The organism is Bradyrhizobium sp. HKCCYLR20261, from assembly GCF_051168435.1.
Classification (GTDB): domain Bacteria; phylum Pseudomonadota; class Alphaproteobacteria; order Rhizobiales; family Xanthobacteraceae; genus Bradyrhizobium.
The window spans coordinates 1-55,513 of the sequence record NZ_JBNPUZ010000019.1; the positions used below are offsets into that span (position 1 = coordinate 1).

At 65.6% G+C, this 55,513-nt stretch carries 54 protein-coding genes (1 of these 54 cut by a window edge); 29 read left to right on the forward strand and 25 right to left on the reverse strand.

Translation table 11 applies throughout. From position 1 onward, the window contains the following. The first annotated feature begins 143 nt into the window (after positions 1-143). The 3 genes from ACQR1L_RS29810 to ACQR1L_RS29820 all read left to right on the forward strand — a co-directional run bounded on the left by ACQR1L_RS29810 (position 144) and on the right by ACQR1L_RS29820 (position 2,754). Positions 144-1,295, forward strand: a complete 1,152-nt coding sequence (locus ACQR1L_RS29810) for a YaaC family protein (RefSeq protein ID WP_434861492.1) — start codon at positions 144-146, stop codon at positions 1,293-1,295. A 221-nt stretch (positions 1,296-1,516) separates the two neighbouring features. Beyond that, positions 1,517-2,212, forward strand: coding sequence for a hypothetical protein (locus ACQR1L_RS29815; RefSeq protein WP_434861493.1), 696 nt, complete (start codon positions 1,517-1,519; stop codon positions 2,210-2,212). Between the two features lie 158 nt (positions 2,213-2,370). Further along, a complete protein-coding gene (locus tag ACQR1L_RS29820; RefSeq protein WP_434861494.1) occupies positions 2,371-2,754 on the forward strand; it encodes a hypothetical protein in 384 nt (127 codons plus the stop codon). 1,092 nt (positions 2,755-3,846) lie between these two features. Here the strand turns inward: ACQR1L_RS29820 and ACQR1L_RS29825 are convergent. Next, positions 3,847-5,340, reverse strand: a complete 1,494-nt coding sequence (locus ACQR1L_RS29825) for an FAD-linked oxidase C-terminal domain-containing protein (RefSeq protein WP_434861495.1) — start codon at positions 5,338-5,340, stop codon at positions 3,847-3,849. A gap of 211 nt (positions 5,341-5,551) precedes the next feature. Between ACQR1L_RS29825 and cycA the strand changes: the two genes are divergently transcribed. Beyond that, positions 5,552-5,947 (forward strand): cytochrome c-550 CycA, encoded by a 396-nt coding sequence (gene cycA / locus ACQR1L_RS29830; protein ID WP_434861496.1) that lies wholly within the window; start codon positions 5,552-5,554, stop codon positions 5,945-5,947. A gap of 62 nt (positions 5,948-6,009) precedes the next feature. Here cycA and ACQR1L_RS29835 read toward each other — a convergent pair whose 3' ends face one another. After that, on the reverse strand, positions 6,010-6,969 hold the full coding sequence (locus ACQR1L_RS29835; protein WP_434861497.1) for an alpha/beta fold hydrolase: 960 nt from the start codon (positions 6,967-6,969) through the stop codon (positions 6,010-6,012). A gap of 252 nt (positions 6,970-7,221) precedes the next feature. On the opposite strand from ACQR1L_RS29835, the gene ACQR1L_RS29840 reads away from it, so the two are divergent. Next, a complete protein-coding gene (locus tag ACQR1L_RS29840) occupies positions 7,222-7,404 on the forward strand; it encodes a hypothetical protein (protein WP_434861498.1) in 183 nt (60 codons plus the stop codon). 28 nt (positions 7,405-7,432) lie between these two features. Here the strand turns inward: ACQR1L_RS29840 and ACQR1L_RS29845 are convergent, their stop codons facing one another. The 3 genes from ACQR1L_RS29845 to ykgO all read right to left on the reverse strand — a co-directional run bounded on the left by ACQR1L_RS29845 (position 7,433) and on the right by ykgO (position 8,636). Beyond that, a complete protein-coding gene (locus ACQR1L_RS29845) occupies positions 7,433-7,690 on the reverse strand; it encodes a hypothetical protein (RefSeq protein WP_434861499.1) in 258 nt (85 codons plus the stop codon). Between the two features lie 103 nt (positions 7,691-7,793). Next, positions 7,794-8,423 (reverse strand): tetratricopeptide repeat protein, encoded by a 630-nt coding sequence (locus ACQR1L_RS29850; protein WP_434861500.1) that lies wholly within the window; start codon positions 8,421-8,423, stop codon positions 7,794-7,796. 87 nt (positions 8,424-8,510) lie between these two features. After that, complete coding sequence (gene ykgO, locus ACQR1L_RS29855) at positions 8,511-8,636, reverse strand: type B 50S ribosomal protein L36 (RefSeq protein ID WP_006611362.1); 126 nt, start codon at positions 8,634-8,636, stop codon at positions 8,511-8,513. Positions 8,637-8,915: 279 nt separating this feature from the next. On the opposite strand from ykgO, the gene ACQR1L_RS29860 reads away from it, so the two are divergent. The 3 genes from ACQR1L_RS29860 to ACQR1L_RS29870 all read left to right on the forward strand — a co-directional run bounded on the left by ACQR1L_RS29860 (position 8,916) and on the right by ACQR1L_RS29870 (position 11,010). After that, positions 8,916-9,800 (forward strand): amidohydrolase family protein, encoded by an 885-nt coding sequence (locus tag ACQR1L_RS29860; protein WP_172113282.1) that lies wholly within the window; start codon positions 8,916-8,918, stop codon positions 9,798-9,800. 14 nt (positions 9,801-9,814) lie between these two features. Next, positions 9,815-10,276 (forward strand): YbaK/EbsC family protein, encoded by a 462-nt coding sequence (locus tag ACQR1L_RS29865; RefSeq protein ID WP_434861501.1) that lies wholly within the window; start codon positions 9,815-9,817, stop codon positions 10,274-10,276. Between the two features lie 110 nt (positions 10,277-10,386). After that, positions 10,387-11,010, forward strand: a complete 624-nt coding sequence (locus ACQR1L_RS29870; RefSeq protein ID WP_434861502.1) for a LysE family translocator — start codon at positions 10,387-10,389, stop codon at positions 11,008-11,010. A gap of 6 nt (positions 11,011-11,016) precedes the next feature. Here ACQR1L_RS29870 and ACQR1L_RS29875 read toward each other — a convergent pair whose 3' ends face one another. Continuing rightward, complete coding sequence (locus ACQR1L_RS29875; RefSeq protein WP_434861503.1) at positions 11,017-11,925, reverse strand: LysR family transcriptional regulator; 909 nt, start codon at positions 11,923-11,925, stop codon at positions 11,017-11,019. 126 nt (positions 11,926-12,051) lie between these two features. On the opposite strand from ACQR1L_RS29875, the gene ACQR1L_RS29880 reads away from it, so the two are divergent. The 3 genes from ACQR1L_RS29880 to ACQR1L_RS29890 all read left to right on the forward strand — a co-directional run bounded on the left by ACQR1L_RS29880 (position 12,052) and on the right by ACQR1L_RS29890 (position 13,646). Beyond that, complete coding sequence (locus tag ACQR1L_RS29880) at positions 12,052-12,750, forward strand: pirin family protein (RefSeq protein WP_434861504.1); 699 nt, start codon at positions 12,052-12,054, stop codon at positions 12,748-12,750. A 75-nt stretch (positions 12,751-12,825) separates the two neighbouring features. Continuing rightward, entirely contained in the window at positions 12,826-13,425 is a 600-nt protein-coding gene (wrbA, locus tag ACQR1L_RS29885) for an NAD(P)H:quinone oxidoreductase (protein WP_006611356.1), read from the forward strand. Positions 13,426-13,496: 71 nt separating this feature from the next. Next, on the forward strand, positions 13,497-13,646 hold the full coding sequence (locus ACQR1L_RS29890) for a hypothetical protein (RefSeq protein ID WP_434861505.1): 150 nt from the start codon (positions 13,497-13,499) through the stop codon (positions 13,644-13,646). Here ACQR1L_RS29890 and ACQR1L_RS29895 read toward each other — a convergent pair. The 9 genes from ACQR1L_RS29895 to ACQR1L_RS29935 form a co-directional block, all read right to left on the reverse strand. Then, complete coding sequence (locus ACQR1L_RS29895) at positions 13,633-14,232, reverse strand: 3-keto-disaccharide hydrolase (RefSeq protein WP_434861506.1); 600 nt, start codon at positions 14,230-14,232, stop codon at positions 13,633-13,635. The two genes, ACQR1L_RS29890 and ACQR1L_RS29895, sit on opposite strands and share 14 nt — an antisense overlap. 92 nt (positions 14,233-14,324) lie before the next feature. After that, a complete protein-coding gene (locus tag ACQR1L_RS29900; RefSeq protein WP_434861507.1) occupies positions 14,325-15,185 on the reverse strand; it encodes a D-amino-acid transaminase in 861 nt (286 codons plus the stop codon). Positions 15,186-15,414: 229 nt separating this feature from the next. Then, positions 15,415-16,146, reverse strand: a complete 732-nt coding sequence (locus ACQR1L_RS29905) for an amino acid ABC transporter ATP-binding protein (protein WP_434861508.1) — start codon at positions 16,144-16,146, stop codon at positions 15,415-15,417. Between the two features lie 9 nt (positions 16,147-16,155). Then, positions 16,156-16,848 carry an amino acid ABC transporter permease gene (locus ACQR1L_RS29910; RefSeq protein ID WP_434861509.1) on the reverse strand — a complete coding sequence of 231 codons (693 nt, stop codon included), beginning with the start codon at positions 16,846-16,848 and terminating at the stop codon, positions 16,156-16,158. A gap of 1 nt (position 16,849) precedes the next feature. Further along, a complete protein-coding gene (locus ACQR1L_RS29915; protein WP_006612549.1) occupies positions 16,850-17,581 on the reverse strand; it encodes an amino acid ABC transporter permease in 732 nt (243 codons plus the stop codon). A gap of 199 nt (positions 17,582-17,780) precedes the next feature. Further along, the gene (locus ACQR1L_RS29920) at positions 17,781-18,695 is read right to left on the reverse strand and encodes an amino acid ABC transporter substrate-binding protein (RefSeq protein WP_434861510.1); all 915 of its coding nucleotides are present in this window, start codon (positions 18,693-18,695) and stop codon (positions 17,781-17,783) included. 540 nt (positions 18,696-19,235) lie between these two features. Next, positions 19,236-20,618 (reverse strand): M20 family metallopeptidase, encoded by a 1,383-nt coding sequence (locus tag ACQR1L_RS29925; protein ID WP_434861511.1) that lies wholly within the window; start codon positions 20,616-20,618, stop codon positions 19,236-19,238. Between the two features lie 844 nt (positions 20,619-21,462). Further along, on the reverse strand, positions 21,463-23,127 hold the full coding sequence (locus tag ACQR1L_RS29930; protein ID WP_434861512.1) for a thiamine pyrophosphate-binding protein: 1,665 nt from the start codon (positions 23,125-23,127) through the stop codon (positions 21,463-21,465). Between the two features lie 151 nt (positions 23,128-23,278). Next, positions 23,279-24,403 (reverse strand): alkene reductase, encoded by a 1,125-nt coding sequence (locus tag ACQR1L_RS29935; RefSeq protein ID WP_434861513.1) that lies wholly within the window; start codon positions 24,401-24,403, stop codon positions 23,279-23,281. Between the two features lie 246 nt (positions 24,404-24,649). On the opposite strand from ACQR1L_RS29935, the gene ACQR1L_RS29940 reads away from it, so the two are divergent. Together ACQR1L_RS29940 and ACQR1L_RS29945 are read left to right on the forward strand one after the other, a co-directional pair. Further along, positions 24,650-25,504: an SDR family NAD(P)-dependent oxidoreductase gene (locus ACQR1L_RS29940; protein ID WP_434861514.1), complete on the forward strand. Its 855-nt coding sequence runs from the start codon at positions 24,650-24,652 to the stop codon at positions 25,502-25,504. 380 nt (positions 25,505-25,884) lie between these two features. After that, positions 25,885-27,489, forward strand: coding sequence for a hypothetical protein (locus ACQR1L_RS29945; RefSeq protein ID WP_434861515.1), 1,605 nt, complete (start codon positions 25,885-25,887; stop codon positions 27,487-27,489). Here ACQR1L_RS29945 and ACQR1L_RS29950 read toward each other — a convergent pair. The 4 genes from ACQR1L_RS29950 to ACQR1L_RS29965 form a co-directional block, all read right to left on the reverse strand. Next, positions 27,425-28,681: a hypothetical protein gene (locus ACQR1L_RS29950; protein ID WP_434861613.1), complete on the reverse strand. Its 1,257-nt coding sequence runs from the start codon at positions 28,679-28,681 to the stop codon at positions 27,425-27,427. The two genes, ACQR1L_RS29945 and ACQR1L_RS29950, sit on opposite strands and share 65 nt — an antisense overlap. After that, entirely contained in the window at positions 28,681-29,685 is a 1,005-nt protein-coding gene (locus tag ACQR1L_RS29955) for a hypothetical protein (RefSeq protein WP_434861516.1), read from the reverse strand. The genes ACQR1L_RS29950 and ACQR1L_RS29955 overlap by 1 nt, the downstream gene beginning before the upstream one ends. 421 nt (positions 29,686-30,106) lie before the next feature. Further along, positions 30,107-30,382 carry a YiaA/YiaB family inner membrane protein gene (locus ACQR1L_RS29960; protein ID WP_009029394.1) on the reverse strand — a complete coding sequence of 92 codons (276 nt, stop codon included), beginning with the start codon at positions 30,380-30,382 and terminating at the stop codon, positions 30,107-30,109. Positions 30,383-30,439: 57 nt separating this feature from the next. Further along, positions 30,440-31,138, reverse strand: a complete 699-nt coding sequence (locus ACQR1L_RS29965; RefSeq protein WP_434861517.1) for a PspA/IM30 family protein — start codon at positions 31,136-31,138, stop codon at positions 30,440-30,442. A gap of 103 nt (positions 31,139-31,241) precedes the next feature. On the opposite strand from ACQR1L_RS29965, the gene ACQR1L_RS29970 reads away from it, so the two are divergent. Further along, positions 31,242-31,859 carry a TetR/AcrR family transcriptional regulator gene (locus ACQR1L_RS29970; protein ID WP_434861518.1) on the forward strand — a complete coding sequence of 206 codons (618 nt, stop codon included), beginning with the start codon at positions 31,242-31,244 and terminating at the stop codon, positions 31,857-31,859. 61 nt (positions 31,860-31,920) lie between these two features. On the opposite strand, the gene ACQR1L_RS29975 is transcribed toward ACQR1L_RS29970, so the two are convergent. Then, a complete protein-coding gene (locus ACQR1L_RS29975; RefSeq protein ID WP_434861519.1) occupies positions 31,921-32,571 on the reverse strand; it encodes a hypothetical protein in 651 nt (216 codons plus the stop codon). 108 nt (positions 32,572-32,679) lie between these two features. On the opposite strand from ACQR1L_RS29975, the gene ACQR1L_RS29980 reads away from it, so the two are divergent. From ACQR1L_RS29980 to ACQR1L_RS29995, 4 genes are all read left to right on the forward strand, one after another. Continuing rightward, positions 32,680-33,819: a helix-turn-helix domain-containing protein gene (locus tag ACQR1L_RS29980; protein ID WP_434861520.1), complete on the forward strand. Its 1,140-nt coding sequence runs from the start codon at positions 32,680-32,682 to the stop codon at positions 33,817-33,819. A gap of 94 nt (positions 33,820-33,913) precedes the next feature. Continuing rightward, positions 33,914-35,161 carry an acyltransferase family protein gene (locus ACQR1L_RS29985; protein ID WP_434861521.1) on the forward strand — a complete coding sequence of 416 codons (1,248 nt, stop codon included), beginning with the start codon at positions 33,914-33,916 and terminating at the stop codon, positions 35,159-35,161. 144 nt (positions 35,162-35,305) lie between these two features. After that, complete coding sequence (hydA, locus tag ACQR1L_RS29990) at positions 35,306-36,760, forward strand: dihydropyrimidinase (RefSeq protein WP_434861522.1); 1,455 nt, start codon at positions 35,306-35,308, stop codon at positions 36,758-36,760. A 72-nt stretch (positions 36,761-36,832) separates the two neighbouring features. Further along, entirely contained in the window at positions 36,833-37,102 is a 270-nt protein-coding gene (locus ACQR1L_RS29995) for a hypothetical protein (protein WP_434861523.1), read from the forward strand. Between the two features lie 24 nt (positions 37,103-37,126). Here ACQR1L_RS29995 and galE read toward each other — a convergent pair whose 3' ends face one another. Continuing rightward, positions 37,127-38,122: a UDP-glucose 4-epimerase GalE gene (gene galE, locus ACQR1L_RS30000; protein ID WP_434861524.1), complete on the reverse strand. Its 996-nt coding sequence runs from the start codon at positions 38,120-38,122 to the stop codon at positions 37,127-37,129. Between the two features lie 295 nt (positions 38,123-38,417). On the opposite strand from galE, the gene ACQR1L_RS30005 reads away from it, so the two are divergent. Both ACQR1L_RS30005 and ACQR1L_RS30010 read left to right on the forward strand, forming a co-directional pair. After that, positions 38,418-39,551, forward strand: a complete 1,134-nt coding sequence (locus ACQR1L_RS30005) for an HlyD family secretion protein (RefSeq protein ID WP_434861525.1) — start codon at positions 38,418-38,420, stop codon at positions 39,549-39,551. Then, positions 39,538-41,187 carry an MFS transporter gene (locus ACQR1L_RS30010; protein ID WP_434861526.1) on the forward strand — a complete coding sequence of 550 codons (1,650 nt, stop codon included), beginning with the start codon at positions 39,538-39,540 and terminating at the stop codon, positions 41,185-41,187. Before ACQR1L_RS30005 ends, ACQR1L_RS30010 begins: the two co-directional genes overlap by 14 nt. Before the next feature lie 212 nt (positions 41,188-41,399). Here the strand turns inward: ACQR1L_RS30010 and ACQR1L_RS30015 are convergent, their stop codons facing one another. Further along, the gene (locus ACQR1L_RS30015; protein ID WP_434861527.1) at positions 41,400-42,875 is read right to left on the reverse strand and encodes a M81 family metallopeptidase; all 1,476 of its coding nucleotides are present in this window, start codon (positions 42,873-42,875) and stop codon (positions 41,400-41,402) included. Positions 42,876-42,992: 117 nt separating this feature from the next. Then, complete coding sequence (locus ACQR1L_RS30020) at positions 42,993-43,610, reverse strand: TetR/AcrR family transcriptional regulator (protein WP_434861528.1); 618 nt, start codon at positions 43,608-43,610, stop codon at positions 42,993-42,995. 191 nt (positions 43,611-43,801) lie between these two features. On the opposite strand from ACQR1L_RS30020, the gene ACQR1L_RS30025 reads away from it, so the two are divergent. From ACQR1L_RS30025 to ACQR1L_RS30035, 3 genes are all read left to right on the forward strand, one after another. After that, positions 43,802-45,034, forward strand: a complete 1,233-nt coding sequence (locus tag ACQR1L_RS30025) for an efflux RND transporter periplasmic adaptor subunit (protein ID WP_434861529.1) — start codon at positions 43,802-43,804, stop codon at positions 45,032-45,034. Positions 45,035-45,306: 272 nt separating this feature from the next. After that, on the forward strand, positions 45,307-48,489 hold the full coding sequence (locus tag ACQR1L_RS30030; RefSeq protein ID WP_434861530.1) for an efflux RND transporter permease subunit: 3,183 nt from the start codon (positions 45,307-45,309) through the stop codon (positions 48,487-48,489). 250 nt (positions 48,490-48,739) lie between these two features. Next, positions 48,740-48,946, forward strand: coding sequence for a hypothetical protein (locus ACQR1L_RS30035; RefSeq protein WP_434861531.1), 207 nt, complete (start codon positions 48,740-48,742; stop codon positions 48,944-48,946). A gap of 39 nt (positions 48,947-48,985) precedes the next feature. On the opposite strand, the gene ACQR1L_RS30040 is transcribed toward ACQR1L_RS30035, so the two are convergent. Further along, the gene (locus ACQR1L_RS30040; protein ID WP_434861532.1) at positions 48,986-49,873 is read right to left on the reverse strand and encodes an SDR family oxidoreductase; all 888 of its coding nucleotides are present in this window, start codon (positions 49,871-49,873) and stop codon (positions 48,986-48,988) included. A 143-nt stretch (positions 49,874-50,016) separates the two neighbouring features. Between ACQR1L_RS30040 and ACQR1L_RS30045 the strand changes: the two genes are divergently transcribed. Beyond that, complete coding sequence (locus ACQR1L_RS30045; protein WP_434861533.1) at positions 50,017-50,451, forward strand: winged helix-turn-helix transcriptional regulator; 435 nt, start codon at positions 50,017-50,019, stop codon at positions 50,449-50,451. 97 nt (positions 50,452-50,548) lie between these two features. Here ACQR1L_RS30045 and ACQR1L_RS30050 read toward each other — a convergent pair whose 3' ends face one another. Further along, positions 50,549-50,929: a chlorophyllide reductase gene (locus ACQR1L_RS30050; RefSeq protein ID WP_434861534.1), complete on the reverse strand. Its 381-nt coding sequence runs from the start codon at positions 50,927-50,929 to the stop codon at positions 50,549-50,551. A 264-nt stretch (positions 50,930-51,193) separates the two neighbouring features. Here ACQR1L_RS30050 and ACQR1L_RS30055 point away from each other — a divergent pair, with 264 nt between their 5' ends. The 5 genes from ACQR1L_RS30055 to ACQR1L_RS30075 all read left to right on the forward strand — a co-directional run. Continuing rightward, positions 51,194-51,769, forward strand: a complete 576-nt coding sequence (locus ACQR1L_RS30055) for a DUF2975 domain-containing protein (protein WP_434861535.1) — start codon at positions 51,194-51,196, stop codon at positions 51,767-51,769. Between the two features lie 10 nt (positions 51,770-51,779). Further along, on the forward strand, positions 51,780-52,010 hold the full coding sequence (locus tag ACQR1L_RS30060; protein WP_172113245.1) for a helix-turn-helix domain-containing protein: 231 nt from the start codon (positions 51,780-51,782) through the stop codon (positions 52,008-52,010). Positions 52,011-52,250: 240 nt separating this feature from the next. Next, complete coding sequence (locus ACQR1L_RS30065) at positions 52,251-53,366, forward strand: ABC transporter substrate-binding protein (RefSeq protein WP_434861536.1); 1,116 nt, start codon at positions 52,251-52,253, stop codon at positions 53,364-53,366. 119 nt (positions 53,367-53,485) lie between these two features. Continuing rightward, positions 53,486-54,580 carry an ABC transporter ATP-binding protein gene (locus tag ACQR1L_RS30070; RefSeq protein ID WP_434861537.1) on the forward strand — a complete coding sequence of 365 codons (1,095 nt, stop codon included), beginning with the start codon at positions 53,486-53,488 and terminating at the stop codon, positions 54,578-54,580. Positions 54,581-54,615: 35 nt separating this feature from the next. Further along, positions 54,616-55,513 carry the 5' portion of an ABC transporter permease gene (locus ACQR1L_RS30075; RefSeq protein WP_434861614.1) on the forward strand. Its footprint extends 212 nt past the window's final position, so only the first 898 of its 1,110 coding nucleotides appear in the window; it begins with the start codon at positions 54,616-54,618; its stop codon lies off the right edge, out of view.

The window sequence follows — 55,513 nt, forward strand, 5'->3', positions numbered from 1 at the left end:
CCCGCGCGTGAAAGTCTGAATCTCTACAAATACTTGATTCTCAGCCGGTTATTTCGTCGATTTTTGACTCAGTAGTACTAATCCGCCCTACGCGCTGCAAATGTAGATTCGCACGACGCGATCATCGTGAATTGAGAGGGTGCATGCTGGATAATTGGTACGATATCAAGTTTTTGGAGAGCGCAACCAATGTACGCAAGTTACTTGGCAATTCCACGGGGCGCATACCCAGCGCCACCACCGCGCGGGAGATCGCCGTATGCATACAACAGGGCCGATTGTTTTTTGAGGCCGCAGCGCTCGCACCGATTCAGATAAAGCCATTGCAGATCTATTACGGCGTCGTCGCCTTCGCGCAGGCAGTCATCGTCGCTCGCAAAGGTGTTTCCTTGTCAACGCTGGCTCGAAAGCATGGGCTCAAGGATGTGACATCGCTAGCCGCCGGCGTGGAAGAACTGGCGCTGAAGGTTGAAAACAAGGGCACGTTTCAGGAGTTTAATGATGCTATCGCGCCTCTGGGTCGAATTTGGTACTTTGAAAACTCGATGCCAAAATGGCAAGAAAAGACCTTCGACAAGGCGGCGGGTCTGAGCAGCCAGCGGGTCGAAATCACCGACATCTTGGCGCGCGCACCCGGAATAGGGGACAAGTTTTCGCAGACATTCGGTTCCGCTGCCAAGTCGATTCCGATCTCGCTCCATTTCTCAACGCCTTACACCGGCACCTGCACCTTGCGCATCGATGATCCTGTTCTGTTTACCGATATCTCAGACCTAGCGGCATCCATTCAAAGATTGCGCGCAGCATACCCGTTTCTTGAACGATGGCGCTTCGTGGAAGCCCAGCTGGCGTGGGGAAATTCTATTATCATTTTCGACAACGCCGACAGAAACGGATACGATGACCTAGCCGACGAAAATCTGATCCAGTCTAATAATAACGGCTTCGCGGCCAGCCGCGCGCTTATGGGCGGGGATCGATCGATTGTTCCTGCCGTTGATATTCTTCCGCCGTTGTCCGGCGGGTATGTCGGCCCTGGGCCGACATATGCCATGCAGCCCATCAACGATATCAAACTCAACGAGTATGCCTTGCAATTTCTGGGCAGCTTTTTGTTGAGTTCACTGGTGCGCTACCGGCCCCAAATCTGGCAGAACGCGATTTCCAGGTCGGCCACCGCCCAAAACCCGGCCGATGATCGCGCATTATCCTTGATTGAAACGTTTCTTGATGACGTGCTCAGCGGTTTCCCAAGCATGGTCGTGCGCATTTTCGATTTTAGGCGAAGTCGATAGCCGTAACACCGCTACCCACTTAGATGGAAATCGAGTTCGCTGTGCTCGCTCAACGCATCTGACAAACACTAGCCCGCAGGGCGGATTAGCGCAGAATTAGCCGTCCACTTTTCGAGACACTCGGCGGATTACACCTTCAGCTAAGCCCTACGCTAGCCTAAGTAACCTCGGCAGATCTCCGTAAAATCAGCTATTGAAAGTCATTGAGGCTGAAGATGGCAATGCCAAGAATTTTCGAGTTTGTAGAGCGGATATTTAGAATTTGGGTTGGCACCGCCTGGGGTAAAGGCGCGTTGGCGCTTATCTTCGGCGGCGTGCTGTCCATCACCAGCATCGTTCAGTACCTGATTCCGCCTGTCGCCAAACTTTTGGAAGTCAAAATAGCCATCCCCGAGACGCCGATATGGTTGAGCCTGACCCTCGTTGGGCTTGGAATTTTGCTCCTGGTACTTTCCCGCCTCATCCCCGACCGTTCTGAGCAAGTTGCGCCAGCCGAGCCGCCCAACCCTCACGACACCCAGCTTTTAGCTTTGTACCGGAAGCTGATTACGCCACAGCTAGTGAGATTTTTGACACTTCATAGCTTCAGGGATGCCTTTAGGAACGAACGGATACAGCCCTTGGAAATACTGGCGGACGACTGGAACACCGCCCACTACGAATTCATCGACGCTGAGGTCCAAGATGCGCTCGAAGAAGCCCGACAACTCGCTCGAGAGTTTTGTAATTTGGCCGGCGACAAACTGTTTACCGACGACCGAAACCCCAAGCTCCTCACGCCGCTCACCTACGTAGATCTTGGCCAGGGCATCACCCCCCAAACCCGCGCCAACATCGCTGAGCTGAATGCGGCAGCGAGGAAGGCAGCCGAGGCATTCAACTCGTTCGAGCGCATCGCGCGGCAGAAGATTGCCTAAGACACTGCCTCCGGCGCCATTCAGAACCCGCCCGATAGCAGGGTTCGGCTCCGGGCTTTGCCAACAGACAGTGGCTCAAACACGCGTTTTGATTGTGGTCCTAACCCGCCGCCCCGTAGGATGGCTTGAGATTCGCAACCATGCTACCGGGGGATAAAATGGACGACACCCAGAAGTCACTCAGATTCGCCGATGGAAAGCTTTTGGAGGTTGACCTCCCTCAATGGTTTCGGAAGGCTACTGAAGAAGACGGGGAATTCGATGACCTCTTAAGCCGAGCAGGCGCAAGTAGGTTGGATGACTATGGGGACAAGACCGACACCATCAAAATTTACCGCACTCCCCAGGACACCGGATATTTGGTGATCTTCTGGGATACCTTTGAGATTATATCTCTGGTTTTTATAGGCAACGTCGCCGATTACATGACGTTCAGGGCACAATATATTGCGCCTCTCGCACAGCTCATCATGGCGACCGATCAGCACCTGGCTTGGCAGGAGGAGCGAAGGAATAATCCCTCAGCCTGCGCCAAGCGATAAAATTCTTATTTCGCTTTTACAGAATTCATGCCATACTCCCTCCCGACTCACCCCTCCGAGAGGGGCGTACGCGCGGTCGTCACGATACGTGGGGTGGGTTGTGGTGGCCGTGTCGGGTCGCAGCGTGGCTTCGTGTCGCGCCGACGAACGAGTTCGATGCGGACGTGAAATCGTGTGGGCCTGGCCTCCCGGTGCTGAGGTCAAGCCGGCGATGACGCCTCAACGCGTCGCGTCGGCGACGGGGACAAGAACGCCGATCCCCGGGGCGAGCACGTATAAGCGTTAAGACCGCCACGCGGGGAATGCCGGATGTTCGGCTGAACCTGTGGTGACTGCCGCCTGCTTTTTTTGTTGCAGGCGGGCCATGGGTGAGGCCTTCACCCGGCATTCCCCGTGCCCTCTCGATCGGTTTTGAGGGCGGACGGTCGCATCACCTGGGCGGAGGACGCCGCGGGGCTGCGGGCGTGTGTCTGCGGGGTGGAATGTGGATGGAGGCAGGCTCTCTCTCCGTCGTCATTCCGGGGCATCGCGCAGCGATGAGCCCGGAATCCATAACCACGAGCGGATGTTGTTGGAGCGAGATGGAGCTGCCGACGTGCCTCACACAGCGGCCGGTGGTTATGGATTCCGGGCTCGCCCTGCGGGCGCCCCGGAATGACGTGGGGAGAGAGCGTGAGCGCGATCGAGCAGTCGCCGTGCGTCAGAGGGGACGATGGATGAGTGGGGCAACCTCTCTCCACGTCATTCCGGGGCATCGCGAAGCGATGAGCCCGGAATCCATATCCCCGAGCGGATGTTGGTGGAACGAGATGGAGCTGCCGGCGTGCCTCACATAGCGGACTGTGGTTATGGATTCCGGGCTCGCCCTGCGGGCGCCCCGGAATGACGTGGGGAGAGAGTCTTCACATCAGCGGGCCGTGTGTCTGCGAGGCGGGATGCGAAATGCTTGAACGACTCACTCAGCGTCATTGCGAGCGCAGTGACGTGTCCGCCGAAGCTCGACGAGCGAAGGCGGAAGCAATCCAGAGTCCCGCCTACGCCACTGGATTGCTTCGCTGCGCTCGCAATGACGTGGAGAAGGCTGTGGCTTTTTCAGAACCGCGGCAGATCCGGGAACGCCAGCTTGCCCGCATGCACATGCATCCGCCCCAGCTCCGCACACCGATGCAAGGTCGGAAACACCTTGCCGGGGTTCAACAGGCCCTGGCTGTCGAACGCGCATTTCACGCGCTGCTGCTGGTTGAGGTCGATCTCGGTGAACATGTCGGGCATCAAATCGCGCTTCTCGATGCCGACGCCGTGCTCGCCGGTGAGGACGCCGCCGAGCTCGACGCAGCAGCGCAGGATGTCGGCGCCGAAGGCCTCCGCACGCTCCATCTCGCCGGGCTTGTTGGCGTCGTAGAGGATCAGCGGATGCAGATTGCCGTCGCCGGCATGGAAGACGTTGGCGCAGCCGAGCTGGTATTTCTCCGACAGCTCGCGGATGCGCGCCAGCGCCTTGGGCAGCGCGCCGCGCGGGATGGTGCCGTCCATGCAGAGATAGTCCGGCGAGATGCGGCCCACCGCGGGAAACGCCGCCTTGCGGCCGGCCCAGAACAAATTGCGCTCGGCCTCCGAGGTCGAGATCCGGCAGGTGGTCGAGCCGCAGCCATTCGCGATCGCCTCGACGCGGCTGATCAGCTCGTCGACCTCGACGCCGGGGCCGTCGAGCTCGATGATCAAGAGCGCCTCGACGTCGAGCGGATAGCCGGCATGGACGAAGGCCTCGGCGGCGTGGATGGCCGGCTTGTCCATCATCTCCATGCCGCCGGGGATGATGCCGGCGCCGATGATGCGCGCGACGCATTCGCCGGCGGCCTCGACTTGCGCGAAGCCGACCATCAGCGCGCGCGCCGTCTCCGGCTTTTGCAGGATGCGCACGGTGACCTCGGTGACGACGCCGAGCAGCCCTTCCGAGCCGGTGATCAGGCCCATCAGGTCATAGCCGGCGTTCTCGGTGCACTTGCCTCCGATGCGCAACACCTCGCCGTTGATCAGCACGATCTCGCAGCCGAGCACGTTGTTGGTGGTCATGCCGTATTTGAGGCAGTGCACGCCGCCGGAATTCTCCGCGACATTGCCGCCGATCGAGCAGGCGATCTGCGACGACGGATCGGGCGCGTAGTAGAAGCCGGCATGCGCCACCGCCTGGCTGATGGCGAGGTTGGTCACGCCCGGCTCGGTGACGACGACGCGATTATCGAAATCGATCTCGCGGATGCGCTTGAACTTGCCCAGCCCGAGCAGCACGCCGTCGGCCAATGGCAGAGCGCCGCCCGACAGCGACGTGCCGGAGCCGCGCGGAACCACCTTGATGCCTTGTTGATGGCAATATTTCAGAACCTGCGAAACCTGTGCCGTGGTCTCCGGCAGCACCACCACCATCGGCGGCTGGCGATACGCCATCAATCCGTCGGACTCGTAAGGCAGCATTTCGGCGGCGCTGTCGATGACGCCCTCGCCTGGGACAATCGCGCGCAGTGCAGCAACGATCTCGCCGCGGCGCGCCAGCACCGCCTGATCAGCCTCCGGCATCATGATGGCCATCGCGCGCGTCTCCTGACCTCGATTTCGACCGTCATATCAACCACAACCGCGGCGCTTTGGGTAGGCGGACGCGGCCGGTTTCGCTGTTTGCTGCCGCGCAAAGTTCGCGGCGATCAAATGAACCCTATCCCGATGGACGGCTTGTCTGAGGGCGGAGGCCATGCAACAAACCTGCGCACGATTTTTGTCTCGAAACCACAGAGCCTGATCCATGAAGAAACTGACTTTGACTGCGCTCGTCGTGATCGCCTCGTCGTCGCTGGTGTCCGCCGCGCTGGCGCAGGATGCCGCCGCAGGCAAGACCTCGTTCAACAAGTGCCTGCCGTGCCACGCGATCGGCGAAGGCGCGAAGAACAAGGTCGGCCCGGAACTGAACGGCCTCGACGGCCGCAAGTCGGGCACCGCGCCGGACTACAATTATTCGGAAGCGAACAAGAACTCCGGCATCACCTGGAACGAGGCGACCTTCAAGGAATACATCAAGGATCCGAAGGCCAAGATTCCCGGCACCAAGATGACCTTCGCCGGCATCAAGAACGAGACCGAGGTCAACAACCTCTGGGCCTACATCTCGTCGTTCGACAAGGACGGCAAGCAGAAGCAGTAAGCGGCGGCGCGCCACGCGCTCTGCCCTCGAAGCCCCGGCCGCGCGCCGGGGCTTTTTCGTTTTCAAGGCGCGGCCGCCGCAGTGGCCGTCAGCGCGCCGACCATGCGGTCGACTTCGCCGGCGACGAGCTCCGGCACGGCGTTCTGCACCATGTGACCGAGGTCGGGCACGACGATGAGCCGCGTCTGCGGCAAGGTTCGCGCGAGCTGGCGCGCATGAATGTCGGTGTAGACGGTCTTGTCGGCATCGCCGGCCAGGATCGTGACGGGGACCTTGATCTCGCCATAGCGCGGCGCCTGCTCGATCACCGCCTGCTTCAGGGTGACGAGATCGAACGCGTTGGCGAGGAATTCGCGCGGACGCAGCAGCAGTGGCGTCGCGCTCTGGTCGACGAAATCCTCCGGCATCTGTTGCGGTGCAAACACGCCGCGGGCGCCGGGGCCTATCAGGGCAAGCCCGAGCGGCAAAGTGATGGTGTGGGCCAGCAGCGGGCCGATGACGGGCGTCGTCACCGCGGCGTTGTACTGCCCGACCCCGCCGCGCCAGGGATAGGCGACCGGCGCCAGCATCACGAGCCCGGCGACGCGGTCCGGGAAGTCCAGCGCCATGCGCAGCCCGAGAGCGCCGCTCCAGGAATGCACGACCAGGATGACCGGGCCGGCGCCGATCCGGCCGAGCGCCTCGTTCAGCATCCGGGCCTGGGCCGCCGGAGTGGAATCCTCCGGCCTGACGCGCGGGCTCCAGCCATGGCCGGGGCGGTCGACCAGCAGCACCCGGTGGCGCTCCGCCAGCATGTCGCCGAGCGGCTTGCGCATCGCCTCGAGGTTCGAACTCGCGCCGTGCAGCAGCAACAGGGGAGGCTTTTCGCGGTCGCGCGGACCGATATCCACAAGATTGATGGTGGCGCCGTCGACGTCGATGGCCTGCCCCTTCGCCGGATAGCGGCGCTCGACGAGCGCGACGCCAGCCCGGGTCATCGCCGCGAGCACGGCCAATGCGCCCACTAAGAACATTGAAATCATTGATAGTTTTCTGCCTGTCACAAAGACAGTTACGGGCTGAAAAGACGAGAGTTGCAGATCCAGCGGCGGTGCTGGGCCGTTTCAATAGGGAATCCTGTCATCACGGCGTCGTCGGCCATTTTATAACCATGGTCGGGACTTTTCCTCGCAATCGGCTGATGGCCGTGAATTACTTACGGTTGGGTCATTGCAGGATGTCACCTGCGATCACCGGCCCTGCGTTTAGTTTGGTGTTTTGGGAGGGGGTATCCGATGAGCTTTCGTTCAAGCGAGTCAGCGATCGACGAGATCGTCGCGAGCTGCAATGGCGATCTGCGCGGCGCACTGAAGGCGCTGCTGCTGGTCAACGAGCATCTCGAAGCCGAGATCGCTCAGCTCTATGCCGCAGCCGCGCAATACGGCATGCCGGACCGCCGCAGCACCGCGTTCCACTAAGCGGACCGACCGGGCGCAGTCGCGCCGATCAGTCCTCCTGTGTCAGGTCCTTGTTCGGGCACGCGTTGATCGTCGATCGCGCCAGCTTGGCGTCGTCTTTCGACTTGAACGGCCCCGATGCGAACCAGATGTCCCCGATGATGACGGGGTTGCTGGTCACGATCTCGCAGCGATCGGTGGCGCGGTTTCCGACCACCCAGAACAGACCGTCCGCCTGCGCGGCGGCCGCCGTGATTTCCAGAGCTGTCAGCCCCACAAGCGCCGCCGTCAGTCCTGCACGCCTCATTACGCCGTCTCCTCGCCAGATCTCCTCCGGTGAACGGCAGGTGGGATGGCGCGGTTCAGCCGGCAAGCACGGCCGTCCGAACATGGTTAACCGGCGGTTAAGGCTAGATATCGCGGCCTTCGACCTTTTCGGTCAACGATTTGACCAGGTCCGGCACCTTGTCGAGGTGCGGATTGACCTCCAGCGCCTTGCGGAAGGCATCCAGCGCCCGTTTTTCCTCGCCGAGGTCCTGCATGATCATGCCGAGACCGGCGAGCGCGCCGAAGTGCCGCGGCTCGCGCACCAGCACCTGCTGGATGTCGGCAAGCGAGCGGCCGTAATCGTTCTGCAGGTAATAGATGGTCGCCCGCCGGTTCCAGGCCTCGACATAGTCGGGGCGGAGCTTGATGACGGAATCGAGCAGCTTGAGCGCGACCTCGTTCTGCTTCGCGTCCATCGCGGCCTTGGAGCGCGCCATCAGCAGCGCGACGGTGTCGCTGGGGGTCTGCAGCCAGATCGCCCAGATCCGGGCCTCGACATGCTTGGCGCTGATCTCGTCGGGCGCGGCCTTCAGCGCCCCGAACAGGAAATCGAGCCCCTTGGTCTTGTCGGCGCCGACTTTGGGCAGCTTCGACGGCGCTTCAGGGGGTTTTGGCTTGGCGCCCGACCGCGGCTCACCCTGCGCATGCGCGAGGTGCGGTATGCAGATGACGGCGGCGGCGAGCAGAATCGCCAGGGAGGAGCGTTTTGCCATGCGGCAAGTCTAAACGCAGACGGCGCGCCCTGCAAAGCAGAGCGCGCGTCAAAGACCTGTGAGCAGGTGAGACAAGCGCGGGCTAGATCAGCCCTGGCGGGCCTTGAAGCGGCGCTGGACCTTGTTGATCACGTAGACGCGGCCCTTGCGGCGAACCAGACGGTTGGCGCGATGGCGGCCACGCAGCGACTTCAGCGAGTTACGGACCTTCATGGGACATCCTGATACGTTCGAAAGGCCGTGTTGGACAGGCCGGAAGTGGCAAATAGAAAGGGATTTCCGCAAGCGACGGGGTCGCCCGGAGTGGCCGGTTTCTAACCACCGACTTGGGCGATGTCAACGATTGTGGCGCGGGCTTCAACAGAGCCTGGCATCCTGGGCCCTGGGGGAACTCGGCCGGCGGCCCAATTGCCGATTGCCAAATTCGTTATATCGTATAATCAATTTCACAAAGCCAAGAACCAAACCAAGAACCGCACGCCGGGAACGCCCATGCCAAAGCTCGCTCTGCCCAAGATCGACGACGTCGTCGCCATCGACATCCATACCCATGCCGAGGAGCCGTGCGGCATGCATGCCGACGACGGCTATGACGATTTCCAGGCCCAGATGGCCGAATACTTCAAGTCGCCGCACAAGCATCCCCCGACCGTGCCGGAGACCGCGGCCTATTACCGCTCCAAGAACATCGCCGCGGTGATCTTCCCGGTCGATGCCGAGCGCGAGACCGGCTTCCGCCGCTACAAGAACGAAGAGATGCTGGAGATCGCCTCCGAGCATCTCGATGTGCTGATCCCGTTCGTCTCGATCGATCCGCACAAGGGCAAGCTCGGCGTCCGCGAGGCGCGCCGGCTGATCGAGGACTATGGCGTCCGCGGCTTCAAGTTTCACCCGACGATGCAGGGCTTCTACGCCAACGACCGCCTCGCCTACCCGCTCTACGAGGCGATCAATGACGGCGGCGCGATCGCGCTGTTCCACACCGGACAGACCGGCGTCGGCTCGGGCATGCCGGGCGGCATGGGGATGCGGCTGAAGTACTCGAACCCGATGTACATGGACGACGTCGCGGCGGATTTCCCCGACCTCAAGATCATCCTCGCCCATCCCTCCTTCCCCTGGCAGGAGGAGGCGCTGTCGGTCGCGACCCACAAGCCGAACGTCTACATCGATCTCTCCGGCTGGTCGCCGAAGTACTTCCCGCCGATCCTGGTGCGCTACATCAACTCGATTCTGCAGGACAAGATGCTGTTCGGCTCGGACTGGCCGGTCATCACGCCGGACCGCTGGCTGGCGGATTTCGCCAAGCTCGATATCCGCGAGGAGATCCGGCCGAAGGTGCTGAAGGCCAACGCGCGCAAGTTGCTCGGGATCTGAGAGCGCACGTCAGCATGAGCCTCGACTCCGTCCGCGCGTTCTTCGCCGAAAAGGCCCCCGATATCGAGGTGCTCGTCTCCTCCCAAAGCTCGGCCACCGTCGCGCTCGCGGCGGAGGCCTATGGCGTCGAGCCGGCGCGCATCGCCAAGACATTGTCGTTGCGCGTCGGCGACCGCGTGATCCTGATCGTCGCGGCCGGCCACGCGCGGATGGACAACAAGAAGGTCAAGGCGCTGTTCGGCGGCAAGCCGAAGATGCTCGGCCTCGACGAGGTCGCCGACATCACCGGACACGAAGTCGGCGGCGTCTGCCCGTTCGGACTGAAGTCTCCGCTGCCGGTGTATTGCGACGTCTCGCTGAAGGCGTTCGACATCGTCGTGCCCGCGGCGGGCTCGACGCACAGCGCGGTGAAGATCACGCCGGAGCGGATGGCCGAACTCACATCTGCCGAATGGGTCGATGTCTGCGTGACCTAGGTCACGCGGCATCGACTTGATAGCCGGGACTCCGGCAAATGATGGACGCGTGCAATCGCATCCAACGCTAAGCACAACCGATCGGTGCTCGATGTCGTTGGATACATTGCATGTCGCAAGCCATAGCCGCCTTGTTGTCCGGAATAGGCGTAGGCCTCTCCGTCGCCGCCCCGATCGGCCCGATGGGCGTGCTCTGCATCCAACGCACGCTGAGCTGCGGCGCCGCGACGGGAGTGGCAACCGGTTTGGGCGCAGCCACCGTCCACCTCGTCTACAGCGCCTTCGCCGTCTTCGGCCTCGGCACCCTGGCCCAGCCGTGGCTCGAGTCGCACTCGCTATTACTTGGATGTTGCTCCGGCCTGATCCTGCTCTGGTTCGCGCTCCGCATCTATCGCCGCGCGGTCGTCTTGAGCGCGAGCGCCGACACGGCGCGCATTCACCCGGCGCACGCGTTCTTCAGCGCGATTGGATTGGGCGCTGCCAATCCGCTCACCATCATCCTGTTCCTGGCGATGCTTCACGCGCTCGCCGGACAATCGGCCGCACCACTGCTGATTGCAGGCGTGTTCGCGGGCTCCGTCGCCTGGTGGCTGGTGCTCAGCGCGACGGTCGCGTTGATACGACAGCGTGTCGACGCTGGCGTGATGGCATGGAGCAGCAAGCTCGCGAGCCTCGTGCTGTTGGCGCTCGGTGTCACCACCCTGCTGCGCATGGTGGTGCGGCTCATGGCCTGATCGCCCTCACTTCCGCTTTCCCTTCGCCAGCTCCTTCACCAGAAATTCCGACAGCACCTCCACGCGCGCTGGGCGCGGGCCGCCGGGCGGCATCACCAGGTGCATCGCGCCTTCCGGCTGGCTCCAGCCTTTCAGCACCACCTCGACCTCGCCCGAAGCAATCGCATCGCCGACGATGAAATCCGGCAGATCCGCAATGCCGAGGCCGGCGACCACCGCTGGCAACAGCGCCTCGCCATTGTTGACGCGCAGTTGGCCCGCCGGGCGCACGCTCGCCTGCTCACCGGCGGCGTTGGTGTAGTGCCAGACGCCGGCGGTGGAGAGGTAGGCGTAGCCGAAGCAGGTGTGCTCGGCGAGATGCATCGGATGCGTCGGCCGGCCGCGCCGCTTCAGATAGGACGGCGCCGCCACCGTGTAGCGCGGCATCGAACAGAGCCGCCTCGCGACCAGCGATGAGTCCGGCAGTCGCGCGATGCGCAGCGCGAGATCGAAACCTTCGCCGATCAGATCGACGGTGGCGTCGCTCATGTGGAGATCGATCGAGACCTCCGGATACTGCTCCAGGAAAGCCGGAAGCAGCGGCGCGATCTTCTTGACGCCGAAAGTCATCGGCACGGCGAACCGCACCAAGCCGCGCGGCGTCAGCGATTGCGCGAGGGCCTCGGTCTCCGCAGCCTCGCCGTCAGCCAACAACTGCGCCGCGCGCTCCGACAGCCGCTGGCCGGCATCAGTGAGCGCCAGGCGGCGCGAGGTCCGGTTGAACAACCGCGTCCCCAAGCGCTCCTCCAGCCGGCTCACCGCCTTGGAGACGGACGCCTTGGAGACGCTCAGTTCCTGCGCCGCGCCGGCAAAGGAGCGCAGTTCGACGACCTTGGCGAAGATCGCCATCGCCTCGAAATCCGGGAGTCGCGCCATCGGCCAAGTCTCATTTTTGGAAACAATAGGTTTCAACAGTTTCTATTTATATACTCCGGTTCCCGGTCTATTCCAATGCCCAACAGCGCGGCGGCCTGGCCGGCGCGCCATCTCAGGAGCAGACCCATGATCGAACTGAAGCCCTTTGCGGCGCTGGGCGGCGCCGACCACGGCTGGCTCAAGGCCAAGCATCATTTCTCGTTCGCGAGCTATTACGACCCCAGCAATATGGGCCATGGCGCGCTGCGCGTCTGGAACGACGACGAGATCGCGCCGAACACCGGCTTCCCGGCGCATCCCCATCGCAACATGGAGATCATCACCTATGTCCGCGAAGGCGCGATCACGCATCAGGACAGCCTGGGCAACAAGGGCCGCACCGAGGCCGGCGACGTCCAGGTCATGAGCGCCGGCAGCGGCATCCGGCACTCCGAGTACAATCTCGAGCCGACCACGACGCGCATCTTCCAGATCTGGATCGAGCCGACCACCGACGGCGGCCAGCCGACCTGGGGCGCCAAGCCGTTCCCGAAGTCCGACCGCTCCGGCAAACTGGTGACGCTGGCAAGCGGCTTCGCCGACGACGCCGATGCGCTGCCGATCCGCGCCAAGGCGCGCGTGCTCGGCACCACGCTGAAGGCCGGCGAGACTGCGGAGTATGCGGCGGATAAGGCCCGCCATATCTATCTCGTGCCCGCCGCCGGCAGCGTCGAGGTCAACGGCGTCCGTGTGAACGCCCGCGACGGCGCCGCCATCCGCGATGAGGCCACGCTGAAGATCACCGCGCTCGAAGATTCCGAGCTGGTGCTGGTCGACGCCGCCTAATTGTTTGTCACGGTCCCGGCCGGCGATCCGGCCGCGACCATCTTTCTCATCACCCTCGTCCCCACGGAGACTGTCATGACCAAGGTTCTCGTTCTCTACTACTCCGCCTACGGCCACATCGAAGCGATGGCCAATGCGGTGGCCGAAGGCGCCCGCGAAGCCGGCGCGACCGTCGACATCAAGCGCGTGCCGGAGCTGGTCCCGGCCGACGTCGCCAAGGCCTCGTACTACAAGGTCGATCAGGCCGCCCCGATCGCCAAGGTCGAGGAACTCGCCGATTACGATGCGATCATCGTCGGCACCGGCACCCGCTTCGGCCGCATGGCCTCGCAGATGGCCAACTTCCTCGACCAGGCCGGCGGCCTCTGGGCCAAGGGCGCGCTGAACGGCAAGGTCGGCGGCGCCTTCACCTCGACCGCGACCCAGCATGGCGGCCAGGAGACGACGCTGTTCACGATCATCACCAACCTGCTGCACTTCGGCATGACCATCGTCGGCCTCAACTACGGCTTCGCCGGCCAGATGAAGCTCGATGAGGTCACCGGCGGCTCGCCCTACGGCGCGACCACGATCACCGGTGGCGACGGCAGCCGGCAGCCGAGCGAGAACGAACTGGCGGGCGCGCGCTATCAGGGCCGCGTGATCGCCGAGACCGCAAAGAAGCTGCATGGCTGATGTGACTGGGGCGGCACTTCGATCATCGAAGCGCCGCCCCATCTCGTCGAAAGAATGTAAAGGAGTCTGCAATGCCCGCCATGTTCGAACTGGTGACGCTGGCCAGGCTGGCGCGTCATCCCCTGCAGATGATGGCGCGCCATTGGTACTGCAAGGGGCTCTATCGTGCGAGCCGCGGCCAGCGCCGCTGCGCGGAGTGTACGGCCGCTAAAGCGGCTTGATCTGCACCTTCTTGAACTTCACCACGCCCGAGCCGTATTGCAGGGCGATCGGGCCCGCCGCATGCTTGCTGTCGTCGACATCGGCGGTCTTTTCGCCGTTGAAGATCACGGTCAGCCGCGTGCCCTTGGCGGTGATCTCGAACGTATTCCACTTGCCGCCGGCCTTCGGCATCGGATCGACCTTTGAGACGTCCACGATCGCGCCGGTGCCGTATTTCGGGTCGGGCCGCTTGTCGAAGATATTGACCTCGTAGCAGATGTTGGAGTCGATCTTCTCCGACTGGTCGCAGCGGATGAAGATGCCGCTGTTGGCGGCGTCGTCGACCCAGAACTCGGCCTTGATCTGGAAATCCTTGTAGCTGGTCTTGGTGACCAGATAGGACGGATCCTTGCCGTCGAGCTTGTCGGCCATCAAGGTGCCGTCCTTGGCCTCCCAGTTCGCCTTGCCGACCTCGGTGAACTCGACCTTCTTGTCGCCGTCGACCAGCGTCACCCAGCCGTCATCGGCCGATGCCGCCCCGATCCCATTCAGCGCAGCGCCCGTCATCACCAAGCCAGCCGCGAGCACGCCCCACCGATACCGCATCAAAACGCCTCCCTGCATTTTCTGTTGCGCGGCCACGATAGCAAAGCGCCGGACAATGCAAACGAGTTTCGATGCTGCACCTGCTCTCTCAACTACACCGCGGTGGACCGCGCAAAATCGACATAGATCTCGCGCAGCCGCGCCGCCACCGGCCCGACCTTGCCGTCGCCGACCGGCTTGCCGTCGATCGTGACCACCGGCTGCACGAACGAGCTCGCGCTGGTGATGAAGGCCTCCTTGGCGGCCAACGCCTCGTCGACCGTGAACAGCCGCTCCTCGACCTTGAGCTGGCGCTCCTCGGCGAGCTTGACCACCGCCTTGCGGGTGCAGCCCGGCAGGATCGCGTTGGAGTTCGGCCGGGTCACGATGACATCGTCCTTGGTGAGGATGAAGGTCGACGACGAGCCGCCCTCGGTGACGTGGCCGTCCTCGACCATCCAGGCCTCGCCGGCGCCGGCCGCGGCGGCCGCCTGCTTCGCCAGCACCTGCGCCAGCAGCGCGACGCTCTTGATGTCGCGGCGCGCCCAGCGGATGTCGGGCACGGTGATGACGCCGATGCCGGTCTTGGCCGAAGGCGCATCGACGATGTTCTTGTGGGTCACGAACATCACCAGGGTCGGCTTGACGTCGCCCTTCGGAAACGGAAAGTCGCGGCCCTTGTCGGCGCCGCGGGTGACCTGGAGATAGACCATGCCCTGGTCGAGCTGGTTGCGGGCCACCAGCTCCTTCTGCAGCTCCTCGATGCGGGACAGACTCTCCGGCAGCGCGAGGCCGATCTCGCCGACCGAGCGCTCAAGGCGGGCGAGGTGGGACTCGCTGTCGACCAGCTTGCCATCGAGCACGGCGGCCACCTCATAGATGCCGTCGGCGAACAGGAAGCCGCGATCGAGCACCGAGACCTTGGCCTCGGAGAGCGGCACGAAGGCGCCGTTGACGTAAGCGATCGGGTCCAAGGTAGCTTCTCCTATTCGTTACATGGTGGGCGACGGGCACACCGCTCTCTCCTCACCTCTCCCCGCGTGCGGGGAGAGGTCGGATTGCATCGAAGATGCAATCCGGGTGAGGGGGCTCTCCGCACGGCCGGTGCGCGTGGCTGCCCCTCACCCCAGCCCTCTCCCCGTGAAGAACGGGGAGAGGGAGCAGACTGCCGTCTGCGATCAAGCCTGCGAACAACGACGAACGCTAATGCGACAAGATCTTCGACAGGAACTGCTGCGCGCGCTCGCTGCGGGGCTGGCCGAAGAACTCTTCCTTCCTGGCGTCCTCGACGATCTCGCCACGGTCCATGAAGATGACGCGGTGGGCGACCTTCTTGGCAAAGCCCATCTCGTGGGTGACGACCATCATGGTCATGCCCTCGCGGGCGAGATCGACCATGACGTCGAGCACCTCGCTGATCATCTCCGGGTCGAGCGCCGAGGTCGGCTCGTCGAACAGCATGGCGATCGGGTCCATGGCGAGCGCGCGCGCGATGGCGACGCGCTGCTGCTGGCCGCCGGAGAGCTGCGCGGGAAATTTCTGCGCGTGCTCCTTGAGGCCGACGCGCTCCAGCAGCTTCATGCCCTTGGTCTCGGCCTCGGCGTGGCCGCGGCCGAGCACCTTCTGCTGGGCGAGGCAGAGATTGTCGATGATCTTCAGATGCGGAAACAGCTCGAAGTGCTGGAACACCATGCCGACGCGCGAACGCAGCTTCGGCAAATTGGTCTTGGGATCATTGACCTTGAGGCCGTCGATCGTGATCGTGCCGTCCTGGAACGGCTCCAGCGCGTTGACGCATTTGATCAGGGTCGACTTGCCCGAGCCGGAGGGACCACAGACCACCACGACCTCGCCCTTGGCGACGGAGGTCGTGCAGTCCTTCAGCACCTGGAAGGTCGGGCTGTACCATTTGTTGACGTGGCTGATTTCGATCATGGGAGCCGACTACCTGATGATGGCGATGCGCGACTGCAGGCGGCGGACGCCGTAGGACGCGATGCAGGAGATGGTGAAGTAGACCAGGGCTGCGAACAGGTACATCTCGACCAGGCGGCCGTCGCGCTGCGCGACCTTCGACGCGGCGCCGAGGAAGTCCGGGATCGAGAGCACGTAGACCAGCGAGGTGTCCTGGAACAGCACGATGGTCTGGGTCAGCAGCACCGGCAGCATGTTGCGGAACGCCTGCGGCAGCACGACGTAGCGCATGGTCTGCGCGTAGGTCAGGCCCAGTGCCGAAGCCGCGGCCGGCTGTCCCCGCGAGATCGACTGGATGCCGGCGCGCATGATCTCGGAGAAGTACGCCGCCTCGAACATGATGAAGGTGATCAGCGACGAGGCGAAGGCGCCGACCTTGATCGGCCGCGACGAGCCGGTCAGCCACTGCCCGATATAGGGGACCAGGAAGTAGAACCAGAAGATCACGAGCACCAGCGGCAGCGAGCGCATGAAGTCGACATAGAGCCCGGCGATCCAGCCCATCACGCGATAGCCGGACAACCGCATCAGCGCGATCAGGGTGCCGAAGATGAGACCACCGGTCGCCGACAGCACGGTCAGCGTCAGTGTGAAGGTCATGCCGTCGATGAAGAGGTAGCTCAGCGAGCGGCGGATGACGTCGAAGTCGAAATTGGCCAGCATCTCATTTGCCCGTGATGTAGCCAGGAATCGCCACCGCGCGCTCCAGGAGCCGCATGCCGATCACGACGATGATGTTGATGACGAGATACATCAGGGTCGCGGCGCTGAACGCCTCGAACACCTGGAACGAGAATTCCTGCATCGCGCGGGCCGCGCCGGTCAGCTCGATCAGGCCGATGGTGATCGCGACCGCGCTGTTCTTGACGGTGTTGAGGAATTCGGACGTCAGCGGCGGCAGGATGATGCGGAAGGCCATCGGCAGCAGCACATAGCGGTAGACCTGCAAGGTGGTGAGGCCGAGCGCGGTCGCCGCCATCTTCTGGCCGCGCGGCAGCGAGCCGATGCCAGCCGCGAGCTGCACGGCGACGCGCGCCGACATGAACAGGCCGATGCCGACGGCGGCCGTGTAGAACGGCGCATTCGGCATCTGCTTCAGCCACAGCCCCGCGGCGCGCGGCAGCAGCTCCGGCAGCACGAAGAACCACAGGAACAGCTGCACCAGCAGCGGCATGTTGCGGAAGAATTCGACGTAGAGAAAGCCGATCCAGGTCGCGAGCTTCGACGGCAGCGAGCGCAGGATGCCGACGATCGTGCCGAAGATCAGCGCGATCACCCAGGCCGACAGCGAGGTCACGATCGTGACCTTCAGCCCCGCCAGCAGCATGTCGAAATAGGTGCCGGCCCCGGTCGGGTTCGGCTCCAGGAAGATGTGCCAGTTCCAGGTGTAGTTCACGGGGGTGTCCTGAGGGATTAGCTCACAGTCGGATCACGGGACGTCGCCACAAGCGACGCTGCGCTCCCTCCCCCCTTGCGGGGGAGGGGTGGGGTGGGGGGTCCACACGAGCAGTCTTTGCTGGGACCCCCACCCCCGACCCCTCCCCGCAAGGGGGAGGGGAGCGCACCGCCATCGCGGCGAGAGCTGCGACTTCAGCTTACGGCTTGTACGATTCCGGGTCCGGCGAATCCGACGGCTTGGCGAATTCGGCCTTCAGCTCGGCGGAGATCGGGGTGTTCAGGTTGAGGCCCTTCGGCGGGATCTTCTGCATGAACCACTTGTCATACAGCTTGGCGCCCTCGCCGCTGGTGTAGATCTTGGCGGTGGCGGCATCGACGACCTTCTTGAACTGCGGATCGTCCTTGCGCAGCATGATGCCGTAGGGCTCCGGCTTGGAGAACGCGTCGCTGGAGACGACATAGGCGGCCGGATCCTTGGAGCCGGCGACGAGGCTGGCGAGCAGGATGTCGTCCATCACGAAGGCCACGGCGCGGTCGGTCTCGACCATCAAGAAGGCCTCGGCGTGATCCTTGGCCGGGATGATGTTGATGCCGAGGCTGCGCGCGGCATTGGCTTCGATGAGCTGCTTGATGTTGGTGGTGCCGGCGGTCGACACGACCGTCTTGCCCTTCAGATCATCGATCTTGGTGATGTTGCTCGCCTTCTTCGTGACGTAGCGGCTCGCCGTCAGGAAGTGGGTGTTGGTGAAGGAGATCTGCTTCTGGCGCTCGGCATTGTTGGTCGTCGAGCCGCACTCCAGATCGATGGTGCCGTTGGCGAGCAGCGGGATGCGGGTCGACGACGTCACCGGGTTGAGCTTGACCTCGAGCTTGTCGAGCTTGAGCTCCTTCTTCACGGCATCGACGATGCCCATGCAGATGTCGATGGCGAAGCCGATCGGCTTCTGGCTGTCGTCGAGATAGGAGAACGGAATCGAGGAATCGCGAACGCCGAGGGTGATGGCGCCGGTCTCCTTGATGTTCTTCAGGGTCCCCGTCAGGTCCTCGGCCTGCGCCTGGCCGGCGCAGAGCGCGGCGGCAAAGGCCAGACCAAATAGGCGAAGCTGCTTCATCTGTATCTCCTCAATCCGGCTGAGTGCCGGATGCTTGCATAAACCTGAGCCAACTCAAAATCGTCCCGCCCGGCCTCGGATGATCTCCGGCCGGACGAGCGCGGGCACCATAGACCGCCCCGCGGCGGCAAGTTCTCGGACGCTTGCGACAAATTGCCTGTCCAGCGCCCCGTTCGACAAGAGATTCGGCCTGAGAGTGCAGCGCCGAACGCCGGGATGGTAAACTACGAGGGCCGCGGCGGTCGTGCGACGCGACGAAAGTCTGAAGCGGGTACTGCTTCTGCTCATCATGCTTCGGTTCCCATCCGTAGCGGACCTCATGACTTCAAAAGCGACGCTGCTTCCACGATCGCGGTGCGCTCCCTCTCCCCGTCCTTCACGGGGAGAGGGCTGGGGTGAGGGGCAACCACACCCACCGACCGTGCGGAAAGCCCCCCTCACCCGGATTGCATCTTCGATGCAATCCGACCTCTCCCCGCAAGCGGGGCGAGGTTGAGACCGTCGCTGCCGCGAGATGCGTGGCTCATCCAAGCTCCCAACTCACAACGGCTTCCGCAACTCACCCAGATCCCAGAACAGCCCGGCCATCAGACCCAGCGCCTCCTCCGTGACGTCCACAAGAATGTGCTCATCCGGCGCGTGCTGCGAGCAGCCGGGATAGGAGTGCGGGACCCACATGGTCGGCATCTTCAGCACGTCGGCAAACACGTCATTCGGCAGCGAGCCGCCGAAGTTCGGCAGCACGGCGGGCGCCTTGCCGGTGCTCATCTTGATCGAGTCCGCCGCCCATGTGATCCAGGGGCTGTCGATGTCGGCCCGCGAAGCCGCGAAGCCTTGCGTCATGCTGACCTCGATCATCGGGAAGCCGTGCGCGACGAGATGGGCCTTCACATCCTCAACGATGGTGTCGACCTTGGTGCCGACCACGAAGCGCAGTTGCAGCACGGCGCGGGCGCGGCCGGGAATCGCGTTCGCCGGCTTGTCGATATTGCCCGAGGAGATCGCCAGCACTTCGAGCGTGTTCCAGGCATAGAGCCGCTCCGCCGGAGTGAGTCCGTCCTCGCCCCAATTGTCCGACAGCGCCGGCTCGTCGGCGGTCGGCTCGACCTTCACGTCGGCCAGGATGGCACGGATCGCGTTGGTGAGGCGCGGCGGCTTCAGCGAGTCCAGCTTGATGCGGCCTTGACCATCCACCAAGGTGGCGATGGCGTTGGCGAGGATGGTGGCTGGATTGGCGAGCACGCCGCCCCAATTGCCGGAGTGATTGCCGCCCTCGCGCAGATTGACGTCGAGATGCAGCCGGATGCCGCCGCGGCAGCCAAGAAAGATGGTGGGCCGCGCGGTCGACAGCCGCGGGCCGTCGGAGCCGATGAAGACGTCGGCTTTCAAGGTGTCGCGCTTGAGGTCGGCCACCTTGGCAAGATCCGGCGAGCCGATCTCCTCGCCCATCTCGATGATGAACTTGGCGTTGAAGCCGAGCTTGCCGCCGCGGGCGTCGCGCACCGCGCGCAGCGCCGCCATGTTGATGCTGTGCTGGCCCTTGTTGTCGGCGGTGCCGCGGCCATAGAGCCGGTTGCCGTCGGGAGTGACCACCCAGGGATCGCGGCCATCGCGCCATTCGCCGGTCATGCCGTCGACCGTGTCGCCGTGGCCGTAGCTCAGCACCGTCGGGGCGCTGTCGCTCTCATGATAGGTGGCGATCAAAAACGGCGAGCGGCCGCTCGGCGACGGCACGATCTCGGAGGTGAATCCGAGCGCGGCGAAGGACGGCGTCAGCTCGTCGGTGAGATAGGACGCCAGTTCGTCCTTGCGCTCGGGATTGAGGCTCTCGGTGCGGTAGGCGACCCTGCGACCGAGCTCGGCCAGGAAGTCACCGCTGGTCAGGCTCTGACGGGCACGGGCGATTGCATCAATCCTGGTCATGGCGCTTTTCCAGTCACAACGAAGGCGGCGTCATATCGGGATCGCGGCAGAAGCGGAAGGGGCTGGGTTTGAATTCAGTGAACATTCAGCCGGTCTCGAAATTCGGAACCGAGCGGCGGGCGCCTGAGGGACATGAACGACGGGCACACGCGCCCTTGTTCTCGCGGTGCGAATCGCGCACCCGAGCTTGTCGCCGTGAACGCCCTCACGAGACGAAGGGCGCGGGGAATGCCGGGTGCTGGCCGCAACCCATGGCCCGCCTGCAGAAAGAGTAGCAGGCGGCAGTCACCACAGGTTCAGCCGGTCATCCGGCATTCCCCGCGCGACGGTTTTCACGCGTATAGCGCGCTCTCCCCGGTGTCCGGCTTGATAGCCACCGTCGTCGGCGGGATCATCGCCCGCGACTTGGCACCAGCGTCGGGGTGCCAGGACCACACGCCTTTGCGTCCGCCAGATGCCGTTCGTCCGCGCGGGCTTCCCCACGCTGCGGCATGCCGACAGCCGTCGCACCCCACCTCGCGTGTCGTGACGATCGCGATGCGCCCCTCCGTATCGAGGCGGGATTTCGGAAATAAAGCATATATTCGGGTATTCGTAAAGTAAATTCTTCCCGTGAGCCTCAAGCACGACTTCTGCTCCTCACCCTGAGGAGCCCGCCGCAGGCGGGCGTCTCGAAGGGCGAGGCCACTACTCGGGCCTCATGGTTCGAGACGCGCCGCGAGCGGCGCTCCTCACCATGAGGAGAAACTCCGAGGCCGTTATGGCGCGAGGAGCTCTCACCAAACCGATCCGTCAGCCCGCTCCTCCCGCGATCGACGAACTCATCGGAGGAACCACGGCGCTCTCAATTCACCGCATTGCTGACCATCACCTCGATCAGCTTGGTGCCGGGGCGCCGGAAGGCCTCCGACAACACGGGCTTCAGCTCGCGCGGATCGCTAACGCGCAGCGCCTCGCAGCCGAGCGACCGTGCCAGCCCGGCGAAGTCCACCTGGGGATCGACGAAGTCCATGCCGATGTAGTTGTCGTCGCCGTGGAACGACAGCAGGCGCTGCTTGATGATGCGGTAGCCGCCATTGTTGACGATGACGACCGACAGCGGCAGCTTGTGGTGGGCGGCGGTCCACAGCGCCTGGATCGAGTACATCGCGCTGCCGTCGCCGGAGTAGCACACCACGGGACGGTCGGGATTGGCGAGGCTGACGCCGACCGAGGCCGGCAGGCCCCAGCCGATGCCGCCGGAGGCGAGGCCGTGATAATTGTAGCGGTCGCGATACGGCCACAGCGCCGTCATGTAGCGCGCCGAGGTGAGGCCTTCGTCGACCAGGATGCCGTGCTCGGGCATTGCCTGGGCGACCTGCAGCGCCAGATAATCGGGATCGATCGGCGTCTTGTCGCGGGCCGTCTCGATCTGCGCCGTGAGCGTTTGGCGCCGCGCGCTCCAGTTCTTCGACGACAGCTCCGCGATGCGCGCCTGTGCCGCGGCCTGTAGCGGCCCGCCGCCAAGCTCGCGCAGCAGCGGCGTCAACTGGAGAAGTGTTTCGCGGACATCAGCCTTAAGCGCGATCTCCGCGCCGAAGTTCTTGCCCAGCTCCCAATCGACCAGGCCGATCTGGATGATCGGCAGGCCATCGGGCAGCGGCTCGATCTCGCTGTGCACGGACATCCGCAAGGGGTCGGCGCCGAGCACGATCAGGAGATCATGCGGCGCGAGCAGATCGCGCACCTGTTTCTGGGCGCGCGACAGCGAGCCGATGTAGCAGGGATGCTCGGAGAGGAAATGCGAGCCATAGGGCGCGGACTGCTGATGCACGGGCGCGCCCAGCGCAGAGGCGAAATCGGCAGCGGCCTGCAGCGCATCGCTCTTGACGATCTCGTCACCGGTGATGATCACCGGCCGCTGCGATTTGAGGATACGCTGCGCGAGCGCCCGCAGCGCGTCGGCAGAGGGCTGCACGCGCGCATCGACACGGGTCGAGCGGCCGAGCTCGATGCCGGCTTCCGCGTTGAGGATGTCGCCGGGCAGCGAGATGAACACCGGGCCGGTCGGCGGCGTGGCTGCAACCTTCGCGGCCCGCCTGACGATGCGCGGCAGGTCTTCCAGACGCGTCACCTCCACCGCCCATTTCACCAGCGGCTCGGCCATGCGCACCAGCGGACCATAAAGCAGCGGCTCCATCAGGCCGTGACCCTGCTCCTGCTGGCCGGCGGTCAGGATCATCGGCGTGCCCGTGAACTGCGCGTTGTAGAGCGATCCCATCGCATTGCCGAGGCCGGGCGCGACATGGACGTTGCAGGCGACAAGCCGTCCCGAGGCGCGGCTGAAGCCGTCGGCGATCGCCACCACCAGGCTCTCCTGCATCGCCATGACGTAGGTCAGATCGGGATGATCCTTCAGCGCGTGCATGACCGGCAGCTCGGTGGTGCCGGGATTGCCGAACAGATGCGTGATGCCCTCGTCCTTGAGCAGCGCGAGAAAGGCCGAGCGTCCGGTGGTGCGGTTTTTCATCAGGTGTCCTCCGAGCAACGCAGCCTCAGTCTGAGTGCAAGCTCTTTCCCCGTCATTGCGAGCGGAGCGAAGCAATCCAGGGGCGGCGCGCGCGACTCTGGATTGCTTCGTCGCTTCGCTCCTCGCAATGACGGTGGAGAGAGCGCCGGCGCTACGCGTTCACCGTCGCGTCATACGCCGGATAATCCGTGTAGCCCTTCTCCTCGCCGCCATAGAAGGTCGGGCGGTTGTACGGCGTCAGCGGCCAGCCGTGCTGCAGGCGGGCCGGCAGGTCCGGATTACTGATAAAGTAGCGGCCGAAGGCGATGGCATCGGCCTGGCCGCCGGCCACGGCGGCCTCCGCCGGCTGGCCGGTGAAGCCGCCGGCGCCGATCAGCACGCCCTTCCAGACCGGACGGAACAGCGCAATCGCCGACGGCACGTTCTGCCAATTGACGTCGGCGCGGCCGGCGCCGGAGGAGCGCGGCTCGATCAGGTGCAGATAGGCGATGCCGAGCCTGTTCAGCGCTTCGATCGCATAGGTGTAGAGTGGCATCGGCTCGGCCTCGCCGGAGCCGTTGGCGATGCCATAGGGCGACAGCCGCACGCCGACCTTGTCGGCGCCGCAGGCCGCGATCACGGCCTCGGTGACTTCCAGCAGGAAGCGGCAGCGGTTCTCGATGGAGCCGCCATAGCGGTCGGTGCGCTGGTTGCTGCGGGTCTGCAGGAACTGCTCGATCAGATAGCCATTGGCGCCGTGCACCTCGACGCCGTCGAATCCGGCCGCCATCGCGTTGCGCGCGGCCTGGCCATAGGCCGCGACGAGAGCCGGAATCTCGTCGGTCTCCAGCGCGCGCGGCGTCTCATAGGCGGCGCCCTTCCCTTCCGCCGTCATCGCCTTGAGATCGTCGCCGATCGCGATCGCCGACGGCGCCACCGGCAGCGCGCCGCCCGGCTGGAACGACGAATGCGACACGCGGCCGACGTGCCAGAGCTGCAGGAAGATGACCCCGCCCTTGGCGTGGACGGCGTCGACGACCTGCTTCCAGCCGGCGACCTGCGCATCGCTATAGATGCCGGGCACGTTCGGGCTGCCGGTGCCGGTCGGCAGCACCGGCGAGGCCTCGGCGATGATGAGGCCGCCCGGGGTCGCGCGCTGCGCATAATATTCGACGTTGAGCGGGCGCGGCGCGAGCGTCTCCCTGGCGGCGCGCATGCGCGTCAAGGGTGCCATCACGACGCGATGCTTGAGATGATATGGACCGATCGTCAGCGGCGAAAACAGCGCAGGCAGCATTTCTCCCCCAGAGAATGTCGTTATGTTGTCGGTTGAGGTCATCTTGTTCGCAAAACATGACGGTGGCAATGTCGGCGCGACCTCCGCATGAGCAGATCCTCCATGCCGAAAACGGACGCCGTGCAACCGCGGGCCATCGCTCGCGTTGCAGCCGCGAAGACCTGTCATGCCGCGCGCCGGATGATCTTGCGGCCGCGTCCGGACGTCATAGACAGATGTTTTCTCGTCCAGCCGGAGAAATACGCCGTGCCCCACCCTGCTCTGTCAGCCGATCACACCGCCGTCGTCACCGGAGGCGCCTCCGGCATCGGCCTCGCCGCCGCCATCCGCTTCGCCGAGCGCGGCCTGAACGTCTGCATCGCCGATGTCGACGAAGCCCGGCTGAACGAGGCGGCCGCCAAGGTCGGCGCCGCCGCGACACGCGGCGAGGCCGCGGTGATGACCGCCAAGACAGATGTAAGCAGCCGCGACAGCGTGGCCGCGCTGGAGGCGGCGGTGCGCGCGCGCTTCGGCCGCGTCGACGTGCTGATGAACAATGCCGGCATCCAGCCGGGCAGCAAGATGTTCGGGCCGGAGGACAATTGGCAGCGCATTCTCGGCGTCAACCTGTGGGGCATCATCCACGGCTCGCAAATGTTCGCGCCCAACATGATCGCACAAGGCAAGCCCGCTCTCATCATCAACACCGGCTCCAAGCAGGGCATCACGACGCCGCCCGGCGATCCCGCCTACAACGTCTCCAAGGCCGGCGTGAAGGCGTTCACCGAGGCGCTGCAGCACGAGTTGCGCAACACGCCGGACTGCCAGGTGACGGCGCATCTGTTCATTCCCGGCTTCGTGTTCACGCCGCTCACCGCCAATGGCCGCGTCGAGAAGCCCGCCGGCGCATGGACGCCGGAGCAGACCGTCGATTTCATGCTGGAGCGCGTCTCCGCCGGTGACTTCTACGTGCTGTGTCCCGACAATGACGTGCCGCGTTCGCTCGACGAGCGGCGCATCCTGTGGGCCGCCGGCGACATCGTCGAGAACCGGCCGCCGCTGTCACGCTGGCATGCGGACTATGCCGACGCATTTGCGACGTTCCTGAAGACATCGCCATGATCCGGTCACGCCGCGGCTGTGGCGCGTCGTCACCACACGGCGACGTGCCGGTTCCCGGCGCGTCGGATCGTCGCAATCGGCTTCCCGCAACGGCCATCATCGCGCGAATGACGGCGTCGAATGTGTGCGCAACTCGCTGAATCGCGGCGGGCACCGCGCCCGACCGCTCAGCGAGACATTCGCCGTCAAGCGATGAGACGCCGCAGTTGCATCGGTCGCACGGCACGACAATCTGACGCAGACGCATTCCACAATCCCTGCGCGAAGCCGCCACGAAGCAGGCGTCAGATCGGCGCCATCGCCGCACCCGCGTCAGCCGCAGCAAATCGCGCGCCGGCGAACGCGTTGGGGGGGGCGCAGCATTGGGGAGACCATCGGACATGACGCGCCATCACCGTCACCATCACGACAGTCACCACGATCATCATCATCACAACCATCACCACCACCATCATCACAATCATCATTGCCAGCCGGCGCCGCCGCCGTGCCCCACGCCTCCCACTCCGACTCCGCCGACACCAACGCCGCCCACCCCCACGCCGCCGACGCCGGCACTCGGCTTTGCCGACCTCGGCATCGTCTTCAACGACGCGACGCGCTTCCTGGAAGGCGGGCTGTGGCGCAACGTGGTCGAGGAAGGCGGCCAGGGGCTGGGCAGCATCTACAACTACACCGGCGACCTCACCGTGATTCAGGACGGGCTGAAGGCGATGGTCGCGGCCGGCCAGTTCAACGGCCAGGCGCTCGCCAGCGTCAACAAGATCCTCGCCGACATCACGATCGCGCAGGATGCCGCGATGGCCTCGGTGACCGGCGGCGGCGCGTTCGGCAGCATCGCCGCCGCAGAGACCGCGCTGCGCAACGCGCATCTCGACATTCTCAACGTCGTCAACAACGATCCGACGCTGGCCGGCAAGACCACCAATGCCGACGGCGCCACCGGCTTCCTGCAGGTGCCGCAGCTTCTGCCGGACGGCGTCACGGCTGCGACCGCGCCGAAGGGCACGCTGGCCGAGCTCGGGCTGATTTTCAACGATGCCGCCAACCGGCTGCTCGGCGGGGTCAACGACAGCAATGTCGAACTCATCCAGAACGATGTCGACGCGCTGATCGCCGGCCTCAACGCGCTGGTCGCGGCCAACCCGCTGCAGTTCGGCGGACTCACCGGCGTCCACGCGCTCGCGATCATCGATCAGCTCGCGCTGGTCAATACCCACATCAACGGCGCGGCGGGGAATGTCGACATCGGCCGGGCGCTGAACGACGACTTCCTCGATATCATCGACATCGTCGCCGGCGACACCAACCTCGCCAACATGGCGCAGCAGAACGGCCTCAACGGCTGGACCCAGTTCGGCGACTTCCTCAATCCGACGCCGGCCTATCAGGACAACCAGGCGCAGACCGATTTCTGGGCCATGTTCATCGCGCAGTCGAACGCGCTGGGCAAGGCCGCGATCGCAGCCGTCAATGCCGGCGACGCCGCCGCGATGGCCAAGGTCACCGCCGACCTGATGACGTTCAAGAAGGACGTCACCGATTTCGATGCGGCGCAGGGCGGCATCTTCCAGGCCCGCTTCGACAACGAGTTGCTCGGCGACCAGAGCACGCTCGGCGCGGAGATCGCCAAGATCCTCGAAGGCTTCCAGACCGGCAACAAGGCGCTGGTGGCGGCCGCCGCCGACCAGATGCACCAGAACGCGGCCGATGTCGGCGGCAACAACATCCCGGTGAATGGCGGCGCCTATGACGTCAACGGCACCACCGTCGCGCAGGTGCTGGCGACGACCGGCGGCGGCAACGCCAGCGCGGCCGCCGTGCTCGCGGAGATCATGGCCCAGCCGGCCGCGAACGTGATCATGCTGCCGGGCGCCGCGTCCTCACACGGCGCCGCGACGACCGTCCCGGAGGCGCCAGTCATCGACCTGCCCCAGGTGGACATGTCGCAGCATCAGCACGCCCATCATCACATGTGGGCGTAGCCGCCTCAGGCGCCTGCACCAGCAGGCGCCTGACCAGTGCGAGCGCGGTTTCGGTGGCCGGATCGGCCGCGATCACGGAGACCGCGAGCACGATGAGATCGACCGGCTGATGCGACAGCACGATCACATGCGTCGCATGCCGCGCCGTCATCAGCGCGACCATGCGCTCGACGGAAGGGTCGCTCGCTGCCAGGCCCCATGAGGCGTCGGCCCGCCGCAGCACGCGGCGGGAGGCGAGAAAGTCGCGCAGCAGCGGCGGATCGTAGGCGACGAGCTCCGGCTCGCGATAGCGTCGCGCGCTCTCGAAGATCGGCTGGCGGGTGAGCTCGGCGATCAGCTCATCGCGCGTCGCCGCGGTGGCGGCGCCGATCGAATCGAGCACGCCGGGCTGCCGCGCTTCGAGCATCGCGCGCAACGCATCTCCCAACAGGCCGATCGTCAGCACGCCCGCGATCGCCACCGCGCAGAAGCGCGTCAGTTGCGCAACATCGACGTCAGGCGACAACGCGGCTGCGGCGGCGCCGAGCACGGCCGCGCCTGAGAGTCGCAGCAAGGTCAGCCACAGGCCCTGGCGCTGCGCCTCGGCGCTGGCGCCCGCGATCAGGATCGCGGTGACCGCAAGCAGCGCGCCGAGCGCGCCGAGCCGCACCGGCATGTCCGGCGCGAGCACGCGGAAATCGGTGACGATGAAGGGAATGACGATCAGCGCGCCGGAGGCGACGCGATCGATGGCGCGGTTCTCCCAGGCAAGCAGGTTGCCGCGGTCGCGGCGGAGCAGCAGCCAGGCGCAGATCGCAAAGCCCGCGAGCTGAAACGCCGACAGCACCGCCGTATGGTGGTTCTCGAACGCGACCGGACCGAGCGCTCCGGCCAGCGCGAGCACGACGCCGCCGAGCAGCGCGGCCGTTTTCAGTCCGCGATGCGCATGCCGGCGCAGCAGGCCCTCGGTGACGACGAGCGCGCCGAGCGGGATCAGCGCCGCCGGGATCAGCGAGATGCGGTCGAGCGTGGCGTTGTCGGTCCACCAGGCGAGGCCGCGCAGCAGGAACAGCGTGGCGACCAGCGCCAGCAAGGCGACCAGCCGCGCGGTCAGCGGCCCCCTGGGGTCGCGCCGGTGCAGCATCGCGGCGGCGACGGCAAGGCCGATTGCGCCGCAGAGATTGACGACGGAGTCGGCGACGACGCCCGGCATCATTGCGCGGCCTCGCTCGACGGAACGCGCGGGCGCAAGGTGCCGAACGGCCTTGTGTCATCGAGCCAATGCAGCAGCGGCAGGATCATCCGCTGCAGCGCCAGCACGGCCGAGGTTGCCAGCAGCGCCGGCAGCGAGCCCGAGGGAATTGCGCGCAGCAGATAGCGGCGGGCGGCGGCGAGATCGATGCGGCCGAGCTGCAGCAGGTCATCGCCCCTGGCGTAGTCCAGCTCGCGCGCGCAGAAGCCGTTGTAGACGTCGTCGCGATGCTTCGGCGCCTCGTCATAGGTCTTCTTCAGCGCATCCGAGCCGCCGGTATAGGCATCGGTAATGACGAAGCGGGTCTCGTCGAAACCGGCCTCGCGGCCGACGCCGAACACAGCGCGATGCGCAGCCATGATGCCGCGCGCGAGTTCGAGATGCGCGAAGCTCGCGCGCGCCTGCGGCTGCGGCGAGGGATAGACGTCGGAGAAGGTCTCGCAGACCATGCCGGCCACCGCCGGCACCTGCGTGACGTTGGAGATCCATTTCGGCCGCAGACCGTCGCGGATGAACAGCAGCAGCGTGGTCAGGCCGTAGAGCACGCCGGACAGTCCCTTGCCGCGCGCGTCGGGATCGACCATCACGAGCCCGAGATGAATGACCTCCTGCGTCTCGCCGTCGCGCGCGACCTGCATCACCGCCAGCGCGTTGAAGGCGATGGGCCGGCCGGTCGAGGCATCGGAGACGAGCGTGATGATCGCGCGCGCGAGCGCCTCGCGTTGTCCCGAGAAGATGCCGTAGGTGAGATCGCCTGCCGGCAGCGTCTTGCCGGCGATGGCGCGGAGATCGGCGACGAGGGCAGCCAGCGCCGCATCGTCCAGGGTCGTGCCGGGACTTTCGACGATCCGCGTACGCAGATCCGCATGCGTGCGCAGCGACAGGTCGATCGCCTCCTGGCCCAGCGCGGTGAGCCAGAAGCCGAGGCTGTCACGAATACGCCTTGCGGCTGCGACGACGTTCATTCCCCTCATCCGCCCGGCGAATCGGCAGACCGCCCGCCCGCCGTTGATAGGCCGAGCCGCGTTAATGTATGGCCATGACGCGCAGCGGAGCCTCTGTCACGGTAAACGCAGCTTGAACGATGGTCATCGCGGCAAAGTCTGCCCGCGTGGCTGCCCCTCACCCCAACCCTCTCCCCGTAAGAACGGGGAGAGGGAGCAGACTGCCGCCGTGGCGCTGGCCTTGGCCTATCAGTGCCAGCTATATCGACCACATTCCTGCGCGGAGAAAAATCCAACGTGCTGACGCCAGCTGTGAGCGCAACCTCGTCGCTCCGGGTCGGATGCGCTCCCTCTCCCCGTTCTTCACGGGGAGAGGGTTGGGGTGAGGGGCCACCCCGCGCACCGGCCTCTCTTGGAGTGAGAAGGGAGGAAGGGCTACGCCTCACGCCGCCTTCGACACCTCCATCAGCAGGCGCTCGGCGCGGGCGTCCTCGATGCGGTTGACGAGCTTGCTGCTCTCGTGGCGGTCGCGCAGCGTCTTGGTCAGGGTGACGCAGGTCTGCACCAGCATGACGATGCCCATCGTCAGATAGCCCTTCATCCAGAGATCGATCGGCATGAAGAACACGCCGATCGCAACGAGGAAGGCGGAGGCAGCGAACGAAACGTAGGAGAATGTGACGAAGGCACCGCTGTGGGGCTGGGCGTTCTGGTTCATGATCGGCTCCTGTGACATGAGTTGGATGGATGCGTTAAGATGGGTCGTTCAAGGACATCAGTTTGCCGGGACGTTGCGGCCGGCCTTCAGCCGCGCCAGCACGTCGTCGGCGGTGGTCTTGATGCGCGGGCCGAATCCCTGCTCGGCGAGCTTCTCGGCCGTGGTGATCGGGCCTGTGGCCGCGTCGAGCTCCATCAGCGCCTCGTCGGCGGCCTGCGCCTCCATCTGCCGCTCGCGTAGCCGCTTCAAGGTCGCCTCCGCTTCCGGCAGCGTGCATTCGTAGGGACGCGCCGCCTCGATGCCGCCGCGACGCAGGTTGCGCACGGCCTCCGAAGCGCGGGCGATGCGGCGGCCGCGATCGAGCTCGGCGATGCGGGCTTCAGCACCGGCGACGTGTTTCTTCAGCCGGCTGATCTCGGTGGCGAACAGCGCCCGCGCGGTCTTGGCGGCATCGCGCTCGGCCTCGAGCCCTGCGATCGCCTGCGCGGCCTCCCGCGCCAGATCCTCGCGGCCGCCGTAGAGCGCGGCGGTGGCGCGCACTTCGAGATCGGTGATCCGGGCCAAGGTGGCCTCCAGCCGCCTGCCCTCCTGCTGGTCCTGCGCGATGGCGAGCGCCAGCGCGCGCTTGCTGCGCTCGACGGCCGCGGCCGCATCGCGCATCTGCTGATCCAGGATCACCAGCGCGGTCCGGTCCTGCAGCTCCTCCTCCGCGACGGCGACGGTGCCCCGAAACAGCGTCAGAACGGTCTTGAACATTGTCAGCTCCCTGTTATGAGCATCGCTCATGTGATTTCTTCTAACGTAAACCTGAGCGTTGCTCAAGAATTATTTTGAGCGTCGCTCAAGATTTTGGTAAACAATGTCTAAAACCCTGGAAAGACGTGCGAAACAGCGCGATGCCCTAATCGAGTCGGCCGAGCGGATGATCAAGACGAGGGGGCTGGCGGGCCTCAAGACGCGCGATCTCGCCCAGGAGATCGGTGTCGCCAACGGCGCCGTCTACAACCTCGTCGCCGATGTCGACGAGCTGGTGCTGATGGTCGGCTCACGCACTTTGGCACGGCTCGATGCAGAGCTGTCGGCCGCCGAGAGCGCCGGCCCGTCCGGCCCCGAGGCGGCGCTGGAGCGGATCGCGGTGGCCTATTGCGACTTCGCCGCCCACAATCTCGAACTCTGGCGCGCGCTGTTCGAACATCGCATGGCGCCCGACAAGCCGCTGCCGGACTGGGCCGTCGCCGATCAGATGCATCTTTTCCGTCACATCCACCAGCCGCTGGCGGCATTGTTTCCGCAGCGCTCGTTCGACGACATCAGCGTGATCGCGCGCAGTCTGTTTTCGGCGGTCCACGGCATGGTCGCGCTCGGTCTCGAGCAGAAGCTGATCGCCGTGCCGCTGGCGCTGCTGCGCCAGCAGATCGCGGCGATGGTGAAAGCGATGGTGACGGGACTGGTGGCGGCGGACAACGCGGCTCGATGAACAGCCCATGGCGACCTCACGGGGCACCGGCAGCACGGCTGTCGGCATGACGCTTAGCGGTTCAGGGCGCCTGGATCTTTGCTCCCCGACGACGATCTCGAACGCCAGATTTCTTGGCACTTGCGCTTTCCTTGGTGAGGTCGCTGCGCAGAATTGCATCGCTGATGTCCGCGCCGGCAATCATCATGCGGTTCGTCGCGAAACCGCCCCCGAGCATGTTGCCGCCCCGGACGACGAAGCAAACGTCTTCCGGCTTGTTGCGCAAGTCCCATGAAAACGGCGGGGACTGCCCGGGGATGGGTTCAAAAAGCCTCTTGAAGGCAACATCGACATAGAAGTGATAGGCGTAGACCGACGCACCCGATGACGGAATGTCCCGATCGTCATCGATGTTGCCAAATTCGTCGTACACATACGCTCCCATCAAATTCTTGGTTTCGTCAGCGGTAAAGCTTCCCTCGAGACAGACACCGCCGTGTACGCCAACATGAAAGCCGGCCCTCTTATAACCTCGCAGATCGACATCGGAGGATAGCGTCACCCTGATCATCGGCCGCGGCCGATCGCCCATCACACCAACATCGGCTTTGTCCCGCTCACCGACGACCTCGATTGCTTCGACTTTGAAGTCGTCCAAACCGGCCGGAGCCAGCCGGAGCATCGACAACAGCACGGTGAGGGCAAGGGCGAACACCTTCGCTCCAGAGTTCATGATCCTTCTCTTTCTGCTCGAACAGCCTTCGGCAGCGCGCCACCTGGGACTGTTCGCCCCAAGGGCGATATGCCATGATCGCCCAGCTCAGAGTGGAATGCGATAGACGTGCAAGACATCGGTCTCACGGCGTTCGATCTCGGACTGCGCGGCGCGGCGAGTGGACTGTTCACGATGATGGTCCTCGTGTTGATCAGGCTGCGTCCGGGCAATTGCCAGGCCGTGCTCGGCCTTGCGATGTCCGCGGGTGGCGCCGGTTTCGCCGTCGCCACTGCACCTTTCATTCCGGTCTCGACCTTCTGGTGGACCCTGCCGATCCTCTCGGCGCAACCGGTCGTGTTCTGGCTGTGGGCGCGCGCCGCCTTCGATGACGACTTTGCGCTGAAGCCGTGGCACGGCGCGGTCTGGCTTGCCGTGATCATCCTCGGCTTCACGGCGTCCCTGAGCTGGCCGATGTGGCCTGTGGTCACCAAGATCTGCGCCAAGGGCCTGTCCGTGGTGGCGGTCGCGTTTTCTCTGCTCGCGCTGATGCAGACCGTGACCACCTGGCGCGACGACCTGATCGCGCGGCGGCGGCTGCTGCGCATGGCCGTGCTGGTCCTGAACCTCAGTTTCATCATCTTCGTCGCCGGGCCGGCGCTGCTGCCGATTCCCGGACAGGTGCTCGGCATGGCGGCCAATACGGGCGGACTCGGCAGCTTCATCAGCGCGCTGACGCTGTGCACGCTTGCGATGCTCGCCAGCTGGACTCTGTTCGGAGCGAACGCGGCGGCGGCGCTGCCGAGCCCCGCCATGCTGGCTGCTGCAGGCGCCGATGAGCCGCAGGGAACGCACATCACCGCCGGCGAACGCCCTGCCGTGGCGCCCCTGCTGCTGCGCCGGCTCGACCAGCTCATGACGGTGGAGCGCATCTATCGCAGGGAGGGTCTCTCGATTGGAGGCCTCGCGGCCGAGCTCAACGTGCCGGAATATCGGCTGCGGCAGGCAATCAACGAAGGCCTCGGCTATCGCAACTTCAACGCCTTCCTGAACCGCTACCGGCTCGACGACGCCAAGGCCGCGCTCGCAGATCCGAGCCAGCGCGAGGTGCCGGTGCTGACCATCGCGATCGACGCCGGATTCCAGTCGATCGGGCCGTTCAACCGCGCCTTCAAGACTGCGACCGGCATGACGCCGACGGAATTCCGCCGCCAGGCGCTGGCAGGAGGCGCGGAGGCACCACCCGATTTTGAGAATTCGGCAAGGTGATTGAAGAATTCGGCTGGCCGAATCCGGGATGCGGCCAACGCGACATGGCGCGCGGGCGCAGAAATGGCCCCGTCCCTCTTTCCCTGAGAACGTCATGACCAACGTCATCTCTCCCTCCTCCGAACGGCTGCATGCGCTCGATGCGGTCAGGGCCTATGCGCTGCTGCTCGGCATCGTGCTGCACGCGGCGACGTCGTTCCTGCCGCTCGGCCCGCACCGGTTCTGGTTCATCGAAGACACCCATACGAGTGCCGTTCTCGGCGTCGTCACCTTCGTCATCCACATCTTCCGGATGACGACCTTCTTCCTGATGGCCGGCTTCTTCGCCCGCATGAGCCTGCACCGCCGCGGGGCGGCGGGGTTCGTCAAGGACCGCCTGCTGCGGATCGCGCTGCCGCTGGTGGTCGCCTGGCCGCTCGTGATGATGCCGATGGCCGCTCTGGTGGTGTGGGCCAGCCACTTTCCCAACGGCGGGCCGACGCCGGGCATGGGCGGCTGGCCGCCGGTGCTGCCGCGCTTTCCGCTGACGCATCTGTGGTTTCTCTACATGCTGATCGAGCTGTACGCCGCGGCCCTGCTGTTGCGGTGGATCGTGCTCGCGGTCGACGCCGACGGACGGCTGCGCGCGGTGCTGGACCGCCTGTTCGCGCTGATCATGCACAGCCGGCTCGCGCCCGCGATTCTGGCATTGCCGATCCTGATCGCGCTCAGTCTCGATCCGACCTGGATCGGCTTCATCGGCGTGCGCACGCCCGACCAGTCGCTGATCACCCCCAGCCAGGCCTGGATCGGATTCGGCAGTGCCTTAGCTGTCGGCTGGCTGCTGCATCGGCAGATCGCGCTGCTGCGGCTCATGGAGCAACGCTGGCTGTCCAACACGCTCGCTGCCGCGATCCTGATCGCGCTCAGCTTCATGCTGGCGTTCTCGGTGATGCAGGTCTCAACCCGCGTCTGGAGTGCTCCGGTCGATCTCGCCACGCTCAGACTCGCGGGCGCGATCGCCTACGCGCTGGCGATCTGGACCACGACCTTCGCCGCGATCGGCCTGGCGCTACGCTTCCTGGCCGGCTTCAGCCATACGCGGCGCTATCTCGCCGATGCCTCCTATTGGCTCTACATCATCCACATGCCCATCGTGATGGCGCTGCAGCTTTTGGTCTCGCAGCTCGATTGGCCATGGCCGGTCAAGTTCGCGCTCATTCTGCTGATCGCGCTTCCTCTCATGCTGGCGAGCTATCACCTGCTGGTGCGGAATACTATCATCGGCCGGATCCTGAACGGCAGGACGGTCAAACCACGCCCCAAGCAGCTCCCGGTCGCCGGCCGCGCCGTGACCAACTGACGACATCAGCTGCGCGTCGTCTGCCCTGGGTAAGGCGCTGCTCTGGTCAAAATTTGATCAGGCGGTTTCACGCGCCCGCGCTAGATTCGACCGTGGCGGCAGGTGGATGCCGCCTCAGGCGATGACAAGTGCGGGGGCGAAGCGATGTCACTGTTCATCCGCGGCGGCACGGTGGTGAACCACGATCATTCCCGGCGCGCCGATGTCCTGATCCAGGGCGGCACCATTCTCGCGGTGGGCACTGCAATCGAGCCGCCGCTGTCGGCCGAGGTGATCGATGCCGACGGCTGCTACGTGCTGCCTGGCGGGATCGATCCGCACACCCATCTCGAGCTCGGCTTCATGGGCACCGTGTCGGCCGACGATTTCGAATGGGGCACCAAGGCCGGACTCGCCGGCGGCACCACGATGGTGGTGGACTTCTGCATCCCCGATCCCGGCCAGTCGATGCTGGCGGCCTATCAGGACTGGCGGCGCAAGTCGGAAAAGGCGGCGGCCGACTACGGTTTCCACATGGCGGTGACCTCCTGGTCGAAGCAGGTTTTCGACGAGATGGAGATCGTGGTCCAGACCTACGGCATCAACACCTTCAAGCATTTCATGGCCTACAAGGGCGCGCTGATGGTCAACGACGACGAGTTGTACAACTCGTTCGCGCGTTGCGCCGCGCTCGGCGCGATGCCGCTGGTCCATGCCGAGAACGGCGACGTCGTGGCGCGGTTGCAGGAGGCGATGCTGGCGCGCGGCATCGACGGGCCGGAGGGCCACGCCTTCTCGCGGCCGCCGGAGGTCGAGGGCGAGGCGACGAGCCGCGCGATCATGATCGCCGACATGACCGGTGCGCCGCTCTATGTCGTGCACACCAGCTGCCGCCAGTCGCATGAGGCGATCGCGCGCGCCCGCGCCGCCGGCCAGCGCGTCTATGGCGAGCCGCTGATCCAGCATCTGCTGCTCGACGACAGCGAGTATCGCGCCGCGGACTGGGACCAGGCCGCGGCCTGCGTGATGTCGCCGCCGTTCCGCGACCGGTCGCATCAGGACAGCCTGTGGGCCGGGCTGCAATCCGGCTCGCTGCAGGTGGTCGCGACCGACCATTGCGCCTTCACGCTCGCGCAGAAGCGGCTCGGCCGCGGCGACTTCCGCAGGATTCCGAACGGCACCGGCGGGCTGGAGGACCGGATGCCGCTGCTGTGGACCGCGGGAGTCGAAACGGGACGCCTGACCAAGGAGGAGTTCGTCGCGGTCACCTCGGCGAACATCGCGCGCATCCTCAACATCTTCCCGCGCAAGGGCGCCGTGATGGCCGGCTCCGACGCCGATCTCGTGGTGTGGGATCCGGCGATGCACAAGACGATCAGCGCGACCCGCCAGGTCAGCCGCATCGACTACAACGTCTTCGAGGGCTTCACCTGCACCGGCGGCCCGGTCGTCACCGTGTCGCGCGGACGGATCGCCTGGCGTGACGGCGAGCTGCGCGCGCAAGCCGGCGACGGCCGCTATGTCGAACGGCCGGCGTTCCCGCCTGTGCATGTCGCCAATTCCACCTGGAAGGAGATCGCCGCGCCGCGCGGCGTCTCACGCGAGATGATCACGCCGTAGACGGCGTCGCGAATCATCTCCGCCGCGGCGGCATTTACCGGGCGGAAACCGTTGCTGTCGTTGAATGCGAGCATGGCACAGTTGCGCATGGAAGTTCGCGATTCGGCCGGCACGCCGCTGCCGGGCTATGGCGACGCATTCTTCGACCTCAGGCTGCCCGGCGATCACTGCCGCGTGGCGCAAAACCTGCTCCGGATGATTCGCGGCGACAACGTCCGCTCACCGGCGCACAGCATCCATTTTTTCCGTGACAGCGTCGAGATCGGCAACTGGTCGGTCGACGACGAGCGCATGGAAAGCCTCATCGACGAGTACGCGCATACGCCGCCAGCGGCGGCGTAGCGTGTCTTCGACTGGCGCCCCTGCTCAGACGATTCGCGGGTGCGCCTTCTGGTGCCAGGCCCAGGCCGATCGGATGACATGGCCGAGGTCGGAGTGGCGCGCCTTGAAGCCGAGCTCCTGCTCGGCGCGCCGGGGATCGGCGACCAGAACCGGCGGATCGCCGGGGCGGCGCTCGCAATAGACCAGCGGCACCTGCTCGCCGGTCTCCTGGCGGATCGCATCGACGATCTCGCGCACCGAATAGCCGCTGCCGGTCCCGAGATTGTAGGCGCCGCCAGTGTGTCCCTCCAGCAGCCGTCCGATCGCCGCGATATGGGCCGCGGCGAGGTCGTCGACATGGATGTAGTCGCGCACCGCGGTGCCATCCGGCGTCTCGTAGTCGGTGCCGAAGATCGCGAAATCCGGGACATGGCCGAGGATCGCCATCAGGGCGCGCGGGATGAGGTGGGTCTCGGGATCGCGCAGTTCGCCGATCACGCCTGAGGCGTCGGCGCCGCAGGCGTTGAAATAGCGCAGCGCCGTGGCGGAGAAGCCGTAGGCGGCGCGGTAGTCCGACAGGATCTGCTCGATGATGAATTTCGAGCGGCCGTAGGGATTGACCGTCGGCCCGGCCGCACTCTCCGGGATCGGCTCACGTCCGGCATTGCCATAGACCGCGCCCGTGGAGGAGAACACCAGCCGCGTACAGCCGGCCTCGCGCATGCCCTGCAGCAGGCCGAGCGTGCCCGCGACATTGTTGAGATAATATTTCTGCGGATCGGCCACGGACTCGCCGACGGCGCTCCAGGCCGCGAAGTGCATCACGGCCCGCACGTCATATTGCCGGATGGTGCTCGCCACCTTGATGCTGTCGGCGATGTCGCCGACCACCAGCGGCCCCCATTTCACGAAGCTACGGTGCCCCGTCGTCAGATTGTCGTAAACGATCGGCGTGAAACCCGCCTCGGCAACCGCCTTGCTGCAATGAGCCCCGATATAGCCGGCCCCGCCGGCAATCAGGATCGTACCCTTGTTCCCCATAATTCCCCTGAATTCTCGATATCAGCGCAGCCATGCCTGCGGCCGGCGCGAAATATCGCCAGAGTAGGCTAAGCCGCAGCCCACACCAAGTCCGGGTTGAACTGTCTTCCTCCGGGAACGGGAACCCGGTGATGCGAGTTGCCATCGCCGCCCCGGCGCAAGTTCCATGGGGCGGGAATGGCTGTTCCAGCGTCCGCGCGCATCCCCCATACCCCAGAGTACAGGTAGCGCGGATCGCAGAATGCGGTAGCTGTAGTCTGGCTCGATCCATGTCGGGAGCTGCAGGAGGCGTGTCTTGAGTGAACCAGCGAGCCAAGTCGATACGGCGCCACGCGCGGCATCGGCGCCACCGCCCTCGCCTGCCCCTGCGCCCGGGCTGTGGGCACGGCTCGGCATTCCGCTGCTGGCCGTGCTGGTCGCGCTGGCGTTCGTCGCGCTCGCCACCTCGCGCTGGAATGCCTGGACCGGCAACGCCACGACGCAGACCACCAACGACGCCTATGTCCGCGCCGACATGACCCAGCTCTCCAGCCGGGTCGCCGGCGAGGTGCTCAAGGTCGCCGTCAGCGATTTCCAGCGGGTCAAGGCCGGCGACCTCCTGATCCAGATCGATCCGGCCGACTACGAGGCGCAGGTCGCGCAGGCCGAGGCCAATGTCGAAGCCGCCCAGGCGGCGCTCGACAATCTGAGCAACCAGGTCGAGCTGCAATACGCGACCATTGCGCAGGCCGAAGCGCAGCAGGTGTCGGCCGGCGCCGCCGAGGTGCAGGCCCGCCAGGAGGAAGAGCGCCAGCAATCGTTGTCGCAGAGCGAGGCCGGCACCAAGCAGCGGCTGGAGCAGGCCACCGCCGCCTATGCCAAGGCGCAGGCCGATGTGCGCGCCAGCCGCGCCGTCATCGCCGCCCAGCGTCATCAGCTCGAAGTGCTCACCGGCACCAAGAAACAACGCGGCGCCGATCTGGCCGGCGCCAAGGCCGCGCTGGCCGCGGCGCGGCTCAAGCTCGGCTACACCAGGATCACCGCGCCGTTCGACGGCGTCGTCGGCCAGCGCCAGGTGCAGACCGGCGACTACGTCAATATCGGCAGCAGCCTGATCGCGGTGGTGCCGCTGCCCCAGGTGTTCGTGATCGCCAACTACAAGGAGACGCAGCTCACGCATGTCGCCCCCGGCCAGCCGGTCGACGTCACCGTCGATTCCTTCCCGGGCGAGACGCTCCACGGCCGCGTCGAGCGCATCGCGCCGGCCTCCGGCTCGCAATTCGCGCTGCTGCCGCCCGACAACGCCACCGGCAATTTCACCAAGGTCGTGCAGCGAATTCCCGTGCGCATCGCACTCGATGCCGACCAGAAGCTGCTGAGCCGGTTGCTGCCGGGCATGTCGGTCGTGACCCACATCCGCACCACGGGCGCGGCCGATGGCGCCAAGTGAGAGCATCCGTGAGGGTATCCGTGCGAGCGATCGCGGACCGCTGTCGCAGGGCGGCCAGGCGGCGCATCCGCTGTTCGCCGTCGGCGCCGTGCTGCTCGGCTCGTTCCTGGCGAATTTCGACAGCCGCCTGACATCGGTCGGCCTGCCCGACCTGCGCGGCGCGTTCGCGCTCGGCTTCGACCAGGGCGCGTGGCTCTCGACCGCGGCGATCGGCTCGCAGATCTTCATCGCTCCGGCCGTGGCCTGGCTCGCGACCGTGTTCGGCCTGCGCCGCGTGCTCGGCATTCCCAGCCTGATCTATGCGGTGGTGTCGCTGATCATTCCGTTCGTGCGCGACTACCCGACCCTGATCACGCTTGCGATCATCCACGGCATGCTGCTCGGCACCTTCGTGCCGGCGACCTTGATGATCATCTTCCGCAACCTGCCGATCCGCTGGTGGCTGCCGGCGATCTCGATCTACTCCATCCGCGTCGGCTTCGCGCTGGACACCTCGACCTCGCTGGTCGGCTTCTATGTCGAGCATCTCGGCTGGCAATGGATGTACTGGCAGGGCGTGGTGCTGGCGCCGCTGATGGCGGCGATGGTCTATCTCGGCACGCCCGCCGAGCCGGTCAATCGCACGCTGCTTCGCAATGCCGACTGGGGCGGCATGCTGCTGCTCGGCAGCGCCGTGTCGATGATCTATGCCGGTCTCGACCAGGGCAACCGGCTCGACTGGCTGCAATCCGGCACGGTCGTTGCGCTGCTTGCCGGCGGCGCCGTGCTGTTCGTTCTCTTCCTCGTCAACGAGGCCCTCAGCCCGCAGCCCTGGGCGCATTTCAACGTGCTGTTCTCGCGCAACATCGGGCTCTCGCTGACGGTCATCCTGCTGTACACGCTGACCAGCCTCTCCAACGCATCGCTGGTGCCGAACTTCCTGGCCACGATCACCCAGTTGCGCCCCGAGCAGAGCGGCTCGCTGCTGCTGATCTATGGCGCGCTGCCGCTGATCGTGCTGGTGCCGCTGTCGATCTGGCTGCTGCGTCATGTCGATGCGCGCCTCGTCGTCGTCCTCGGGTTCAGCGCCTTCGCGGCGGCCAATCTGTGGGGCACCCAGCTCACCCATGCCTGGGCGCGCGAGGACTTCATCGGCATCGTCATGCTGCAGTCGATCGGGCAGGCGCTGACCCTGCTGCCGATCATCATCATGGCGCTGTCGAATTCGGATCCGGCGCGCGCGACGTCGTTCGCGGCCTACATCCAGATCATGCGGCTCGGCGGCGCCGAGATCGGCGTTGCGCTGATGGGGACGTGGCTGCGCGTGCGCGAGCAGGTGCATTCGGCCTATCTCGGCCTCAACATCCAGAGCGGCGACGTTGACGTCGCCCGCGCGCTGCAGCGGCTGACCGGCTATTTCACCAGCCACGGCGCCGCACAGGCCAAGGCGCGCGCCGTCGGCACGCTGGCGGGCCAGGTGCAGCGCGAGGCCAATGTGCTGGCTTATCTCGATGCGTTCTGGCTGTGCTTCTGGCTCGCGATCGCCGCGCTGCTGCTCGTCGCCTTGATCACGCGCGCGCCGCCGGGGCCGTTCTCGCCGACGCCGATCGGTTTGCGAGCAGCGTGGATGCGGCGGTTCGGATCGTCGGCGACGTGAGCCTTGCCGCGCGCTGAGCTTAACGTTTTGAAGTGAAGACAAGCCGCGCGAGACGAACGCTCGCGCTGGATGTTGCGTGTCTGCTCAGAGCACCACGACATCTAGCCGTGAACAGATCTCAAACCGCGAGTCGCGGCTGATTCGGACGCGGTTCGTTCCAGCCGCGTTCCGAACGTTAACAGCATCGCGCTACGCCGTCGCATTCTGGGACATCATGCGCGCGAGGATTGCGGCAGCTCATCCAGCGGCCATTTCGGACGCTTGATCTTGGCGTACGGCAATTTCGTCACGTCGCGCGCGACCACGCCGGGCGCATCGACCATGATGATGTCGGCCGCGATCGGGGCGAACGAGGCGCGGAAATGCTGCGCGGACTTCACCACGACGAGCTTGCGCGTGGAGGGATCGCAGCCGAGCTGGGTGAAGAAGTCCTTCCCGAACGCCTGGCAGCGGAACGTCGTGATCACGACCTCGACGCCATTGCACGCGATCAGCGCGCAATCGCCGAGCTTGGCCGGCGTGCCGGCGAGCCCGGTCATCACCATGTTCTCCTTCAGCGCCTTGACCTCCCAGGTCGCATCGACCGGCTCGCCGGACAGCGGGCCGATCTTGCCGCCGATGCGCAAGGGAAGCTTGGCGCCGATTCCGGCATCGAAGGCGATGCGCACCGCGATCGGGTCCCACATCGGGCCGACGCAGACGTTCTCGATCTTCCGCTCGAGCACGCGGCGCAGGATGAAGGTGGAATCGCCGGGCGCGCCGCCGCCGGGATTGTCGCTGGCATCGCCCAGCACGATGGTGCCGTCCTTGGCGAGCGCCTGGTCGAGCGCGGCATCGACGCCGGGCATGCGCTCGGTCACGGCGTCGCGCATGCCGATCAGCTCGTCCGCGAGCTTGCGCGCCAGCCCTTGCGCCTTCGCGCTATCGGGATCGACGGCCGCGTCGCTATAGACCAGCACCTTGGTGCCCATCGCCGGCGTATCGCCCCAGCCGAAGCCGTGTACGATCGAGGCCGAGACGATGCCGTCCTTGCCTTCCATCGCGGTGATGCGGTCGACGAAGCTGCGGACCGGCTCGCGCGTGGTGTGCAGGGTCACGATCATGTCGGTGTCGACCAGCGCCTTGCGCAGCTTGAGCCGCTTCTCGGCCAGCTCGGTGCAATGCTTCACCAGATCCTGCGCGCGCTCGAGGATGTCGGTGTGCGGATATTCCTTCCAGCAGATCAGGAGATCGGCGCTGTCCACCATCAGCTCGCTCATGTGGACATGCGGATCGAGCGTCGCGCCGATCACCACGTCGGGGCCTGTGATCTCGCGGATCCGAGACAGCAGCTCGCCCTCGCAATCGTCATAGCCGTCAGCGATCATCGCGCCGTGCAGGCCGATCAGCGCCATGTCAATCGGCAAGGCGGCCTTGAGGTCGGCGAGGATCTGGTCGCGCAAGGTCTCGAACGCCGCGCGGGTGACGAGCCCGTTCGGCACGGCGGCTGCGACGAGCCCCTCGATCAGCGTCCATCCTTTGAACGGCCCGACCTGCCGCGCGGCCCACAGCGGCCCGCCATGCATCTGCATCTTGTCGGGGTGCTGCCCTGCCGGAAAGTACGCGCGCTCGTGAAAGGTCCCGAGTCCCGTCGGCATCGGCGCAAAGGTGTTGGTCTCGGTAGCGAGGGCGGCGGAGAAGACACGCATGAAGAAATGGCTCTTGGTTCGCGCTGACAATGAGGCGGCCGCAGGGGACCGCATCGCGTCCGCGAGCACAAGACAGTACGACGGCAGAGCGCCCCGTCGCCCAGCGCATGCGAGCGATCAGTTCGCGGTGACCGGCGCCGGCACCGACTGATCCGCGATGGTCTTGATCGCGACCTCGGCGACCTGGGCCAGCGACTCGCGGTCGGCGCCCGAGGACGCCATGACGCTCATTCCGGTGATGACGGCGGAGACGTAGCGCGCGAGCGCGGCGGGGTCGGCGCTCTCCGCCAAGTCGCGCTCCTGCTTCGCGCGCTCGAAGCGATGCCGGAGCTGCTCCTCGGTCTGGGCGCGGCGCGCGGCCAGCTCGAACGGCACATTGGCCGAGCCGGAGCCGCAGGCAAGGCCGCCCTGCACCAGCAGGCAGCCAGGGGGATTGGACGGATCGGTCTGCTTCTCGGCGACGCCCATCAGCATCCGCGCGGTGACCTCGCGGGCTGTCGGCGCGCCCAGCACCTCCTCCATCCACTCTTCGCGGCGCTGGATGTAGCGGTCGAGCGCGGCCTTGAGCAGGGCCTCCTTGCTGCCGAAGGCGGCATAGAGGCTGGGCGGGTTGATGCCCATGGCGTCGGTGAGCTGGGCGATGGTCGCGCCCTCATAGCCATGGCGCCAGAACACCTCCATCGCCTGGTCCAGCGCGGTGTCGCGATCGAAAGTCCGGGGCCGTCCGACGCCCATGATGCAAAACTCCTGTTTTCGTCTCCGCCCCGACTGATTCTTATCTATTTGCGATTCCTAGCTATTTCTTTGATCTGCCGCAGCCGCCAAAGTTCCGTCTAGGATTTTCGTAGCATCCGTTACATAAGTCTCTTGCGAACGAGTTGCCAGCGCCACATTTGTAGCGAGCACTACAAATCTGGAGCGCGACAATGCCTTCGCCCGAACCAAGTTCCCCCAGCCGCCTGAAGCGGTGGCTGAGCACCGTTGCCGTCGCCGGCGTGGTGATCGCCGCCGGCTCCTACGCCGGCACCCGTTACTTCCATTTCAGCCCCGTCCCCCAGGCCGCCCACGCCGCGGCGCCGGAGCAGGCCGTTCCGGTGACGGTCTCCGTCATCGAGCCGCGCAAGGCCAGCCTGTGGGACGAGTTCTCCGGTCGGCTCGAAGCCGTCGAGCGGGTCGAGGTCCGGCCGCGCGTGGCCGGCGCCATCCTCGCCACCAATTTCACCGAGGGCTCCCTGGTGAAGGCCGGCGACGTGCTGTTCAAGATCGACCCCGCGCCCTATGCCGCCGAGGTCGACCGCGCCCAGGCCCAGCTCGAAGCCGCGCGTGCCCGCGCCTCCTTCGCCGCCAATGAGCTTGAGCGCGGCGCGCAACTGGTCGGCAGCTCGATCGTCACCAAGCGCGACTTCGACCAGCGCGACAACGGCAATCGCGAGGCGATCGCCAACGCCAAGGCGGCGGAAGCAGCACTCCAGGCGGCCAAGCTCAATCTCGACTACACGCAGGTGCGCGCGCCGGTGGACGGTCGCGTCGGCCGCATCGAGGTCACCGTCGGCAATCTCGTCGCCGCCGGCTCGGCCTCGCCGGTGCTGACCAACCTGGTCTCTGTCAATCCGATCTATGCGAGCTTCGACGCCACCGAGGATGTCGTGCTGCGGGCGCTGGCCGCCGTGGCCGACGCCTCCGGCAAGCGCGGCAATCTCGACCGCATTCCGGTGGAGATGACGACGTCGGGCGGCATCACCGCGTCGGGCCACATCCAGCTGATCGACAACCAGGTCCAGGGCCAGACCGGCACCATCCGCGTCCGCGCCGTGTTCAAGAACGAGACCGGCACCCTGATCCCCGGCCAGTTCGCCCGCGTCCGCATGGGCCAGCCGCAGCAGCAGTCCCTGGTGCTGCTCGACGAGCGCGCCATCGGCACCGACCAGGACAAGAAGTTCGTCATGGTCGTCGGCGACGACGAGCGCGCGGTGTATCGGCCGGTGACACTCGGCGGCAGCGTCGAGGGCCTGCGGATCATTTCGGCGGGGCTGAAGCCGGGTGAGCGAGTGGTCGTCAACGGCCTACAGCGCGTGCGGCCAGGGGCACTGCTGAAGACGCAGGTGGCCGCGATGGGCGCGCGGGATGGGGCCGACACGAAGCAGATGGCGCAGCGCTGATCGTCGTTGACGATATCGTCGCGCCACGGGCAGTGCGCTCCCTCTCCCCGTTCTTCACGGGGAGAGGGTTGGGGTGAGGGGCACCACACCCACCGACCGTGCTGAAGGCCCCCCTCACCCGGATTGCATCTTCGATGCAATCCGACCTCTCCCCGCCTTAGCGAAGCTTCGCTTCGCCCTGGCGGGGCGAGGTACACCGAGCCCGCTGACCGACCGATCAAGACAACTAACAACGTCAGCCACACGCTGACCTCCCGACCACGGGGCCTCCCATGAACCTCTCCAAATTCTTCATCGACCGGCCGATCTTCGCAGGCGTGCTGTCGACGCTCATTTTCCTCGGCGGCCTGATTGCGCTGTTCTCGATGCCGATCTCGGAATATCCCGACGTCGTGCCGCCGTCGGTCGTGGTGCGCGCGACCTATCCCGGCGCCAATCCGAAGGTGATCGCCGAGACCGTGGCGACGCCGATCGAGGAGCAGATCAACGGCGTCGAGAACATGCTGTATATGAGCAGCCAGGCGACCACCGACGGCGCGATGACGCTCACGGTCACTTTCAAGCTCGGCACCGATCCGGACAAGGCGACGCAGCTGGTGCAGAACCGGGTGCAGCAGGCCGAGCCGCGGCTGCCGGCCGTGGTGCGGCAGCTCGGCGTCATCACCAAGAAGAGCTCGCCCGACCTCACCATGGTCGTGCACCTGAACTCGCCGAACGGCCGCTACGACACGACCTATCTGCGCAACTACGCGGTGCTCAACGTCAAGGACCGGCTGGCGCGCATCGACGGCGTCGGCGACGTCCAGCTGTTCGGCGCCGGCGACTATTCGATGCGGGTGTGGGTCGATCCGCAGAAGGCGGCCGAGCACGGACTCTCGGCGAGCGACATCGTCAAGGCGATCCAGGCGCAGAACGTCGAGGCCGCCGCCGGCGTGGTCGGCGCCTCGCCGAACGTCAAGGGGCTCGATTTGCAGCTCTCGGTCAATGCCGAGGGCCGTCTCTCCAACGAGGACCAGTTCGCCGACATCGTGGTGAAGACCGGCGCGCATGGCGAGGTGACGCGGCTGCGCGACGTCGCCCGCATCGAGCTCGGCGCCTCCGAATACGGCCTGCGCTCGCTGCTCGACAACAAGCAGGCGGTGGCGATCCCGATCTTCCAGGCGCCCGGCTCCAACGCGCTGCAGATCTCCGACAACGTCCGCGCCACCATGGCCGAGATCAAGAAGACGATGCCCGAAGGCGTCGAGTATCACATCGTCTACGACCCGACGCAATTCGTGCGCTCCTCGATCGAGGCCGTCGTGCACACGCTGTTCGAGGCGATTGTGCTGGTCGTGATCGTCGTCATCCTGTTCCTGCAGACCTGGCGGGCCTCGATCATCCCGCTCTTGGCGGTGCCCGTGTCGATCGTCGGCACCTTCGCGGTGATGCATCTGTTCGGCTTCTCGATCAACGCGCTCAGCCTGTTCGGCCTGGTGCTCGCGATCGGCATCGTCGTCGACGACGCCATCGTCGTGGTCGAAAATGTCGAGCGCAACATCGAGAGCGGACTCTCGCCACGTGACGCCACCTATCAGGCGATGCGCGAGGTGTCCGGCCCGATCATCGCGATCGCGCTGGTGCTGGTCGCCGTGTTCGTACCGCTCGCCTTCATCTCCGGCCTCACGGGTCAGTTCTACAAGCAGTTCGCGTTGACGATTGCGATCTCCACCGTGATCTCGGCCGTGAACTCGCTGACCCTGTCGCCGGCGCTGTCGGCGCTGCTGCTCAAGGGCCACCACGACCCGAAGGACCGCCTCACTCGCATCCTCGACCGCTCGCTCGGCTGGTTCTTCCGCGGCTTCAACCGCGCCTTCGTCCGCGCCTCCGACAATTACAGCGGCAGCGTCTCCAGGGTGATCACGGCCAAGGCCGCCGTGATGATCCTCTACGTGCTGCTGATCGGCGCCACCGCCGTCCTGTTCAAGCAGGTGCCGGGCGGCTTCGTGCCGGGCCAGGACAAGCAATACCTGGTCGGCTTCGCCCGCCTGCCGGACGGCGCCACGCTCGACCGCTCCGAGGAGGTGATCCGCAAGATGAGCGACATCGCGCTGACGCAGCCCGGTGTCGAGAGCTCGATCGCCTTTCCCGGCCTCTCGATCTCCGGCTTTACCAACTCCTCCAATGCCGGCATCGTGTTCTCCGGGCTGAAGCCGTTCGATGAGCGTAAGGATCCGTCGCTGTCGGGCGGCGCGATTGCGCTGGAGCTCAACAAGAAATACGCAGGCATCCAGGACGCCTTCATCGCGATGTTCCCGCCGCCGCCGGTCAACGGCCTGGGCACGATCGGCGGCTTCAAGCTACAGATCGAGGACCGCGCCGGCCGTGGCTACGAAGCCTTGAACGACGTCACCACCGCCTTCATGGGCGCCTTGCAGAAATCACCGGAGATCGCCGGCGCGTTTTCGAGCTTCCAGGTCAACGTGCCGCAGCTGTTCGCCGACATCGATCGCACCAAGGCGCTACAGCTCGGCGTTCCCGTGACGGAGGTCTTCAACACGCTGCAGATCTACCTCGGCTCCTACTACGTGAACGACTTCAACAAGTTCGGCCGCACCTACTCGGTGCGCGTGCAGGCCGACGCGCCGTTCCGCGCCCGGGCCGACGACATTCGCCAGCTCAAGGTCCGTTCGTCCACGGGCGAGATGGTGCCGCTGTCGGCGCTGCTCGACGTCCGACAGAGCGCCGGTCCTGAGCGCGCGATCCGCTACAACGGCTTCCTGTCGTCGGACATCAACGCCGCGGCGGCGCCGGGCTTCTCATCGGGCCAGGCGCAGGCGGCGGCCGAGAAGATCGCGGCCGAGGTGCTGCCTCCTGGATTTGCTTTCGAATGGACCGACCTGACCTATCAGGAGTTCATCGCCGGCAATTCCGGACTCTGGGTGTTTCCGCTCGCGATCCTCTTGGTGTTCCTGGTGCTGGCCGCGCTCTATGAGAGCCTGACGCTCCCTCTGGCGATCCTGATGATCGTGCCGATGGCGCTGCTGGCGGCGATGGCCGGCGTCTGGATCTCGAAGGGCGACAACAACATCTTCACCCAGATCGGCCTGATCGTGCTCGTCGGCCTCTCCGCCAAGAACGCGATCCTGATCGTCGAATTCGCGCGCGAGCTCGAATTCGCCGGACGCACGCCGCTGCGCGCCGCGATCGAGGCCAGCCGTCTCCGGCTGCGGCCGATCCTGATGACGTCGATGGCGTTCATCATGGGCGTGCTGCCGCTGGTGCTCTCGACCGGCGCGGGCTCGGAGATGCGGCGGGCGATGGGCGTCGCGGTGTTCTCCGGCATGATCGGCGTCACCGTGTTCGGCCTGTTCCTGACGCCCGTGTTCTACGTGCTGCTGCGAACCCTGACCGGGATGCGGCCGCTCGTCCAGCACGGCGGCCACGGCACCGTGGCGGCCCAGCCCGCGGAGTAAACGCCGATGTGAACAGGCGTGATGTCGCCCGCCGCGAAACGCAATCGTCTCTTCTCACGTAGAGGCAAGTGACAGTCGGCGTCCTCATCATGCTTCCCCGATGATCCGGTGCACGATCAATTCTGCAAAACTGTGAACCGGATCACAGACCAGCGCAGCGAGATGGAGGACGCCAACTCCAGCACGTTGCGCCGACCCGGCGGCCTGTCCCGCACCAGGCCGCCGGGTCATTTGACGAAGGAGTTGCAACATGGATTTTTTAAATCATCTGGTCGCAGCCCGGCTGATGAAGACGGCGCAGGGTTTCGAGCGCATCGGCGTTCACCGCGCCACACACCGGCTGCCGGCTCCGCCTCAGCGTTTGGGCACGACACCGACGACGCTGGCGCTGGTGGTCGATCGCCAGGGACGTGACCCGTCCGCCGCGCCATGCTGCTCAGGCGCCGACAGCGTCTGATGGCGACCGTGTGGCGGGCGAGGCCCGCCACGCCAGGCCTCATGTGAGCGCAGGCTTGGTCTTCTCGACCCAATCGGCAAAGCTCTGCGGCGCAACGCCGGTGATCGTCTGATAATCGCCCGTCACCCCGGCGACCAGCCCCTGAGCCGTATTCGGCTCGAACGACGCGAACACCTCCGCCAGCGGTCGCGGCAGTCCGGCGCCGACCATGCCCTGAATGAGACCTTCGAGGGGCACCTGCACCACCTCGATCGGCTTGCCCACCGCGGCCGAGATGATCTGCGCCTTTTGCGCCTTGGTCAGCGCCTCCCCACCACTCAGCGTGAAGACCTGCTTGCCGCCGGCGCTGCCGGCGAGAACCGTCGCCGCCGCGCGCGCGAGATCGTCGCGCGCGATGTCCGCGCTCGCGCCACCCTGGTCCGCCGTGAACCAGCGGCCCGAACCGAGGATCTGCGGCAACGAGCTCATCAGATTTTCGAAGTACCAGTGATTGCGCAGCACGGTCCAGCCGGCGAGCCGGCTGTCTTTGAGAGCGGCCTCGGTCAACGCGTGGTCCGGCGCGAGCAGGATCGGCGAGCCCTCCGGCTTCGGCATGGACGTGTAGATGACGTGGCTGACGCCGGCCTGCTCGGCTGCCGCGATCGCGTTCTTGTGCTGCTGCAGCCGACGGCCCGGCCGGTCGAGCGCATCGGTGCTGATCAGCAGCATCCGCTCCGCCCCGGCGAACGTCGCGACAAGCGAGCCTGCATCGTCGAAATCGGCGCTGCGGACCTGGACGCCTTGCGCCGCCAATGCCTGCAACTGCTCCGGCTTGCGGGTGGTGGCGATGATGCGGGAGGCCGGCACACCGAGCGTGGTCAGCAGGTGGCGGATCACGGCGCGGCCGAGCTGCCCGGCGGCGCCGGAGACGAGAACGGATTGAGACATCGTTAACCTTCGTTACGAGGGGCTGGATGGGCAAGACGTTGGCTTTCGGCCGCAGTCGCCTTAAAGTCTCGTTTCGAGACCAGCACTACATTAGGAACCACGATGACCCGCCGAAAGAAGGCAGTTTTCTGGGAGATAGGCACATGAAGGGAACTGCCCCTCCCGGCACGATCGCGGCTGAAGGCGCATGCGACAATGATCCCGGCCGCTGGAAGGCGAAGTTCGCCTCGATCGACGATTGTCCGATCCGCACGGTGATCAATCAGATCGGCGACAAATGGAGCCTGCTCATCCTGGCCGTGCTGGGCTGGCGGCCCCACCGCTTCGGCGAGCTGCGGCGCGAGATCAGCGACATCTCGCAGCGGATGCTGACGCAGACTTTGCGCGACCTGCAACGCGACGGGTTGATCGCCCGCCGCGTGCTGCCGACGGTGCCGCCCAGCGTCGAATACAGCCTCACCGACATCGGCCGGAGCCTGCTCGGGCCGATGTCACACCTGATCGGCTGGGCCGAGCAGCATCACGCCGCGATCAAGGCCTCGCGGCAACGCTTCGACGAGAGCATCGCGTCGGACTAATCGACGGCATGGCGCCAGACAGCCGCGTCACGGCGCGACGTGACGACATGGATGCGGACGATCGGCGTTGGTGCTCGTACTGCGGCGCCGGAACGGCTCACGGCCGCTTGCATCCTGCGCGATCGAGCATGTCCCTGACGATCAAGGGCGTTGCCGGTGTTTGCGCCGCATCGGGCGCTGCGGCAGCGGAGCTCAGCGCCTGACCGGCCTGCGCGGCACTCAAGTTCAACGATGTCCGGCAGGTCGCGCGCCCCATGCTGGCGACTGCGCCGGCGGCCTCGCCGACACCGGCAAGGTAGGCGGTGAGAACCTGCTGGGCCGTGCGGTCGGTCGGCGCCTTCTCCAGCATCTGAATCACCTGGGCGACCGATATCAGGCCTTGGGAGGTGGACGACGCGGCGCTGGATGGCGACGTCGCCGCGATAGCTGACGCGAAGACGGCGACCGTGAGGGTCAGTTTGGCCAGGCAACGAGACATGAAATGGCTCCTGAGTGAGACAATGTGTTTCTTCGGAATCGCATCTGGCAGCCTCGCGCACGTTCCCGATTCCGCACGCGCAGCTTGGAGTGTCGCCCGCGATCGACCTCCCCCTCCAGGGGAGGGTGAGACCCGTCGCGCAGAGCCGCAGTCGAGCGGAGGACCGATCTGTCGTGCGAAAATAAATTATTGTCAAACAATAATTTTTGGATCACCCTATGGCCAGATCGTCGAGAGACCCATCAACAGCGGAGCCGTTCGACCATGACGCAGACAGCAGAGACTTTCGGCACGACTGCCGCGCACGACAGGCGCGGCGATCGCATTCGGCGGCTCAGCCGATTGATGTCGGCGGGCTGCCTCGCGACATCCGCTCTGCTTGCCGCGGCCATGGCAATCTATTGGGCCGTGACGCCGACACACACGCTGTTCAGCCAGGCCGGAATTCCGCATGCTCCGGTGACCGAGATCGACCCGTCCACGCGCGCGCTCGCGTTCGCCATCGCCATGATCCCGCTGGGCACGCTGATCTGGGGCTTGCTGAGCGGACGTCGTTGCTTCGACGCCTTCGCCGCCGGCCGCATCTTCTCGCGGGACTCGATCCGACAGCTCCGGGCATTCGCGATCGCTGTCGCAGCATCAGCCCTGTTGAAGCCACTCGCTGCTGCGGCGCTGTCCGTCGTCCTGAGCCTGCAACAGCCGGCGGGACCGAAGACCCTCGCGCTGAGCATGGGATCGGACACGCTGCTAGCTCTGATCTTCGCAGGGACGGTCGCGGTCATCGCCTGGGTGATGACCGAGGCGCTGGAGATCGCCGACGAAAACAATCAGTTCGTCTGAAGGACAGGACATGCCGATCCGAGTGCGGCTGGGCGTGATGCTCGCCGAACGCAATGTGAAGTCCAAAGACCTCGCTGAATATGTCGGGATCACCGAGGCCAACCTCTCCCTTCTCAAGCAGGGCAAGGTGAAGGGTGTGCGCTTCGAGACCCTCGAGCGGATCTGCCGGTTTCTGGGCTGCCAACCCGGAGACCTCCTGAGATATGAGGAGGCGCCGTCGGCCGAGACGGACATCGGGTGACACCACAGCCGCGACAGCGCTGCTGATCACGACGGCCGGACCCGCACTCGCGCGAAGCGGACGGGCCGCCGCGCGGCGGCCTGTCACGAGAGGTCGGCACGCCCGCGCGTCGCCGCAACGCCGCTGATGCAGTGCATGAACGCCAAAATAGCATCATGTGACGATCAAAACTCGCGCTTGCCACGGCTTGGTCGAGCCGATAGCTTTTTTGAACCTTTCAAGCGCCTGGGATCATCGAGCATGCTTTTTCTGCGGACCACCTCCACGACGGCAATGGTGTCGAACACGACGGATCGGAGGGCCAGAGGCGCAGTTGCAACCGTGTCGAAGACGGCGCTGGTGGCTGCAGCCGCGTTGCTCGGCGTGATCGCCTCGGCGCAGGCGCGCGATCTCACCGTGGTGTCGTGGGGCGGCAACTATCAGGACGCGCAGCGCAAGATCTATTTCCAGCCGTTCGCCGCCAAGCTCGGCGCCACCGTGCTCGACGAGAGCTGGGACGGTGGCTATGGCGTGCTACAGGCCAAGGTGAAGGCCGGCGTGCCGAACTGGGATGCGGTGCAGGTCGAAGCCGAGGAGTTGGAGCTCGGCTGCAGCGACGGCATCTATGAGAAGATCGACTGGAGCAAGCTCGGCGGCAAGGACGGCTTCATCCCGGCCGGCGTCAGCGATTGCGGGGTCGGCGCCATCGTCTGGTCCACGGGCATGGCGTTCGACGGCGACAAGATCAAGGATGGGCCGAAAACCTGGGCGGATTTCTGGGACACCAAGAAGTTTCCGGGCAAGCGCGGCCTGCGCAAGGGCGCCAAGTACACGCTCGAATTCGCGCTGATGGCCGATGGCGTATCGGCGGCCGACGTCTACAAGGTGCTGAAGACCAAGGAGGGCGTCGAGCGAGCCTTCAAGAAGCTCGATGCGCTGAAGCCCGACATCGTCTGGTGGGAGGCCGGCGCGCAGCCGCTGCAACTGCTGTCATCGGGCCAGGTCGCGATGACCTCGGTCTATAACGGCCGCATCACCGCCATCAACCGCACCGAGGGCAAGCATTTCGGCTTCGTCTTCCCGGGCAGCATCTATGCCGTCGACAGCTGGGTGGTGCTGAAAGGCTCGCCGAACAAGGACGCCGCGATGAACTTCATCGCGTTCGCGAGCCAGGCGGAGAACCAGGCCAAGCTGCCGGAATACATCGCCTACGGCCTGCCGAACATCGCCGCCGCCAAGCTGGTGCCGGAGAAGTACGCCGCGGAGCTGCCGACCACGCCAGACAATCTCAAGCAGGCGATCGCGCTCGACGTCGGCTTCTGGACCGACAATTCGGAAGAGCTGTCGAAGCGCTTCAACGCCTGGCTGGCGCGCTAACTTCGCCAGCCTGGCTGGCGCGCTAACTGCGCCGAATACCTTGGACGCGCGATCCTCGCATCGTGCGTCCGCCTCACGTGCAAGCGTACCGGCGTGATCGGCGCCGAAAGCCAGCGTTCATGGACAGCCCCTTCATCTCGTTCCGGCAGGTGGTCAAGCGCTTCGGCCCGCTGACCGTCGTCGACCATCTCGATCTCGACATCGCCAGAGGCGAGTTCATCGCCCTGCTCGGCCCCTCCGGCTCCGGCAAGACCACGCTCTTGATGATGCTCGCCGGCTTCGAGCAGGCGACCAGCGGCACGATCGCGGTCGATGGCGTCAGGGTCGACGGACTGCCGCCGCACAAGCGCAACATGGGCGTGGTGTTCCAGAACTACGCGCTGTTTCCGCATATGAGCGTGCGCGACAACATCGCCTTTCCCTTGAAGATGCGCAACGCGCCGAAGGCCGAGATCGCGACGCGCGTCGCGCGCGTGCTCGACATGGTCAAGCTGTCGGCAATGGCCGAGCGCAAGCCGGCGCAGCTCTCCGGCGGTCAGCAGCAGCGCGTGGCGCTGGCGCGCGCGCTGGTGTTCGAGCCGCAGGTGGTGCTGATGGACGAGCCGCTCGGTGCGCTCGACAAGAAGCTGCGCGAGCAGATGCAGCTCGACATCCGCGACCTGCACCGCCGGCTCGGCCTCACCATCGTGTTCGTCACCCACGACCAGGACGAGGCGCTGACGATGTCCGACCGCATCGCCGTGTTCAACCACGGCAGGATCGAGCAGATCGGCCCGCCCCGCGAGATCTACGAGCTCCCGCGCACGCCGTTCGTCGCCGAGTTCATCGGCGAGACCAATCTGCTGTCGTGCAAGGTGGAGGAGCAGGCCGGCGAAACGGTCCGGCTGACGACGGACGGCGGGCTCACGCTGTCGGCGCATGCCGCCGCCGCACGCATCGACGGCGGCAAGGTGCGGGTTTCGATCCGGCCCGAGGCGATCCGGATCAACGATCACGCCGCGGCGACGGCGAACCGCGTCACCGCGCGCATCCTCGACGCCGTGTATTTCGGCGATCACATGCGCCTCGTGGCTGTTGTCGGCGAGCAGCGGCTGATCATCAAGGGCGACCGCATGAGCGAGGCGGCGGAGGTGGGCCGCGACGTTGCGCTGTCCTTTGCGGCGTCGGATGTCTGGGTGGTGGGATCATGCGACCAGACCTCGGCCACCGCCTGAAGGCGGCCCTGCTGCTCGCGCCGCTGCTGGCGTTCATGCTGTCGTTCTTCGTCGTGCCCTTGGTGACGATGATGAAGTCGGCGGTGTCGGACCCCGTGGCCACCGAGGCGCTGCCCCGCACGGCGCGGGCGCTGACCGGCTGGGACCGCACCGGCGCGCCGCCTGCATCTGCGCAAGCCGCGTTCGCTGACGACATCCGCGCGATAAAGAATGACGAGCAGTTCGGCGATCTCGTCCGCCGCCTCAACAGCGCGCAGTCCGGCTTCCGCAGCCTGCTCGGCAAGACCCGCCGCGCGCTCGACGGCAGCGATGCAGCCGATCTCGCGAGCATCGACTCGCGCTGGAGCGAGAGCTCCTACTGGACGACGATCGCCGAGGCCGTCGCCTCGCCCTGGACCGACAAGAACCTGCTCGCGGCCGTCGATCTCGAACGCAATGCATCCGGCAACATCGCGGCAATGCCCGAGGGCGCCTCGGCCAACCGGCTGATCATGATCCGGACCTTCATTACTTCGGCGCTGGTGACGCTTGCCTGCATCCTGATCGGCCTGCCATATGCGATGGTCGCAGCCACGGTCGAAGGATGGCGCCGGCAGGTGCTGCTCGGCGCCGTGCTGCTGCCGCTGTGGACCTCGCTTCTGGTGCGTACCGCGGCCTGGTACGTCGTGCTGCAGGACAACGGCCTGATCAATGCGACCTTGAAGGGGCTCGGCCTCACCTCGGCGCCGGTGCCGCTGATGTTCAACCGGCTCGGCGTCGTCATCGCGATGACTCATGTGCTGTTGCCGTTCATGGTGCTGCCGATCTTCAGCGTGCTGATCGCGATCCCGCGCAACCTGATGCCGGCGGCGGCCTCGCTCGGCGCGCATCCGCTGCGCGCCTTCTTTCACGTGCTGCTGCCGCTGTCGATGCGCGGCGTCGTCTCCGGCGCCG

Excerpts from the sequence above, each read along its gene's own strand:
- ACQR1L_RS29925 (WP_434861511.1), bottom strand. The coding sequence starts at position 20,618 with ATGACCAGGATTGATGCAATCGCCCGTGCCCGTCAGAGCCTGACCAGC.
- ACQR1L_RS29890 (WP_434861505.1), top strand. The coding sequence starts at position 13,497 with ATGCCCGCCATGTTCGAACTGGTGACGCTGGCCAGGCTGGCGCGTCAT.
- ACQR1L_RS29960 (WP_009029394.1), bottom strand. The coding sequence starts at position 30,382 with ATGAACCAGAACGCCCAGCCCCACAGCGGTGCCTTCGTCACATTCTCC.
- ACQR1L_RS29825 (WP_434861495.1), bottom strand. The coding sequence starts at position 5,340 with ATGGCCATCATGATGCCGGAGGCTGATCAGGCGGTGCTGGCGCGCCGC.
- ACQR1L_RS29880 (WP_434861504.1), top strand. The coding sequence starts at position 12,052 with ATGATCGAACTGAAGCCCTTTGCGGCGCTGGGCGGCGCCGACCACGGC.
- ACQR1L_RS29895 (WP_434861506.1), bottom strand. The coding sequence starts at position 14,232 with ATGCGGTATCGGTGGGGCGTGCTCGCGGCTGGCTTGGTGATGACGGGC.
- ACQR1L_RS30060 (WP_172113245.1), top strand. The coding sequence starts at position 51,780 with ATGCCGATCCGAGTGCGGCTGGGCGTGATGCTCGCCGAACGCAATGTG.
- galE (WP_434861524.1), bottom strand. The coding sequence starts at position 38,122 with ATGGGGAACAAGGGTACGATCCTGATTGCCGGCGGGGCCGGCTATATC.
- wrbA (WP_006611356.1), top strand. The coding sequence starts at position 12,826 with ATGACCAAGGTTCTCGTTCTCTACTACTCCGCCTACGGCCACATCGAA.
- ACQR1L_RS29850 (WP_434861500.1), bottom strand. The coding sequence starts at position 8,423 with ATGGCAAAACGCTCCTCCCTGGCGATTCTGCTCGCCGCCGCCGTCATC.
- ACQR1L_RS29870 (WP_434861502.1), top strand. The coding sequence starts at position 10,387 with ATGTCGCAAGCCATAGCCGCCTTGTTGTCCGGAATAGGCGTAGGCCTC.
- ACQR1L_RS29965 (WP_434861517.1), bottom strand. The coding sequence starts at position 31,138 with ATGTTCAAGACCGTTCTGACGCTGTTTCGGGGCACCGTCGCCGTCGCG.
- ykgO (WP_006611362.1), bottom strand. The coding sequence starts at position 8,636 with ATGAAGGTCCGTAACTCGCTGAAGTCGCTGCGTGGCCGCCATCGCGCC.
- cycA (WP_434861496.1), top strand. The coding sequence starts at position 5,552 with ATGAAGAAACTGACTTTGACTGCGCTCGTCGTGATCGCCTCGTCGTCG.
- ACQR1L_RS29930 (WP_434861512.1), bottom strand. The coding sequence starts at position 23,127 with ATGAAAAACCGCACCACCGGACGCTCGGCCTTTCTCGCGCTGCTCAAG.
- ACQR1L_RS29995 (WP_434861523.1), top strand. The coding sequence starts at position 36,833 with ATGGCACAGTTGCGCATGGAAGTTCGCGATTCGGCCGGCACGCCGCTG.
- ACQR1L_RS29985 (WP_434861521.1), top strand. The coding sequence starts at position 33,914 with ATGACCAACGTCATCTCTCCCTCCTCCGAACGGCTGCATGCGCTCGAT.
- ACQR1L_RS29950 (WP_434861613.1), bottom strand. The coding sequence starts at position 28,681 with ATGCCGGGCGTCGTCGCCGACTCCGTCGTCAATCTCTGCGGCGCAATC.
- ACQR1L_RS29820 (WP_434861494.1), top strand. The coding sequence starts at position 2,371 with ATGGACGACACCCAGAAGTCACTCAGATTCGCCGATGGAAAGCTTTTG.
- ACQR1L_RS30050 (WP_434861534.1), bottom strand. The coding sequence starts at position 50,929 with ATGTCTCGTTGCCTGGCCAAACTGACCCTCACGGTCGCCGTCTTCGCG.
- ACQR1L_RS30025 (WP_434861529.1), top strand. The coding sequence starts at position 43,802 with ATGCCTTCGCCCGAACCAAGTTCCCCCAGCCGCCTGAAGCGGTGGCTG.
- ACQR1L_RS30070 (WP_434861537.1), top strand. The coding sequence starts at position 53,486 with ATGGACAGCCCCTTCATCTCGTTCCGGCAGGTGGTCAAGCGCTTCGGC.
- ACQR1L_RS30035 (WP_434861531.1), top strand. The coding sequence starts at position 48,740 with ATGGATTTTTTAAATCATCTGGTCGCAGCCCGGCTGATGAAGACGGCG.
- ACQR1L_RS30020 (WP_434861528.1), bottom strand. The coding sequence starts at position 43,610 with ATGGGCGTCGGACGGCCCCGGACTTTCGATCGCGACACCGCGCTGGAC.
- ACQR1L_RS29840 (WP_434861498.1), top strand. The coding sequence starts at position 7,222 with ATGAGCTTTCGTTCAAGCGAGTCAGCGATCGACGAGATCGTCGCGAGC.
- ACQR1L_RS29945 (WP_434861515.1), top strand. The coding sequence starts at position 25,885 with ATGACGCGCCATCACCGTCACCATCACGACAGTCACCACGATCATCAT.
- ACQR1L_RS29865 (WP_434861501.1), top strand. The coding sequence starts at position 9,815 with ATGAGCCTCGACTCCGTCCGCGCGTTCTTCGCCGAAAAGGCCCCCGAT.
- ACQR1L_RS29835 (WP_434861497.1), bottom strand. The coding sequence starts at position 6,969 with ATGATTTCAATGTTCTTAGTGGGCGCATTGGCCGTGCTCGCGGCGATG.
- ACQR1L_RS29875 (WP_434861503.1), bottom strand. The coding sequence starts at position 11,925 with ATGGCGCGACTCCCGGATTTCGAGGCGATGGCGATCTTCGCCAAGGTC.
- ACQR1L_RS29935 (WP_434861513.1), bottom strand. The coding sequence starts at position 24,403 with ATGCTGCCTGCGCTGTTTTCGCCGCTGACGATCGGTCCATATCATCTC.
- ACQR1L_RS30045 (WP_434861533.1), top strand. The coding sequence starts at position 50,017 with ATGAAGGGAACTGCCCCTCCCGGCACGATCGCGGCTGAAGGCGCATGC.
- hydA (WP_434861522.1), top strand. The coding sequence starts at position 35,306 with ATGTCACTGTTCATCCGCGGCGGCACGGTGGTGAACCACGATCATTCC.
- ACQR1L_RS30010 (WP_434861526.1), top strand. The coding sequence starts at position 39,538 with ATGGCGCCAAGTGAGAGCATCCGTGAGGGTATCCGTGCGAGCGATCGC.
- ACQR1L_RS29955 (WP_434861516.1), bottom strand. The coding sequence starts at position 29,685 with ATGAACGTCGTCGCAGCCGCAAGGCGTATTCGTGACAGCCTCGGCTTC.
- ACQR1L_RS29810 (WP_434861492.1), top strand. The coding sequence starts at position 144 with ATGCTGGATAATTGGTACGATATCAAGTTTTTGGAGAGCGCAACCAAT.
- ACQR1L_RS30055 (WP_434861535.1), top strand. The coding sequence starts at position 51,194 with ATGACGCAGACAGCAGAGACTTTCGGCACGACTGCCGCGCACGACAGG.
- ACQR1L_RS29815 (WP_434861493.1), top strand. The coding sequence starts at position 1,517 with ATGCCAAGAATTTTCGAGTTTGTAGAGCGGATATTTAGAATTTGGGTT.
- ACQR1L_RS30040 (WP_434861532.1), bottom strand. The coding sequence starts at position 49,873 with ATGTCTCAATCCGTTCTCGTCTCCGGCGCCGCCGGGCAGCTCGGCCGC.
- ACQR1L_RS29970 (WP_434861518.1), top strand. The coding sequence starts at position 31,242 with ATGTCTAAAACCCTGGAAAGACGTGCGAAACAGCGCGATGCCCTAATC.
- ACQR1L_RS30030 (WP_434861530.1), top strand. The coding sequence starts at position 45,307 with ATGAACCTCTCCAAATTCTTCATCGACCGGCCGATCTTCGCAGGCGTG.
- ACQR1L_RS29860 (WP_172113282.1), top strand. The coding sequence starts at position 8,916 with ATGCCAAAGCTCGCTCTGCCCAAGATCGACGACGTCGTCGCCATCGAC.
- ACQR1L_RS29845 (WP_434861499.1), bottom strand. The coding sequence starts at position 7,690 with ATGAGGCGTGCAGGACTGACGGCGGCGCTTGTGGGGCTGACAGCTCTG.
- ACQR1L_RS29975 (WP_434861519.1), bottom strand. The coding sequence starts at position 32,571 with ATGAACTCTGGAGCGAAGGTGTTCGCCCTTGCCCTCACCGTGCTGTTG.
- ACQR1L_RS30015 (WP_434861527.1), bottom strand. The coding sequence starts at position 42,875 with ATGCGTGTCTTCTCCGCCGCCCTCGCTACCGAGACCAACACCTTTGCG.
- ACQR1L_RS29920 (WP_434861510.1), bottom strand. The coding sequence starts at position 18,695 with ATGAAGCAGCTTCGCCTATTTGGTCTGGCCTTTGCCGCCGCGCTCTGC.
- ACQR1L_RS30065 (WP_434861536.1), top strand. The coding sequence starts at position 52,251 with ATGCTTTTTCTGCGGACCACCTCCACGACGGCAATGGTGTCGAACACG.
- ACQR1L_RS29905 (WP_434861508.1), bottom strand. The coding sequence starts at position 16,146 with ATGATCGAAATCAGCCACGTCAACAAATGGTACAGCCCGACCTTCCAG.
- ACQR1L_RS29910 (WP_434861509.1), bottom strand. The coding sequence starts at position 16,848 with ATGCTGGCCAATTTCGACTTCGACGTCATCCGCCGCTCGCTGAGCTAC.